General features: G+C 64.8%; 51 protein-coding genes and 1 tRNA gene (1 of these 52 cut by a window edge). 23 read left to right on the top strand and 29 right to left on the bottom strand.

Going from position 1 to position 56,496, the window contains the following annotated elements:
• Window positions 1-1,020, bottom strand: the 5' portion of a protein-coding gene (locus tag ACTJKX_RS23340) for an MFS transporter (protein ID WP_394312308.1). 333 nt of this gene lie to the left of the window's left edge; 1,020 of the gene's 1,353 nt are visible here — the first part of the coding sequence; it begins with the start codon at window positions 1,018-1,020; its stop codon lies off the left edge, out of view.
• A gap of 218 nt (window positions 1,021-1,238) precedes the next feature.
• On the bottom strand, window positions 1,239-1,880 hold the full coding sequence (locus ACTJKX_RS23335) for a PadR family transcriptional regulator (protein ID WP_394312310.1): 642 nt from the start codon (window positions 1,878-1,880) through the stop codon (window positions 1,239-1,241).
• Window positions 1,881-2,161: 281 nt separating this feature from the next.
• Here ACTJKX_RS23335 and ACTJKX_RS23330 point away from each other — a divergent pair, with 281 nt between their 5' ends.
• Window positions 2,162-2,809, top strand: a complete 648-nt coding sequence (locus ACTJKX_RS23330; protein ID WP_367625905.1) for a VOC family protein — start codon at window positions 2,162-2,164, stop codon at window positions 2,807-2,809.
• A 52-nt stretch (window positions 2,810-2,861) separates the two neighbouring features.
• On the opposite strand, the gene ACTJKX_RS23325 is transcribed toward ACTJKX_RS23330, so the two are convergent.
• Both ACTJKX_RS23325 and ACTJKX_RS23320 read right to left on the bottom strand, forming a co-directional pair.
• The gene (locus ACTJKX_RS23325; RefSeq protein WP_440726674.1) at window positions 2,862-3,554 is read right to left on the bottom strand and encodes a DUF1194 domain-containing protein; all 693 of its coding nucleotides are present in this window, start codon (window positions 3,552-3,554) and stop codon (window positions 2,862-2,864) included.
• 296 nt (window positions 3,555-3,850) lie between these two features.
• Window positions 3,851-4,543 (bottom strand): DJ-1/PfpI family protein, encoded by a 693-nt coding sequence (locus ACTJKX_RS23320; RefSeq protein WP_440726673.1) that lies wholly within the window; start codon window positions 4,541-4,543, stop codon window positions 3,851-3,853.
• A 65-nt stretch (window positions 4,544-4,608) separates the two neighbouring features.
• Here ACTJKX_RS23320 and ACTJKX_RS23315 point away from each other — a divergent pair, with 65 nt between their 5' ends.
• The 5 genes from ACTJKX_RS23315 to ACTJKX_RS23295 all read left to right on the top strand — a co-directional run bounded on the left by ACTJKX_RS23315 (window position 4,609) and on the right by ACTJKX_RS23295 (window position 10,545).
• The gene (locus ACTJKX_RS23315; protein ID WP_440726672.1) at window positions 4,609-5,631 is read left to right on the top strand and encodes a GlxA family transcriptional regulator; all 1,023 of its coding nucleotides are present in this window, start codon (window positions 4,609-4,611) and stop codon (window positions 5,629-5,631) included.
• Window positions 5,632-5,829: 198 nt separating this feature from the next.
• On the top strand, window positions 5,830-7,350 hold the full coding sequence (locus ACTJKX_RS23310; protein ID WP_440726691.1) for a sugar ABC transporter ATP-binding protein: 1,521 nt from the start codon (window positions 5,830-5,832) through the stop codon (window positions 7,348-7,350).
• Window positions 7,347-8,348: an ABC transporter permease gene (locus ACTJKX_RS23305; protein ID WP_440726671.1), complete on the top strand. Its 1,002-nt coding sequence runs from the start codon at window positions 7,347-7,349 to the stop codon at window positions 8,346-8,348. The genes ACTJKX_RS23310 and ACTJKX_RS23305 overlap by 4 nt, the downstream gene beginning before the upstream one ends.
• A 72-nt stretch (window positions 8,349-8,420) precedes the next feature.
• Window positions 8,421-9,365 (top strand): ABC transporter substrate-binding protein, encoded by a 945-nt coding sequence (locus ACTJKX_RS23300; protein WP_311934340.1) that lies wholly within the window; start codon window positions 8,421-8,423, stop codon window positions 9,363-9,365.
• 523 nt (window positions 9,366-9,888) lie between these two features.
• Complete coding sequence (locus ACTJKX_RS23295) at window positions 9,889-10,545, top strand: hypothetical protein (RefSeq protein WP_311934342.1); 657 nt, start codon at window positions 9,889-9,891, stop codon at window positions 10,543-10,545.
• A gap of 141 nt (window positions 10,546-10,686) precedes the next feature.
• On the opposite strand, the gene ACTJKX_RS23290 is transcribed toward ACTJKX_RS23295, so the two are convergent.
• Window positions 10,687-11,463: an SDR family oxidoreductase gene (locus ACTJKX_RS23290; protein WP_367625909.1), complete on the bottom strand. Its 777-nt coding sequence runs from the start codon at window positions 11,461-11,463 to the stop codon at window positions 10,687-10,689.
• A gap of 182 nt (window positions 11,464-11,645) precedes the next feature.
• Here ACTJKX_RS23290 and ACTJKX_RS23285 point away from each other — a divergent pair, with 182 nt between their 5' ends.
• Both ACTJKX_RS23285 and ACTJKX_RS23280 read left to right on the top strand, forming a co-directional pair.
• The gene (locus ACTJKX_RS23285; protein ID WP_311934343.1) at window positions 11,646-12,104 is read left to right on the top strand and encodes an NUDIX hydrolase; all 459 of its coding nucleotides are present in this window, start codon (window positions 11,646-11,648) and stop codon (window positions 12,102-12,104) included.
• A gap of 269 nt (window positions 12,105-12,373) precedes the next feature.
• Window positions 12,374-13,279: a ketopantoate reductase family protein gene (locus ACTJKX_RS23280; RefSeq protein WP_367625910.1), complete on the top strand. Its 906-nt coding sequence runs from the start codon at window positions 12,374-12,376 to the stop codon at window positions 13,277-13,279.
• A 10-nt stretch (window positions 13,280-13,289) separates the two neighbouring features.
• Here the strand turns inward: ACTJKX_RS23280 and ACTJKX_RS23275 are convergent, their stop codons facing one another.
• From ACTJKX_RS23275 to cpdR, 6 genes are all read right to left on the bottom strand, one after another.
• Window positions 13,290-14,309, bottom strand: coding sequence for an amino acid ABC transporter substrate-binding protein (locus tag ACTJKX_RS23275; protein ID WP_440726670.1), 1,020 nt, complete (start codon window positions 14,307-14,309; stop codon window positions 13,290-13,292).
• Between the two features lie 77 nt (window positions 14,310-14,386).
• Window positions 14,387-15,010, bottom strand: a complete 624-nt coding sequence (locus ACTJKX_RS23270) for a L,D-transpeptidase (protein WP_440726669.1) — start codon at window positions 15,008-15,010, stop codon at window positions 14,387-14,389.
• A 14-nt stretch (window positions 15,011-15,024) separates the two neighbouring features.
• A complete protein-coding gene (locus tag ACTJKX_RS23265; RefSeq protein WP_415085859.1) occupies window positions 15,025-15,531 on the bottom strand; it encodes a hypothetical protein in 507 nt (168 codons plus the stop codon).
• A 398-nt stretch (window positions 15,532-15,929) separates the two neighbouring features.
• Window positions 15,930-16,676, bottom strand: coding sequence for an outer membrane protein (locus ACTJKX_RS23260; protein ID WP_440726668.1), 747 nt, complete (start codon window positions 16,674-16,676; stop codon window positions 15,930-15,932).
• Between the two features lie 467 nt (window positions 16,677-17,143).
• Window positions 17,144-17,218, bottom strand: a tRNA-Val gene (locus tag ACTJKX_RS23255).
• Between the two features lie 77 nt (window positions 17,219-17,295).
• On the bottom strand, window positions 17,296-17,661 hold the full coding sequence (gene cpdR / locus ACTJKX_RS23250; RefSeq protein ID WP_105864233.1) for a cell cycle two-component system response regulator CpdR: 366 nt from the start codon (window positions 17,659-17,661) through the stop codon (window positions 17,296-17,298).
• 349 nt (window positions 17,662-18,010) lie between these two features.
• Between cpdR and ACTJKX_RS23245 the strand changes: the two genes are divergently transcribed.
• The 5 genes from ACTJKX_RS23245 (at window position 18,011) to ACTJKX_RS23225 (ending at window position 24,423) form a co-directional block, all read left to right on the top strand.
• Entirely contained in the window at window positions 18,011-18,898 is an 888-nt protein-coding gene (locus ACTJKX_RS23245) for an N-formylglutamate amidohydrolase (RefSeq protein ID WP_425590888.1), read from the top strand.
• An 11-nt stretch (window positions 18,899-18,909) separates the two neighbouring features.
• Complete coding sequence (locus tag ACTJKX_RS23240; RefSeq protein ID WP_311934362.1) at window positions 18,910-19,437, top strand: gamma-glutamylcyclotransferase; 528 nt, start codon at window positions 18,910-18,912, stop codon at window positions 19,435-19,437.
• 152 nt (window positions 19,438-19,589) lie between these two features.
• On the top strand, window positions 19,590-20,150 hold the full coding sequence (locus ACTJKX_RS23235; RefSeq protein ID WP_068290559.1) for an HNH endonuclease: 561 nt from the start codon (window positions 19,590-19,592) through the stop codon (window positions 20,148-20,150).
• Window positions 20,151-20,356: 206 nt separating this feature from the next.
• Window positions 20,357-22,168: a cation:proton antiporter domain-containing protein gene (locus tag ACTJKX_RS23230; protein ID WP_394312329.1), complete on the top strand. Its 1,812-nt coding sequence runs from the start codon at window positions 20,357-20,359 to the stop codon at window positions 22,166-22,168.
• Window positions 22,169-22,578: 410 nt separating this feature from the next.
• Window positions 22,579-24,423: a peptidoglycan D,D-transpeptidase FtsI family protein gene (locus ACTJKX_RS23225; protein ID WP_376717639.1), complete on the top strand. Its 1,845-nt coding sequence runs from the start codon at window positions 22,579-22,581 to the stop codon at window positions 24,421-24,423.
• Window positions 24,424-24,522: 99 nt separating this feature from the next.
• Here ACTJKX_RS23225 and ACTJKX_RS23220 read toward each other — a convergent pair whose 3' ends face one another.
• From ACTJKX_RS23220 to ACTJKX_RS23185, 8 genes are all read right to left on the bottom strand, one after another.
• Window positions 24,523-25,299: a metallophosphoesterase family protein gene (locus tag ACTJKX_RS23220; RefSeq protein WP_440726667.1), complete on the bottom strand. Its 777-nt coding sequence runs from the start codon at window positions 25,297-25,299 to the stop codon at window positions 24,523-24,525.
• Window positions 25,300-25,360: 61 nt separating this feature from the next.
• Window positions 25,361-26,212, bottom strand: coding sequence for a carboxylating nicotinate-nucleotide diphosphorylase (nadC, locus tag ACTJKX_RS23215; RefSeq protein ID WP_440726666.1), 852 nt, complete (start codon window positions 26,210-26,212; stop codon window positions 25,361-25,363).
• Between the two features lies 1 nt (window position 26,213).
• Window positions 26,214-27,773 carry an L-aspartate oxidase gene (locus ACTJKX_RS23210; RefSeq protein ID WP_440726665.1) on the bottom strand — a complete coding sequence of 520 codons (1,560 nt, stop codon included), beginning with the start codon at window positions 27,771-27,773 and terminating at the stop codon, window positions 26,214-26,216.
• Entirely contained in the window at window positions 27,770-28,753 is a 984-nt protein-coding gene (nadA, locus tag ACTJKX_RS23205) for a quinolinate synthase NadA (RefSeq protein WP_440726664.1), read from the bottom strand. The genes ACTJKX_RS23210 and nadA overlap by 4 nt, the downstream gene beginning before the upstream one ends.
• Before the next feature lie 333 nt (window positions 28,754-29,086).
• Entirely contained in the window at window positions 29,087-30,004 is a 918-nt protein-coding gene (locus tag ACTJKX_RS23200) for an NUDIX hydrolase (protein WP_394312339.1), read from the bottom strand.
• Window positions 30,005-30,126: 122 nt separating this feature from the next.
• On the bottom strand, window positions 30,127-30,849 hold the full coding sequence (locus tag ACTJKX_RS23195; RefSeq protein WP_440726663.1) for a metallophosphoesterase: 723 nt from the start codon (window positions 30,847-30,849) through the stop codon (window positions 30,127-30,129).
• A gap of 142 nt (window positions 30,850-30,991) precedes the next feature.
• Entirely contained in the window at window positions 30,992-31,762 is a 771-nt protein-coding gene (locus ACTJKX_RS23190; RefSeq protein WP_440726662.1) for a metallophosphoesterase, read from the bottom strand.
• Window positions 31,763-31,913: 151 nt separating this feature from the next.
• Window positions 31,914-34,475 (bottom strand): GcvT family protein, encoded by a 2,562-nt coding sequence (locus ACTJKX_RS23185; RefSeq protein ID WP_394312344.1) that lies wholly within the window; start codon window positions 34,473-34,475, stop codon window positions 31,914-31,916.
• Window positions 34,476-34,953: 478 nt separating this feature from the next.
• Between ACTJKX_RS23185 and ACTJKX_RS23180 the strand changes: the two genes are divergently transcribed.
• Window positions 34,954-35,271, top strand: coding sequence for a hypothetical protein (locus ACTJKX_RS23180; RefSeq protein ID WP_440726661.1), 318 nt, complete (start codon window positions 34,954-34,956; stop codon window positions 35,269-35,271).
• 97 nt (window positions 35,272-35,368) lie between these two features.
• Window positions 35,369-36,943, top strand: coding sequence for an acetolactate synthase large subunit (locus tag ACTJKX_RS23175; RefSeq protein ID WP_440726660.1), 1,575 nt, complete (start codon window positions 35,369-35,371; stop codon window positions 36,941-36,943).
• 26 nt (window positions 36,944-36,969) lie between these two features.
• On the opposite strand, the gene ACTJKX_RS23170 is transcribed toward ACTJKX_RS23175, so the two are convergent.
• The 6 genes from ACTJKX_RS23170 to ACTJKX_RS23145 form a co-directional block, all read right to left on the bottom strand.
• Complete coding sequence (locus ACTJKX_RS23170) at window positions 36,970-38,202, bottom strand: MFS transporter (protein ID WP_394312347.1); 1,233 nt, start codon at window positions 38,200-38,202, stop codon at window positions 36,970-36,972.
• Between the two features lie 119 nt (window positions 38,203-38,321).
• Window positions 38,322-38,804 (bottom strand): hypothetical protein, encoded by a 483-nt coding sequence (locus ACTJKX_RS23165; protein WP_394312349.1) that lies wholly within the window; start codon window positions 38,802-38,804, stop codon window positions 38,322-38,324.
• Window positions 38,805-39,026: 222 nt separating this feature from the next.
• Window positions 39,027-39,494, bottom strand: a complete 468-nt coding sequence (locus ACTJKX_RS23160) for a carboxymuconolactone decarboxylase family protein (protein ID WP_311935912.1) — start codon at window positions 39,492-39,494, stop codon at window positions 39,027-39,029.
• A 132-nt stretch (window positions 39,495-39,626) separates the two neighbouring features.
• Window positions 39,627-39,869: a hypothetical protein gene (locus ACTJKX_RS23155; protein WP_440726659.1), complete on the bottom strand. Its 243-nt coding sequence runs from the start codon at window positions 39,867-39,869 to the stop codon at window positions 39,627-39,629.
• 48 nt (window positions 39,870-39,917) lie between these two features.
• Window positions 39,918-40,544, bottom strand: coding sequence for an alpha/beta hydrolase (locus ACTJKX_RS23150; protein WP_440726658.1), 627 nt, complete (start codon window positions 40,542-40,544; stop codon window positions 39,918-39,920).
• Window positions 40,545-40,560: 16 nt separating this feature from the next.
• Window positions 40,561-41,100 (bottom strand): HdeD family acid-resistance protein, encoded by a 540-nt coding sequence (locus ACTJKX_RS23145; RefSeq protein ID WP_367625927.1) that lies wholly within the window; start codon window positions 41,098-41,100, stop codon window positions 40,561-40,563.
• A 258-nt stretch (window positions 41,101-41,358) separates the two neighbouring features.
• Here ACTJKX_RS23145 and ACTJKX_RS23140 point away from each other — a divergent pair, with 258 nt between their 5' ends.
• Window positions 41,359-42,921 (top strand): trimethylamine methyltransferase family protein, encoded by a 1,563-nt coding sequence (locus ACTJKX_RS23140; protein WP_440726657.1) that lies wholly within the window; start codon window positions 41,359-41,361, stop codon window positions 42,919-42,921.
• A 172-nt stretch (window positions 42,922-43,093) separates the two neighbouring features.
• Here ACTJKX_RS23140 and ACTJKX_RS23135 read toward each other — a convergent pair whose 3' ends face one another.
• A complete protein-coding gene (locus ACTJKX_RS23135) occupies window positions 43,094-44,518 on the bottom strand; it encodes a TIGR04222 domain-containing membrane protein (RefSeq protein WP_440726656.1) in 1,425 nt (474 codons plus the stop codon).
• A 222-nt stretch (window positions 44,519-44,740) separates the two neighbouring features.
• Here ACTJKX_RS23135 and ACTJKX_RS23130 point away from each other — a divergent pair, with 222 nt between their 5' ends.
• A complete protein-coding gene (locus ACTJKX_RS23130) occupies window positions 44,741-45,253 on the top strand; it encodes a TlpA family protein disulfide reductase (protein WP_440726655.1) in 513 nt (170 codons plus the stop codon).
• A 68-nt stretch (window positions 45,254-45,321) separates the two neighbouring features.
• Here the strand turns inward: ACTJKX_RS23130 and ACTJKX_RS23125 are convergent, their stop codons facing one another.
• Window positions 45,322-47,769, bottom strand: a complete 2,448-nt coding sequence (locus ACTJKX_RS23125; RefSeq protein WP_440726654.1) for a hypothetical protein — start codon at window positions 47,767-47,769, stop codon at window positions 45,322-45,324.
• A gap of 59 nt (window positions 47,770-47,828) precedes the next feature.
• Between ACTJKX_RS23125 and ACTJKX_RS23120 the strand changes: the two genes are divergently transcribed.
• Window positions 47,829-48,266, top strand: coding sequence for a hypothetical protein (locus ACTJKX_RS23120; RefSeq protein WP_394312357.1), 438 nt, complete (start codon window positions 47,829-47,831; stop codon window positions 48,264-48,266).
• On the opposite strand, the gene ACTJKX_RS23115 is transcribed toward ACTJKX_RS23120, so the two are convergent.
• Complete coding sequence (locus ACTJKX_RS23115; protein ID WP_440726653.1) at window positions 48,260-49,399, bottom strand: helix-turn-helix domain-containing protein; 1,140 nt, start codon at window positions 49,397-49,399, stop codon at window positions 48,260-48,262. The two genes, ACTJKX_RS23120 and ACTJKX_RS23115, sit on opposite strands and share 7 nt — an antisense overlap.
• A 140-nt stretch (window positions 49,400-49,539) precedes the next feature.
• Here ACTJKX_RS23115 and ACTJKX_RS23110 point away from each other — a divergent pair, with 140 nt between their 5' ends.
• Window positions 49,540-50,253, top strand: a complete 714-nt coding sequence (locus tag ACTJKX_RS23110; protein ID WP_367625933.1) for a hypothetical protein — start codon at window positions 49,540-49,542, stop codon at window positions 50,251-50,253.
• A 96-nt stretch (window positions 50,254-50,349) separates the two neighbouring features.
• Here ACTJKX_RS23110 and ACTJKX_RS23105 read toward each other — a convergent pair whose 3' ends face one another.
• Window positions 50,350-51,006 (bottom strand): TetR/AcrR family transcriptional regulator, encoded by a 657-nt coding sequence (locus ACTJKX_RS23105; protein WP_440726652.1) that lies wholly within the window; start codon window positions 51,004-51,006, stop codon window positions 50,350-50,352.
• A gap of 331 nt (window positions 51,007-51,337) precedes the next feature.
• Between ACTJKX_RS23105 and ACTJKX_RS23100 the strand changes: the two genes are divergently transcribed.
• From ACTJKX_RS23100 to ACTJKX_RS23085, 4 genes are all read left to right on the top strand, one after another.
• Window positions 51,338-52,666 carry an HlyD family secretion protein gene (locus tag ACTJKX_RS23100; RefSeq protein WP_440726651.1) on the top strand — a complete coding sequence of 443 codons (1,329 nt, stop codon included), beginning with the start codon at window positions 51,338-51,340 and terminating at the stop codon, window positions 52,664-52,666.
• Window positions 52,667-52,841: 175 nt separating this feature from the next.
• On the top strand, window positions 52,842-54,422 hold the full coding sequence (locus ACTJKX_RS23095) for a DHA2 family efflux MFS transporter permease subunit (RefSeq protein WP_311935877.1): 1,581 nt from the start codon (window positions 52,842-52,844) through the stop codon (window positions 54,420-54,422).
• Between the two features lie 107 nt (window positions 54,423-54,529).
• Window positions 54,530-55,819 (top strand): glutamate-5-semialdehyde dehydrogenase, encoded by a 1,290-nt coding sequence (locus tag ACTJKX_RS23090; RefSeq protein ID WP_440726650.1) that lies wholly within the window; start codon window positions 54,530-54,532, stop codon window positions 55,817-55,819.
• A gap of 134 nt (window positions 55,820-55,953) precedes the next feature.
• Window positions 55,954-56,475, top strand: a complete 522-nt coding sequence (locus ACTJKX_RS23085) for a transcriptional repressor (protein WP_394312364.1) — start codon at window positions 55,954-55,956, stop codon at window positions 56,473-56,475.
• Window positions 56,476-56,496 lie beyond the last annotated feature (21 nt).

Below are 56,496 nucleotides of genomic sequence, written 5' to 3'. Positions count from 1 at the left end.
GCAGAGCCCAGCAATGCCGAGTTTCTCGGGCGAGATCCGATCGGACAGCCGGCCCGAAATGGGCGCTATCAGCGCGGTCATCAGCGGCCAGGGCGTCATCAGGAATCCCGTCGCCGCCTCGGAATGGCCGAGCGTGCGCTGCAGGAAAAAGGGCAGCGCTACATAGGCCATGCTCTGTGACGCGAACGAGCAGATCGAGGTCGCCATCGACAGCGAGAAGACCGGCCGCCGCAAGAGATCGACCGGCAGCATCGGTACCGGCTGCTTCACCGATCGCCGGACCAAGACGAGGGCCGCCACCGCGGCCCCGCCGATCATCGCGAGCGCGATCGGCATGGTTCCGGTATCGCCGAGGCCGTCGAGCCCCGCGATCAGCAGACCGAAGGCAAAAGCATTAAGGACAGCGCTGATCCAGTCGAAGCGATGGCCGGATGCCGGCGTCTGCGGCAAGGCCCGGGCTGCGACAAAGAGGGCGATGAGGCCGATCGGTACGTTGACCAGGAACAGCCATTGCCAGTTCGCCACGGTCAGGATGGCCGAGGCCACGCTGGGCCCGGCCGCCGAGGACACCGCCACCACCAGCGCCGTGTAACCGACGCCCGACCCGAGGGAGGCCTTAGGAAAGATATAGCGCACCAGGGCGATGTTGACGCTCATGATGCCGGCCCCACCAAGCCCCTGCACCGCCCGCGCCAGCGCCAGCACCGGCAGGGACGAGGCCTGGGCACAGGCAAAGGAGGCCGCGGTGAACACGGCCAGCCCTGCCCAGTAGACGCGCTTGTAGCCGATGATGTCGCCGAGCGAGGACAGAGGCAGCAGCGAGATGGTGACCGCGAGCTGATAGGCGGTAACCACCCAGATCGATTCCGCGGGGGAGACCGCGAGTTCGGCCGCAATCGAAGGCAAGGCGACATTGACGATGGCACTGTCGAGCACCGCCATGGTCAGCGCCATGGCGATGGTCAGGAAGGCCAGGAAGCGTTGGGGAATGGGCAAGCCATCCATGGCGGCGGCGTTCATCAAATACTCACAACCGACAAGGGCCGACGGTAGCAGCCTCTAAAGACAATGAATTGAAAAAATTACCTGAAACGACAAACAGGGCGCCGCAACGGCACCCTGCTTCTACGCTTCCTGGATCGCCGGGGAAGTGCCAGCTTTATCCTAGCATTAAAACCAACAGGATCCGTGATCCTGCAAGGTTTCCTGGATAAGGGTGGCCTTCACCCGGCCGACCGTCAGCCCTGTCCGCCGACGATGTCGCGGGCAGCCTTTTCGATGATGGCGCGGACCCGCTCGGCCTCGGCCTGCGTCCAGGGACCGCGATGCATCTGCAGAGCGTGCCGGAACGTGTGCAGGGCCTCGCGCACCATCTCCGGCGTGGAACGGGCGGAGAAGGCGCTGGCAGCAAGATCCATGCGGGCCATGACGCCATCGATCGCGTCGCGGTTCTCGGCAAGGAAGGCCTCGCCTTCGGGGGTAATGGTGTAGAGCTTCTTGGTGCCCTCCGACGCCTCGCTGCGGATATGGTCCTGCTCTTCCAGGAGGGTCAGCGTCGGATAGACCGCGCCGGGGCTCGGCGCATAGGCGCCGCCGAACTTTTCCTCGATGGCACGGATCAGCTCATAGCCATGGCGCGGCTTCTCGGCGATCAGCGCCAGGATGACCAGGCGCAGGTCGCCATGGCCGAAGACGCGGCCACGGCCACCAAAGCCCCTGCCGAAGAAATCGCCCGGACCATCGCCTTCGAAACCGCCGCGCCCCCAGCGCCCGCCGCGACCCGGCGCACATTCCTGCTGCCCCTCGCGGCCCCAGCCACGAAAACCGCCGCGGCCCCAGAACTCGCCGCGTCCGCGGCCCTCATGATGTCGTCCAAACATACGATATACCTTTCGTTCTATCTTTAAGATGGATCTTAAGATATATCGAAAGATAGATTACGCAAGAGCCTTTCTCAAATTTCTGCTGCCACGGCGGACATGATGGAAGATACAGGTGAGACAGGGGCCATTGTGGCGCATGGGCAGCGTGTTCTGGCTCGCAACGCTGTGATGATTGACAGCGAAGGCCCCCTGCAGCACTCTTTCGGCGCTGCGTAGGGCGCACCGGCGGACCGCCGGAAGGGCAATGCCCGCCTACAATCGAAAACACGATTGCGCCCATGCCGAACCTCGAAAACCTCAGGAAGCAGGCCAAGCAATATCTGCGTTGGCATCGCGAGCACTATCACCCGGTCGCCGCCGAGATCAGGGCTGCCTTGCCGCGGTTCCACGGCCTCGACGATCATCAGATATTGGAGGCGAATTTCCAGCTTGCCGACGCTCTGGAGCTCGTCGCCCGCCAATCAGGCTTCGTGGGATGGGAGGCGCTCAAGACGGGAGCTTCGACCATGACGGATATCTCCGCACCGACCCTGCCGGAACCCTTTTTGAGCTCGGCCGCGGCCCAGCTCTTCGTCACCGACATCAAGACCTCCTGCGACTTCTTCACCACCAGGCTCGGCTTCAGCATCGACTTCGTCTATGGCAATCCGCCCTTCTACGGGCAGGTCAGCCGCGACAGGGCCCTGCTGGCCCTCAGATTGGTGTGCGAGCCGGTCTATGTCGGCGATGTCAGGCAGCGCGAACATCTGCTCTCTGCCGCCATCACGGTCGACAGCGCCGCCGAGATCAAGCAGCTTTTCCTGAATTTCCAAGCCACAGACGTGGTCTTCCACCAGCCGCTCAGGAAAGAGCCCTGGGGCGCCAGGACCTTCATCGTCCTGGATCCCGACGGCAACCTGATCCTGTTCGCCGGCCCAGCTGGGTAAAACGCAGCGCTTGGCCGAAACTGCCCGGGGCGGCACGGTCGAGCAAGGACACTCAATTGGCCGCGATCTCGCGCAGCAATTTTGACTTGATCGATCTCAGTACATTGGCCCTGTCGTCCACTTTCAGGAGAAAGGCCCCCGGGCCACCGATGACGTGATCGCGGTAATAGATATCCGCCGGCACCTCGCCGAGCCGGCGGGGGTCGACCCAGGTCGGCATAGGCAGGCCGTTGATGGTAATGCCCCGCAAAATTGCGAGGTCGCGAGCACGGTCAGGCGCTTCGCCCCTGTTGTTCTCGCCATTGCCCGAAATATCGATCACCCGACGCAGAGCAGCGAAATCATTCTCCTCGATCATCCTTGTCCCGAACCGGATCACGCCGGTGATATAGGTGGTGCCAGCCGAGCGTTTCGCCGAGCCGGCCATGATGCGGGATGCAAAGCGCTCGGCATCCGCCCTGTTCCGGAGCAAGGTCCATGGCACCACGACGCGCTGCCCGTCCGACCATTCGACATAGCTGACTGCAATCTGGCCCAAGGGCCCGGTGGAGAGGGCCGCAACGACGTCGGGATCGCGAAAAGCCTGCGCATAGCCATCGGTCTGAACGGCCAGATTCTCGTCTGACATCGAAAAGGAAATGTCCGCAGCAAGAACCAGCTCGAGATCGACGGCGAGTTGTCCCGCAGACGAGGGCGGTGCCCACGGCATCGTCACTGCGACCAGGAAAAGCAGCAAGTTCCGCATGAGGGCCCCTCTTTGGGGTCAGCCGCCACGTGAGACACCGCACTCAAGTCAAAAAGTTCGAGAAAGCGCCCTGACTATGCGTCTCTACCCCTTCGGTCACAAACCTCTTTTTTGGGCGAGGCCCTCGAGCCTTGATACAGCATGGCCTGCAACACTTCGGCCCCGCCTTCCCCCGAGATAGGGCGAGCAGGCTGCCCGGGTACTGAGGCGCCGTTGAGAAACGACGCTCCGTCGTCCCCGGCAAGGCTGGAGAAGACGGAGCGCTCATTCTCGAACGATCCCCATGTCGTTTTACTTTAGACGGCGGCGATGGCCTTCCTCTCTCGCAGCCTGGCAACGATGCGCTCGCGCTCCTCGACATAGCTCGAGGCGGAAGCCCTCGCCACCTCGATCGCGCCGGCCGGTGCCGTTGCCGGAGACCCGGCATCGAAGGGCGGCGCCGGGGCATATTCGAGCTTGAGCTGCACGGCCTCGGCCTCCTCGCGGCCTCGCAACCGGGCGATGATATCGAGTGCGAAGTCGATACCCGCCGTGACGCCACCGCCGCTAACCAGCCGGCCGTCAGCGACAATGCGCTTGGCCACCGGCACCGCGCCGAGCGGTTCGAGCAGATGATGCGAGCCCCAATGCGTCGTCGCCCGTTTTCCTTCCAAAAGCCCCGCTGCCCCCAGCACGAGCGAGCCCGTGCAAACGGAGGTGACAAAGCGGGCGCTCCAGGCCTGGCGGCGCAGGAAGTCGAGGACGACCTCGTCCTCCATCAGCGGATTGACGCCGGCCCCGCCCGGCACGCACAGCACGTCGAGAACCGGGCAGTCCTGCAGTGTCGTCGTGGGCTGGACAGGCCAGCCCGAGGTCGCCATCACAGGATCGAGATCCTTCCACGTCAGGTGCTGCACGACGCCCGGCATGGCGGCAAAGGCATCAAAAGGCCCGGCCAGGTCGAGCAGTTGCACCTTGGGAAAAACCAGAAAGCCGATCTGCAGGATCATATGGGTGCTCCGTTCCAAATCTTGAGGTTGACAGGGCCACTCTAGCGCGGCAGCTTCTGGCGCAAATGTCGTTTGACCCACACTTTACGCCAAACCCAATCGACGGGCCGTGGACCGGCAGGCCACCCCGCGCCGTCGACCTGCTGGCTTTCCCGGGCTTTCAACTCCTCGACATCGCCGGCCCTATGCAGGTGTTCGCCTCCGCCAATCGTCTCCTGGAGGATGACGGGCTGCCTCCGGCCTATCGCCTGCGCATCGTCGCCCGGCAGGCCCAGGTCGCGGCCTGGGCCGGACTGACCCTGCAAGCCGAGCCCCTCCCGGATGCGGGCGACATCTGCGATACGCTGGTTATCGCCGGCGGGCGCGCCGTGCATCAGGCCGCCGAGGATGCCGTGCTCGTTGCCTGGGTCGCGGCCAGGGCGACGACCGCGCGAAGGGTTGCGGCGGTCTGCACAGGTGCGTTCCTCGCCGGTGCCGCCGGCCTGCTCGACGGCAGGCGCGCCGTGACCCATTGGGATTCCTGCGCCCTGCTGGCCGAGCGCTTCCCGGCAGCGCAAGTGGAAGCCGATCCGATCTTCATCGAGGACGGCAATCTATGGACCTCGGCCGGCGTGACCGCCGGCATCGACCTTACTCTCGCTTTGGTCGAACACGACCTTGGCCGCGCCATGGCGCTGGCGGTGGCGCGCGAGCTGGTGGTCTTCCTCAAGCGTCCGGGCGGACAGTCGCAATACAGCGCTGCCCTGGCGCTCCAGCATGGCGCCTCCCGCTTCGAAACCCTGCATGGCTGGATGCGGGAAAACCTCGCAGCCGACCTGTCGGTCCCCGCCCTTGCTGCGCGGGCCGGCATGAGCGAACGCAGCTTTCAGCGCCGCTACCGGGAGGCGACCGGCATGCCGCCGGCCCGCGCCGTCGAAAGGCTGCGTGTCGAACAGGCGCGTACGCTGCTCGCCGACACCATCCAACCCCTCAAGCAGATCGCCGCTCGCTGCGGCTTCGGCTGCGAGGAGACCATGCGGCGTGGCTTCGCCCGGCATCTGGCGACAACTCCGCAATCCTATCGCGAACGATTTTCTGGCAGGCGATGATATTGGCGGAGCGTTTCATGCTGCCCCGATCTGGAAAGCGTGATTGACAGAACCTGCCGTCCCGTTAATCTGACAATTGCGAGGTACGTAACTCATTCGCCCGGGCAGATGGCGAAGAGAACGTTGGCGGGAAACGGAAACCAGGAACCGGATTTGTCCGAAAGGGAAGCGAACGGGGCTGCCGCGCAGAACCAGACCGTGCCGGTGCTGGCCGCCAGTGGCCTGTCCAAGAGCTTCGGCACCATCGAGGTGCTGAGCAACATCGCGCTCGACCTCAAGCCAGGCGAAGTTCACGCCATCATCGGCGAAAACGGCGCCGGCAAGTCCACTTTGATGAAGATCCTGGCCGGCCATCTCCAGCCGAGCAAGGGCAGCCTGGCCATTGACGGCGAGCCGGTGCATTTTACCGGCCCCGTCGACGCCGAGCATCGCGGCATCGTGCTGGTCCATCAGGAGATCCTGCTCGCCCCCCATCTCACCGTGGCGCAGAACATCTTCCTCGGCCGGGAAATCCGCCGTGGTCCCATGGTCGACGACCGGGCCATGAACCGGGAGGCCGCTCGGGCAGTCCGCGAACTCGGGGCAGAGATTGCGCCGACCCGGGTGGTCGAGCGCCTCTCCATCGCCCAGCGCCAATTGGTCCAGATCGCACGCGCCCTGGCAGTGCCGCACCGCGTGGTGATCTTCGACGAACCCACGGCCTCCCTCACCCCGGTGGAGACGGACGCGCTCCTCAAGGTGATCGGCGCCATCCGCGCCAGGGGCACGGCGGTGCTCTACATCTCGCATCGCCTCAACGAGGTGAAGGCCATCGCCGACCGCGTCACCGTGCTGCGCGACGGCAAATGGATCGCCACCAGGCCCGCCGCCGAACTCCAGCCCATCGACATGGCGCAGCTGATGGTGGGGCGCGACATGGCCAATCTCTACCCGGCCAAGGCTTCGGCGGAAGCGAACGCAGCAGCCGCCGAAGAGCCGCTGCTCGCCATCGAGCATTTCAACGTGCCCGGCTTTGCCACCGATGTCAGTTTCGGCCTCGAGGCCGGCGAGATCCTCGGCTTTGCCGGCCTGGTCGGGGCAGGACGAACCGAATTGTTCGAAGGCCTGCTGGGCCTGCGTTCCGGCAGCGGCAGCCTCAGGCTCGACGGCCGGCCGGTGCATTTTCGCGAACCCCGCCAGGCCATGGAAGCCGGCATCGTCTATCTTTCGGAGGATCGCAAGGGCAAGGGCTTGTTGCTGGCGCAGGATCTGCGCACCAATCTCACCTTGGCCGCGCTGGATCACTTCACCTCGGGGCCCTTCATCGACAAGGCCCGCGAATGGAGCGCCCTCAACCAGGCCTTCCAGGATTTCGACATCAGGGCCCGTTCCAAGACCCTGCTCGCCGGCCAGCTTTCCGGCGGCAACCAGCAGAAATTGCTGCTCGCCAAGATGATGCTGCTGGAGCCGAGGATCGTCATCATCGACGAACCCACCCGCGGCATCGACATCGGCACTAAGGAGCAGATCTACCGTTTCATTGCGGCGCTGGCCGCCCGGGGAAAAGGCGTGATCGTGATCTCCTCCGAAATGCAGGAGCTGATCGGCGTATGCCATCGCATCCTGGTGATGCGGGGTGGGCAGATCGCCGGAGAAGTCAGCGGCGAGGCGATGACGGAGGCCGAAATCGTGGTGCACGCCACCGGCGTTTCCAGGCAAGAAGCGAGAGCACAGGTATGAGCGAGCAACTCGCCCCGACCAAGACCACAAGCCGGTTCCAGGATTTCGACCTGCGCGCTGTCGCGCCCTTCGCGGCGCTCGCCGTGCTGATGGTCCTGGGCTACTTCGTCAACGCCCGCTTCATCGACCTCGACAATATCACCAACGTCCTGGCCCGCAGCGCCTTCATCGCCACCATCGCCGTCGGTGCCACTTTCGTGATCACCGCCGGCGGCCTCGACCTCTCGGTCGGCTCGATGGCGGCGCTGGTCTCGGGCGTGATGATCCTCTTCCTCAACAAGGCCATGATCGGCGACGGCTATCTCCTGCTTGCCATCGGCATGGTCCTGGCCCTGCTGCTCGGCGCCCTGTGCGGCGCCGCCAACGGCCTGGGCGTCACCGCGGGGCGGCTCGAACCCTTCATCGTCACACTCGGCACCATGGCGATCTTCCGCTCGCTCCTGATCTGGCTGGCCGATGGCGGCTCGATCGCCATGAAGTCGATGGAGCTCAGGGCCGACTATCGCCCGGTCTATTTCGGCACCATTCTCGGCCTGCCCTTCCCGGTGTGGGTGATCATCGCGGTGGCCGTCATCGGTGCCTTCCTGCTCTACCGCACCACGTTCGGACGGCATGTCATGGCCGTCGGTTCCAACGAGGATGTCGCGCGCTATTCCGGCATCTCGGTCGGGCGCGTGCGCATGCTCACCTACATCATCCAGGGCCTGTGCGTCGCCATCGCCGTGCTGGTCTATGTGCCCAGGCTCGGCTCCACCACCTCCACCACCGGCCTTGGCTGGGAATTGCAGGCGATCACCGCGGTGGTGGTCGGCGGCACGGCACTGCGCGGCGGCGTCGGGCGCATCTGGGGCACCATCTGCGGCGCACTGATCCTGGAAGTGATCTCCAACATCATGGTGCTGTCGAACTTCGTCTCCGAATATCTGGTCGGTGCCGTGCAGGGCGCCATCATCATCATCGCCATGCTGGTGCAGCGCTCGCTCGCCCGGAGGAGCTGAGCCCGCCGGTCCATATGCAGCGGGCGGGACGAACCCGCCCCCGACAGAATGAAAAGCGCTAGGGAGGATATCATGCGCAAAATGCTGACCGGCCTGATGGCGGCCGGTCTCTTCGCACTCGCCGGGGCAGCGGCACACGCTGCCGACAGCAAGACCATCGCCGTCTCGATCCCGGCCGCCGACCATGGCTGGACGGGCGGCGTGGTCTATCACGCCCAGCAGGAGGCCAAGGCGCTCGAAGCGCGCTATCCCGGCCTCAAGGTCATCGTGAAGACCTCGCCGGATGGCGCCGCGCAGGCCAACGCCCTGGAGGACCTGACCACGCAGGGCATCAACGCCCTCGTGGTGCTGCCGCATAATTCCGACGAGCTGACCGACCCGATCCGCCAGGTCAAGGGCAAGAACGTCTTCATCACCGTGGTCGACCGCGCTTTGCGCGATCCGATCCAGGATCTCTACGTCGCCGGCAACAATCCGGGTCTGGGCACCGTCTCGGCCGCCTATGTCAAGGAAAAGCTCGGCGGCAAGGGCGACGTCGTGGTGATCCGCGGCCTGCCCATCGTCATCGACGAGCAGCGCGTCAATGCCTTCAACGAGGGCCTCAAGGGCTCCGAGGTCAAGGTGATCGACAGCCAGTTCGGCAATTGGAGCCGCGACGACGCCTTCAAGGTGATGCAGGACTTCCTGACCAAGCACCCCAAGATCGACGCGGTCTGGTGCCAGGATGACGACATGGCAGTGGGCGTGCTGGAGGCGATCAAGCAGGCCGGCCGCAGCGACATCAAATTCGTGCTCGGCGGCGCCGGCATGAAGGACATGGTCAAGAAGGTCATGGACGGCGACGCCACCATTCCGGCCGACGTGCTCTATCCGCCGGCCATGGTGGCCGTGGCGATGGATCTCACCGCCGCCGGCCTCTACGACAAGCTGCCCGTGCGCGGTTCCTATATTCTCGATGCCACGTTGGTGACCAAGGACAACGCCAAGGATTTCTATTACCCCGACTCGCCATTCTGAGCGGAAGCGACGAGGCGAAAGCCGCCCTTCACGATGAAGGGCGGCTTTTTTACATCGGATATTAGGTATTATAATACCAAATAAAGCAATACCTATTTGGGGCTACAGTCATACCTCTCCGACACGATCTAATACTTCAGTATCATAGTGGCGACGGGAGCCTGCTACCCAATTTCGCCCCACAAGCGTCACATTCCAGACGCAATTCATCTATGACGAAATCCACCTGCACCCCACAGGAACCGCAGAAAAACGAAAGCATAAATGGGCCTAAGCTGCTTTAAATGAGCCCGCAATGCACCGGATTATGCAAGTATATTTTAAGATACTTATTGTACAAAATATAATACAACTCAAGTATTTTGAATAAATCGATTTATTTTTAATAATTCAACATTGCGATTTACTGTATTTTGGCATATTTTTCTATAGACATTCAGCTTCCGGTCGATCGAGAAAGCACCCAAAGCTCCCTTCCCCGGAGTTCCGGCCGAATGTTCGAGTTTTCCAGGTGGAGGTCGACATGTCTGAGCACTATCGGAAGGACTGGCGCAAGGTTGCAATGTTCGCTGGACTGGCGACTACTTTGCTTCTTGTCGCCCCGCAGGCCGCTCTGAGCGGTAGCGTCGGCAATGCGGTTGGTGGCGTCGGCAACGCCGTAGGCGGTGCCGTGGGCGCGGTCGGTGGTGCCGTTGGCGGTGCGAATGTCGGCGTCAGCGCCAAAGTGGGCCCGGTCAGCGCCAACAGCAACACCAGCCTCAACAGCGGCGGATTGAACTCCAATACGACGGCCTCGGTCGGCAACGCCGCCACGGCCAATGTCAGTGCATCGGCGACACCCAGCACCGGCGTCAAGGCCAATGTCGGCGTCAATTCCTCGCTCGCCGATGCGGATGTGAGCGCCTCGCTCAACAACAACACAGGCGTGAACGTCGGCGTGGGCGTCAATGTCCCCGGTTCCGACACCGGAACGCCCGGCACCCCCGGCAGTCCAGGAACTCCTGGTACCCCGGGCGTTCCCGGCACGGGCGTGAATATAGGCAATGTCTCCAGCCAGCTCGCTTCGATGAGCAGCGCCCAGCGCATCGCCCTCAAGAAACGCTGCAAGTTGATCCTCGGGGCCAGCGACGACTATGACGCGCAGCTCATCAAGCTGTGCCAGATCCTGGCCAAGCTCTGAATCCGTTCCACGAAGGGAACCGGACTGCGCAGAACGACAAGGGGCTGGCCCTCAAGGCCAGCCCCTTTTCCTTGGAGGAGGCGGGGAGCGCCGGAGAAACCGGCGTTTCAGTCCGATCGCCCCGCAATTGCAACAAGCCCCTCAGAACGATCCGGCAAAGTTGCCGCCATCCATCAGGATGTTCTGGCGGGTGATGTAGCCGGCCTGCGCACCGGCGAGAAAGGCACAGACCGAACCGAGTTCGTCCGGATCGCCGAAACGTCCGGAAGCCTCGCCGTCCTGCCATTCCGCCAGGACGGCTTCGGGCGATTGCCCCGGCTTGGCCGAGGCAGCCGCATTGTCCCGCAACCTATCGGTGCCGAAGGAACCCGGCAGGATATTGTTGATCGTCACATTATGGCGGGCAATGTCGCGGGCGAGGCCGGCGACGAAGCCGGTCAAGCCGGTACGGGCACCATTCGACAGGCCGAGATAGGAGATCGGCGCCTTCACCGTCACGGAGGTGATGTTGATGATGCGCCCGAAGCGGCGAGCGATCATGCCGTCGAGCGTCGCCTTGATCAGTTCGATCGGCGCCAGCATGTTGGCATCGAGCGCGGCCAGCCATTGCTCGCGGCCGAACTGGCGGAAATCCCCGGGTGGCGGGCCGCCGGCATTGTTGACCAGGATGTCGGGCTGCGGGCAGGCTTCCAGCAGCTTGCGCCGTCCCTCCTCGCTGGCAACGTCCGCTACCACCGGCGTGACCGTTGCCCTCGTCGTGGCGCGGATCTCGGCCGCAGTGCGTTCCAGCGTGGCGGGCGTGACACCGTTGATCACCACATTCACGCCCTCACGCGCCAGAGCCAGCGCGCAAGCCCTGCCGAGCCCTCGGCTGGAGGCACAGACGATGGCGGATTTTCCTTCGATACCGAGCTTCATAGTCCTGGGCCTCTTCATGCGGGTTGAAAGCAGGCTTTTCGCAGGGCTGCCGACCGCCGGCAAGCCCGTGTAATGCGGCAGACGCGCGAGGTCGCAATTACCGCCCCGCGGGATTGGCATGGCACCGTGGCAGCGCCTATAGCTGAGCCTTCAACCCGCAGGCAGTTCCGGAGAAACAGACAATGGCCTCGGATCCGGCCGAAAGTGACAATCTGCCCCGTCCGGTCGCCGCCGTGCTCGCCGTGGTGCTGCGCGGCGAGGAATTCCTGCTGGTTCGCCGAGCCAATCCGCCCGACCAGGGCCTGTGGGGCTTTCCGGGCGGCAAGATCGAGCCCGGCGAAGGCGTTCTGCAGGCGGCCCTGCGCGAGCTCCAGGAGGAAACCGGCGTCACGGCCCACGCCGTGAAGGCCTTCGCGGCCCTCGATTCCATCGATGCCCGTCCAATCGATGAAGGCGGTCACCATTATGTGCTGGTCGGCGTGCTCTGCCGCTGGCAATCCGGCGAGGCCGTCGCCGCCGACGATGCCCTGGAAGCAGCCTGGTTCGATCTGCCCACCCTTCTGGTGAATCGGGCCCGTGCCAGCATCGACGTCGATACGCTCGCCCGGGAGGCCCTGGCCTTGGCGCGCACCTTGCCATGACAGCCTCCAGGCGCGGGCGTCGCGATCGCATCCTGGCCCGCCTATCGCCGGCCTTGCCGATCGGGAGAACCCGTCTATCCTTGGCGGCGGTCCGACCGCCGGCCACGATCGGCATGGATAGAGGCCTCGCCTATCGGTAAGATCATGAGCATGCCGCTCCTCTCTCTCAGGTCCCAAGCCGATTCGAAGCGGCCGTCACGAGCTTTGCGCGATGAGCCGGGACCGTGGGCTGCGGCGACCCTGTCCATATTTGCCGAGGAAACATCATCATGAAGATTGCGGTGATGGGCGCCGGCGCCGTCGGCTGCTTCTTCGGCGCCCTGCTCGCCCAGGCCGGCCATGACGTCACCCTGATCGGGCGCCCGGCCTTGGTCGAGGCCGTCAGGGATGGAGGATTGCTGCTCGAGCACAATGGCGAACGCTGGCACGTCGCCGTTTTCGCCGATACCAGACCAGAGGCCGTCGCCGGGGCCGAACTGGTGCTGTTCTGCGTGAAATCCTTCGACACCGAGGCGGCAGCCGCCGCCATCGCTCCCCATATTGGCGCCGATTGCTCGGTCTGGAGCCTGCAGAACGGCATCGACAATGCCGACAGGCTCGCCCATATCCTCGACAGGCCGGCCGTGCCCGTCGCCGTCTATGCCGCGCTCGAAGCACCCGCCGCCGGCTATGTCCGCCACAAGGGCGGCGGCAAGATGGTAATCGGCCCCTCGCCCCGAAGCGAGGAATTCGCGGGCCTGTTCGCGGCCGCCGGCATTGCGGCTCGTGTCACGCCGGATGTCGTCGGCACGCTGTGGACCAAGCTGGCGGTCAATTGCGCGCTCAATGCCCTCTCGGCGCTCGCCGCCCTGCCCTATGGCCGGCTGGTCGGCCGCGAGGGCGTGGATGTGCTGTTGAAGGGGATCCTGGCCGAGTGCCGTGTCGTAGCCGAGGCCTACGGCGTCACCTTGCCTCCGACGCTGGAGGACACCGTGTTTGGGCTCGGCACCAGCATGGCGGAGCAATATTCCTCCACCGCCCAGGACCTCGCCAGGGGCCGGCGCACGGAAATCGACGATCTGAACGGCGCCATCCTGCGCCGGGCCACCGCACGTGGCCTCGAGGCGCCGCTGAACCAGGCGCTGTGGACACTGGTCAAGCTGCGCGAAGCCGGTCCGCCGTCATCCTCGACCTGAGTGCCCGGCCCTATTCGACCGGCGGCGCATATTGGACGCCGCCCAGGCTCCACAGCTGGTTGAGGCCACGCGGTATGCCGAGCTTGGTGGCGTCACCAAGATTGCGTTCGAACACCTCGCCGTAATTGCCGACCTGTCCTACCACATTGGCCGCCCAATCATTGGCCAGCCCGAGCCCGGAGCCCAGCTTGCCCTCCGTGCCGAGCAGGCGCCTGATCGCCGGCCGCGTCGAGTCCTTGGCCTGGTCGAGCGTCGCCTTGGAGACTCCCAGCTCCTCGGCGTCGACCATGGCGAAATGCACCCATTGCACCAGATTGCGCCATTTCGGATCGTCCAGCCGCACGGCCGGGCCGAGCGGCTCCTTGGAGATGACATCGGGCAGGATCAGGTGCTCGCCGGCATCGGCGAGGTCCAGGCGTTGGGCATAGAGCTGGGAGACGTCGGAGGTGAGAACCAGGCAATCCTTTTTCTTGTAGCGCTCCAGCGCCTCGGCCGCCGATCCGACCAGCACCGCTTCGAACTTCATGGAATTGGCCTCGAAATAATCGGCCAAATTATGCTGGGTGGTGGTGTCCTTGAGCACGCAGACCTTGCTGCCGCCAAGTTCCAGGGCCGAATTCACCTTGGCGCTGCGCGGCACCATGAAACCCTGGCCATCGAAATAGGTGATGGCGGCAAAGCTCAGCCCATAGTCGAGCTCGCGCGACAAGGTCCAGGTCGAGTTGCGCGAGAGGATGTCGATCTTGCCCGAGCGCAGGGCTTCGAAACGGTCGCTCGCCGACAGCGGCACGAACGCCACCTTGGCGGCATCGCCGAGGACGGCGGCCGAGACGGCGCGGCAGAAATCGACGTCGAAGCCCGACCATTCGCCGGAGGCCGATCTGCTGGCAAAGCCCACCAGCCCCTCATTGACCCCGCACAGGAGCTGGCCGCGTGCCTTGACAGCCTCCAGGGTCTGCGCCTGCGGGCCGCTCGCCAACCCGAGTTGCAGCGCCAGGACCGCCACGATCCCCACAATGATCCGATGCATGGCTATCCCCCCGTGCCTTGCTCGATGATGGACAAACGAAAGCGCCTCGCCGAAAGGGCGAGGCGGGCTGATCTCGACTAGAGCTTGGGTGCCTGGCGCACCACCACGCGGGTGCCGACGGGAACGCGGTCATAGAGATTGATCACGTCCGGATTGACCAGGCGGATACAGCCCGAGGACACGGCATAGCCGATGGTCTCGGGCTGGTTGGTGCCGTGGATGCGGTAGCTGGTGCTGCCGAGATAGAGGGCGCGGGCCCCCATCGGATTGCCGGGGCCGCCCGCCATGAAGCGTGGCAGATAGGGCTGGCGCTTGATCATCTCCGGCGGCGGCCGCCAATCGGGCCATTCCTGCTTGCGCGAGATCTTCAACAGGCCAGACCATTGGAAACCCTCGCGCCCGACACCGATGCCGTAGCGCATGGCGGTCTTGTTGTCCTGGATGAGATAGAGGAAGCGTTCCTCGGTCTGGATCACGATGGTGCCGGGCGGCTCGTTGGAGCGATAATAGACCGGCTGCGGCCGGTATTCGGGCAGGAGCTGCTCCTCGGCGGCATTCGGCACGAAGCCCGGCTTTTCCAGATCCTTGCTGGGATCGAGAGGGCGCGGCTGGGCCAAAGCCTGCGGCATCGAGCCGGCCAGTCCCAGGGCAAGTGCGATGCAGCCGACACCGAGCCGGGTGATCCAGGAGCGCCTCGTCATGGCAAGCTCTCCTCTCATGCCGTGGCGCAGCGCACGAACATCATCGTGCCGTAGCGCTTGGCAACGCCGGGATCCACCCAACGCGTCACCAGCACACCCTTGTCATAGGACAGGATCTGGCGGTCCGCCCGCTCCCCTGGCTTGCCCTGCGGCCCGATATAGACCCCGCCATCGGAGGCGGTCTTGAGATAGACTTCCTGCGGCGTCGCCTGGTCGGCCAGATGCATGGTCACCCCGCCCTGGGCACCCTTGCCGATCACATAGGGATTGGAGCAGGCTGCCTTGGCGGCGACCTCGGTACGAACCTTGTCGGTTTCTTCGCGATAGGAGGCCAGGCCCCATTTGCCGACGAGTTCTTCGGAGGTCACCGCAACCGTCGGTGTCGCCACCACCGGCGTCGGTGCCGAGGAGGCGCCGCAGCCAGCCAGCAAGGCGGCGCAGCCGAGGAGAATGCTCGCCTGCACGAACCGTCCTTGTCGCGGCATCCCCGCGAGAGTCTTCTCAAACAGATCCGCGCCCATGTATCCCTCCCCATCGGAACACAAAACGACCCACCCCGGGACAGCGGACAAGCAATAATGGACGCCACATCAGTAGGTGGTTCGGTTAAATCAGGGACAGCACCCGTCTTTGCCGGCTATGAACAGTCAGCTTACCAAAGACCGGGCATGAATGATCACGAGTGCCAAGCTGCAACATTGGCAATGGCGGGCGCAAGTGTTTTCTGGCCATAACCTGCACTCTGACCGCAAGGAAAACCCCGCCTCGTCGGCGGGGTTAGGTCGCTCGGGGATCTCTGGCGGCCGGTCTCTTCCGGAGTCGTGATCAGCCGCGGATGTAGAATTGGACACCTGGTGTGAATTCGCCGTGACGCGCTGCCCGACCTTTGCCGGGCCCTGCGCTTGCCGCGATCGAATGATCAGAACTTGTAGTTCGCGCCCAGACGAACGGTATGGAAATCCGTGCGCAGCCTGGTGTGGATGGAGTAATCCGTCGGCTCGCCACCATTGATTTCGGTCGCGCTGATTTTCGACCGGCCAAGATCGATATATTGATATTCGAGCTTGGCGGTCCAATGCTCGTTGAAAGCGTATTCCGCGCCGCCGCCAACCGCGAAACCGACTCTGGTCTTGCTGGTACGAGGGTGAGCGAGGAAATCGCCATTGGCATAGTTCTGGGTGTATTTGACCCCGCCGACAGCCAGACCGCCGGTCGCATAAATCAGGATGTTGTCAAAGGCGTAGCCGATTCGCGGACGAACCGTGCCGAACCAGTTGACCTGGCTCTTCGTGCTCAGGAAGTAACCCGTGGCGGTGCCGATGCGTCCGGCCTTGTCGCTGATGCCGCCGCCCTGGATATCGCCTTCCAGGCCGAGAACAAAATTGCCCGCCTGCCGATTATAGCCAGCCTGGACGCCGCCGAAGCCCCCCTTGGGTGAAAGGCTGCCATACCCATCCACGAGGGGGCCAGTGGCCGGAAACAGCTCCGACATCGTTACGTCGTGGCTGGATCCGAAGGCATAGCCAGCATTGATACCGGCATAGAAGCCCGTCCAGTCATAGGCAGTTGCGGGAACGACAGGCTCGACCGCAGCAGGCGCCAGATCGGCAGCCGAAGCACCGGCCGTGGCAAGCAAGAACGCGGCTATCGAAATCCGTAACTTCATGTCCGCAAACCCAGATCTTGCCGAGTGACGAACTTTTCTACCACGCCATCCCGCGCGAGTATGTGCTTTTACAGCAACAGTTTTTACATATTCACTCGGCTAAACGCACGATTTTTACCGTGCTGAATTTGCAACGCAATTCGATTTATTCAAATATGATTTGAAGCAAATCTTCCAATCTCTTCAGTCGCGCGCGCCAGACCGCTCAAATCACCATGTTTCCGTCGCTGGCGAGCATCGGATCCTTGACCTTGTGCGAGGCCCGCCTTTGGAAACCTCAAGCCGCCCGGATGCCCGTCCGAGAGCACCGCATAGGCTCGGAGCTTGAAGGGAATTTCGTCAATGTGGCCGGCAGATCCTATGTGATGCGCCAGAAGCGGCAGAACACCAAGCCAGCGAGGGCTGCGGAAACGCAAAAGGCACCGCGCTTGCGATGCCCTGGGTCTTTTCGTCGTTCGAAGAAGCGATGGTGGGCGCGACAGGGATTGAACCTGTGACCCCTACGATGTCAACGTAGTGCTCTCCCGCTGAGCTACGCGCCCATCGCTTGCGGAGGCCGGCCTGATAGCAGGTTGAATCAGGCCATGCAAGCCATTCTCCCGCTATTTTTGAGGAAAGTTCAGGCGGCCTTCAAAAGCTTGTCGACTTCGTTGACCAGATCCTTGAGATGGAAGGGCTTGGACAGCACCTTGGCGTCGCGCGGCGCCTGCGAATCCGGATTGAGCGCCACGGCCGCAAAACCGGTGATGAACATCACCTTGATGTCGGGATCGAGCTCGGTGGCCCGGCGGGCCAGCTCGATGCCGTCCATTTCCGGCATGACGATATCGGTGAGCAGCAATTCGAACGGCTCTTCCCGCAGCCGGTGATAGGCCGATAGGCCGTTGTCATAGGACATCACCTCATGTCCGGCATTCTGCAGGGCGCGCACCAGAAAGCGGCGCATATCATTGTCGTCTTCGGCAAGGAGAATCTTGTTCATGATGGCGTCCCGAATCCCCGGCAGGGCCGGAGCTTGTTCGAACTCTATAAACCGTCGTCAGGGTAAACGCCCCGTTTACATCGCAATAGAGTTAATCCCGAATTCGTGATGCTGCTAGAGCCTGTCATCAGGTATGGTTCGACTTCACCGCCTCCGGCCGCACCCGTCAAATCGCCTCCCTAACTGATGACAGACCCTGGGGTTGCTTCTGTTCGCGATGGAGAAAATCATGCGGTGGGACTTGTGATGCTTGCCTGCGCATGATTTTGTCGAGATATGTCGGTATCACCTGGCTTGCCCACGTCCCCTCGGGGACGTGTCGCGAAGGTGAAAGCAACCGCCGCTGGAGTCCGTGGACGGCATGGAAATCGAGCTCAGCCCTCCCTTCGACGTGGTCGAGCCGGCTGCCTATTCGGCGCCTCTTCTGTTCAACTCGCCTCATTCCGGCCGGGTCTATCCGCGCTCCTTCCTGGAGGCTTCCCGCCTCGATCCGCTTTCGCTGCGCCGTTCCGAGGATGCCTTCGTCGACCTCCTGCTCGCCGATGTCGCCGCCACCGGCTCGGCGGTGATGAGCGCGCGCTTTCCGCGCGCCTTTCTCGACGTCAACCGCGAGCCCTACGAGCTCGACCCCCGCATGTTCGATGGCCGGCTGCCGAACTATGCCAATACACGCTCCCTGCGGGTGGCCGGCGGCCTGGGCACGCTGGCGCGGGTGGTCAGCGAGAATCAGGAAATCTATGCCCACCGCCTGCCGGTGGATGAGGCGCTCCGCCGGATCGAGGAGCTCTACAAGCCCTATCATCGCACGTTGCGCCGTCTCCTCGGCCAGATCCACCGCGAATTCGGCGTGGCCCTGCTGGTCGACTGCCATTCCATGCCGTCCTGCGGCCTGGCACGCGAGGACAGGCCTCGGGCCGACATCGTGCTGGGCGACCGCTACGGCACGAGCTGCTCGCATCTGATCATGGATTGCGCCGATGAGGCGCTGCGCAATCTCGGCTATTCGGTCGCACGCAACAAACCTTATGCTGGCGGCTACATCACCGAGCACTATGGCAATCCCGGCGCTGGCTTCCATGTCATCCAGATCGAGATCAATCGCTCAATCTATATGAACGAGCAGACCTTCTCCCTGCTGCCGGCCTTCGATCGCCTGAAGCAGGACCTCACCGTGCTGCGCGACACGCTCGCTGGCCTGCCCTTCCACTATCTCGATGCATTCCATCTGGCCGCCGAGTGAACCAGCCCGTTCTGCCCGCCCCTGAAGCCAATTGGGTTTTCGGTTACGGATCCCTGATGTGGAATCCCGGTTTTGCCTATGAGGAACGGCAGAACGCGTTGATTCGCGGCCTGCACCGGGCCTTGTGCATCTGGTCGCATGTCCATCGCGGCACGCCCGAAAAGCCCGGCCTAGTGCTCGGCCTCGACCGGGGCGGCTCCTGCCGGGGCGTTGCCTTCCGCGTTGCCTCCGAAAATTGGGATACGACGGTGGATTATCTGCGTCGTCGCGAGCAGGCAACCAGCGTCTATATCGAGATTCTGCACGAGGCCCGGCTCGAGGACGGGCGCCATGTCCGGGCACTGGCCTACCGGGCCGACCGGGCGCATCATCAATATTGCGGCAAGCTGCCGGATCGCCAGCTTCTGGAGGTGGTGCGCGGCGGCGTCGGGCTTTCGGGCGCCAATCCCGACTACGTGCTGGCCACCCACGACCACCTCGACGAACTCGGCATCCCCGACCGTACGCTGGCCTGGCTCTCGCACCAGTTGCGGGGATGATGCGGCGGCGTGTGGGGCCGGCCGGTGGACCTACCCCCTTCACAAGACCGACACGTTAATCCTACATTGTGTTGGACGAACAGCCGAATCGGCCTTTTCGGCTGGACTGATGGTGACGGGAGCGCTTCGTGACAGCGCATGTTTCGCCTGCTGTGTTTCATCCACCGGTCTCGCCCGAGGCGTGCCCCGCCCTCGTGCTGAACGCCGATTATCGACCGCTGTCCTATTATCCGCTGTCGCTATGGTCCTGGCAGGATACGGTGAAGGCGGTCTTCCTCGACAGGGTCAACATCATCTCCGAATATGACAAGGTGGTGCGAAGTCCCACCTTCGAGTTCCGATTACCCTCGGTGGTGTGTCTCAAGACCTACGTCAAACCCAGCCGGAACCCAGCCTTCACCCGCTTCAACGTCTTCCTGCGCGACTGTTTCACCTGCCAGTATTGCGGCACGCGCTCGGATCTGACCTTCGACCACGTCATCCCCCGTTCCCGGGGCGGACAGACCACCTGGGAAAACGTCGTTGCCGCCTGCTCGCCCTGCAATCTGAAAAAGGGCGGCGCCATGCCCGCCGAGGCCGGCATGCATCCCAACCAGAAGCCCTACGCCCCTTCCCTCAGCGACCTGCACCAGAACGGCCGGCATTTCCCGCCGAACTATCTGCATGAAAGCTGGCTCGACTATCTCTATTGGGATACCGAACTGGAGCCTTGATCGGCTTCATCCACCGGGGCATGCTTTACGCGTCGCGACAGCTTCATTCCGCGCTTTCGGCATGGTTTGATGGCGACCTTTCCGATTGTTAACGAGCGCTCACTACGGAACTCTCCTATGGTGAAGCGGCCGCAAGGCAATCATCAAACAGATCTGGGGTGCTGTAAGCACGTCGAAGGCTCGTTACGACCGCGAAGGGAGGTTCCATGCCGCACGAGACACCGTTGATTGCAACGATCGTGGCGGGTTTGGGACTGGCATTCATCTTCGCGCTCGTCGCGCAGCGATTGCGGCTGTCGCCGATCGTGGCCTATCTGCTCGGCGGTGTGGTGATCGGCCCCTTCACGCCCGGTTTCGTAGCCGACCAGAATCTCGCCAACGAACTGGCCGAACTCGGCGTCATCCTGCTGATGTTCGGCGTTGGCCTGCATTTTTCGCTGAAAGACCTGCTTTCCGTCCGCGCCATCGCCATTCCCGGGGCGCTGGGTCAGATCGCGGTGGCGACACTGCTCGGCATGGGCTTTGCCTGGATCATGGGCTGGGGGCTCGGCACGGGCCTGGTCTTCGGCCTCGCCCTCTCGGTTGCCAGTACCGTGGTGCTGCTGCGCGCCATGCAGGAGCGCAAGCTGATCGAGACCGAACGCGGGCGCATCGCCGTCGGCTGGCTGATCGTCGAAGATCTGGTGATGGTGATCACCCTGGTGCTGATTCCCCCTCTGGCCGGCCTACTCGGCGGCCATGCACCGGGTGAGGTCGCCCCCTCCGGCCTTGCCGCCAATCTCGGCCTCAATTCGATCGCAGCCACCCTGATGGTCACCGCCGTCAAGGTCGCCGCCTTCGTGGCGCTGATGCTGGTGGTCGGGCGCAAGGTCATCCCCTGGGTCCTGCATTTCGTCGCCCATACCGGCTCGCGTGAGCTCTTCCGCCTAGCCGTGCTGGCGATTTCGCTGGGGGTCGCCTATGGCGCCGCCGTGCTCTTCGGCGTCTCCTTCGCGCTGGGCGCCTTCTTCGCCGGCATGGTGCTGGCCGAATCGCCGCTCAGCAAGCAGGCCGCCAATGAGACGCTGCCGCTGCGCGACGCCTTCGCGGTGCTGTTCTTCGTCTCGGTGGGCATGCTGTTCAACCCGGCGATCCTGCTCCAGCATCCGCTTGCCGTGCTCGCCACCTTCCTGATCATTGTGGTCGGCAAGTCGATCGCCGCCTTCCTGATCGTGCGCGGCTTCGGCTATTCCAAGGGCGTGGCCCTGACCATCTCCGCGAGCCTGGCCCAGATCGGCGAGTTCTCGTTCATCCTGGCGGTGCTCGGCGTCAAGCTGCAGATCATCCCGGGTACGGCACGCGATCTGGTGGTGGCGGGCGCGCTCATCTCCATCGTGATCAACCCGATCCTGTTCATGGCGCTGGACCGTTTCGTCTTGCGCCCCGAACGCCAGCCGGCCGCGGCACCTAAAGCTGAGACCAGACCGGAGGCCGAGCCCGAGGCGCCGGCTCAGCCCGAGGCCCAGCCGGGCGGGCCCGTGGCGGAAGCCGCTCCCGCACCTTTGCCTGAAGAGGACGACATCGAGGTCGTCCAGCCGACCAAGCTCAGCGAGCACGCCATCCTGGTCGGCCATGGCCGCGTCGGCAGCCGAGTGGCCAAGGCCCTGCATGAGTCCGGTATACCGTTGGTGGTGATCGAAGAATCGCAGAACGAGGTCGAAAAGCTCAAAGCCGCGGGCATCGAGGTTTATTCCGGGCCGGCCGGCGACTACGAGACGCTGGAACTGCAGAATCTGGCCGGCGCGAAATGGCTGGTCGTCGCCATTCCCGACGCCTTCGAAGCCGGCCATCTGGTGGAACAGGCCCGCAAGCTCAACCCGTCCATCCGCATTCTCGCCCGGGCTCACAGCGAAGAGGCCGTCGACTATCTCAAGGGGCTCGGGGCCGATGTGATCCTGATGGGCGAAGAGGAAATCGCCCGCGGCATGATCCGCGACCTGTTGCACCCCGTGGAAAGCCATCCAGGCCAGGCCGCCTGAGCCGGCGCGACCTGGTCATTGCCGGGCCCGCCGGCCCTTCGCGAGCGGAAAATACCTGAACGGCGAATGAGCAGATCAAGCCCAGGCACGGCAATACGAGACCCGCTTGGCCGATGTCTGATACTTACCCCCACTAAACACAGGCTGGCGCCAGCTTTTACCTCTACGTTAAGACCTCGATAACCGTACGAATTGTTAATGAATTGATACTCTTTACCTGCATTTTCAGCGGCTTTATTGCTATTCCATGAATAGAGCGAACCATTTTTAGACACCAACTCCATTTTGGATAGCGGGCGAAATCCACGGGCGCCCCGTGTCGTCAACGTCAGATCGAGATGCAGCACGAACCGTCGGGTCCTGGCCCGGACGGATCGCGGCTGCCTGCAAGGCATTGGGGGAAAGCGGCGATGCAGACGCCCACCGTCGACGAGGCAGATCAGGACCAAGAGGCAATAGCGGGCCATCCGTCCCTTGCGATCGATAGTCCGCCTCGTGACACCCGGGCGAGCGAGCCCACCATGCCGGCCGAAAGGCGCAGGCGGCGACCGATAGCCCCCACCAAGCTGCAGAAGAGCGCCGGGCGCATTACGCTCATCGTGGTAGGGTTCGTCTGCATCTATGTGGCGATCCTGGCCCGGCTGGTGCAGTTCGGCATCGCGCCGGACGAGCAATATGACGCGCGCCGCTCGGCGGCCGACCAGTTGGCGGCATCCCGCCCTGACATTCTCGACCGCAACGGAAAGATCCTGGCGACCGACGTGCAGGTGCCCTCGCTCTATGCCGAGCCCAGGAAGATCATCGATGTCGACGAGGCGACCGAACTGCTCACCGCCCAGATGCCCGAATTCGACGCGCGCGACCTGAGAGCGAAACTCTCCTCGGGCAAGGGCTTCATCTGGCTCAAGCGTGAGATCACGCCCGAGCAACGCAACCGCATCTACGCGCTCGGCCTGCCGGGCATCGGCTTCCTCAACGAGGCCAAGCGCATCTACCCCAACGGGCCGACGGTGAGCCATGTGCTGGGCGCCGTGAACATCGACAATCAGGGCATCGCCGGCATCGAGCGCTATATCGACAGAAAGCGTGGCCTCTCCGAATTGCAGGCGCTCGGCTATGCCTCGGACCCGCATGACCTCAAGCCGGTCCGCCTGTCGATCGATCTGAGGGCCCAGGCGGTGATGCGCGATGAACTCGTCGCCGGGATGGAGCACTACCAGGCCAAGGCGGCGGCCGGCGCCATCATGGACGTCAATACCGGCGAGATGATCTCGCTGGTGTCCCTGCCCGATTTCGATCCCAACAACCCCGCCGAAGCGCTCGATCCCAACCGGATCAACCGCATCAATGTCGGCGTGTTCGAGATGGGTTCGACCTTCAAGGCCCTGACCTCCGCCATGGCCATCGAATCGGGCAAGTTCACCACAGCCTCCATGCTCGATGCCCGTACCACGCTCAAATATGGCCGTTTCACCATCCACGACGACCATGCCCGCCGGCGCATGCTGAGCCTGCCGGAGGTGTTCACCTATTCGTCCAATATCGGCTCGGCCAAAATGGCCCTCGCCCTCGGCGTCGATGCCCACAAGGCCTTTCTCAAGATGATGGGCCAGACCACGCGGCTGATCACGGAATTGCCCGAGAATGCCATGCCGATCCTGCCCAGGCGCTGGAGCGAGATCAACACCATTACCATCGCCTTCGGCCACGGCATGGCCGTGGCGCCGCTGCAGGCAATGATGGCGGTGGGAGCGATGATGAATGGCGGCCATCTGATGAGGCCGACATTCCTGGCGCGCAGCGAAAGCGATGCCCTGGCGGGATCCAAGCTGGTCCTGAAGAAACACACCTCGGACGTGATGCGCTACATCATGCGCCTCAACGCCACCGACGGCTCCGGCAAGAAGGCCAATGTTCCCGGCCTCGGCGTCGGCGCCAAGACCGGTACGGCCGAAAAGGTCATCAACGGGCGCTATTCGAAGAAGCTCAACTTCACCACCTTCATGGCGGTGTTTCCCTTCGACAAGCCGAAATACCTGGTGCTCGTGCTCTATGACGAGCCCAAGGGCCTGCCCGAGACCTATGGCTATTCATCGGCCGCCTGGAATGCCGGTGTCACCACCGGCAAGATCCTGGAACGTGTCGGGCCGCTGCTCGGCGTCAAGCCGCGCTTCGAAGAGATCCCTAACCCGGTGCCGCCACTCTACGCCCCCCGCAACGAAGACCACCCGATGGAGTGGCTGGTCACGCATTGAGGGCGGAAGGCTCTGCATGGCGCATCTTTCAGGGTGTTTGACGCTGTCGAGTCAGGTCTGATCGTCGAAGTCGCGCTGCCCGTCAGCTCCCCGACCCGCTCAGGGAAAATGCGTACCGGGCGGCGCGGGGATGGAGGCGAACACCTCGGCTACGTCATCCTCGAAGATCGCCGCCGTCAGCTTGCCGCCATAGCAGGCGCCGGTGTCGAGATTGATGCGGTTGGTGCGGAAATCCGGCTCCTCCACCGAGGTGTGCCCATGCACGATCTTCTTCTCGAAGAGCTGGCCCGACGGCAGGAACTCGTCGCGGATCCAGATCAGGTCATATTCCTTCTGCTTGGCCAGCGGCACGTCCGGCCGCACGCCGGCATGCACGAAAAAATAGTCACCGAAGGTAAGACTCAAAGGTCGCGTACGCATGAAGTCGAAATGGTCGGGCAGCATCCTGGCGCGGAACTCGGCCCTGATACGCTCGACATCCCGCTTCGAATGCGGGTCGGCTCCCTCGATGTCGACGCCATAGCTGCCGACAGTCGCCATGCCGCCCCATTTGAGCCAGACATCGGCGTCGGGGTCCCCGGCCAGGAAGGACATCAGCAAGGTTTCGTGATTGCCCCTGAGCACATGGAGCTCGCAACCCGGCAGGTCCCCCATCAGCCGGGCCACGACACCGCGGGAGTCCGGGCCGCGATCGACGAGATCGCCGAGGCTGATGACGATGTGGCGCCGGTCCGGCTTGGCCCGGGCCCGGGCTTGCGCCTTGGCCAGGATCTCCTCCATCAGGGAGAGATGGCCGTGGACGTCGCCGAAGGCAATGATGGTCGTCCCCGCCGGCGCGCGCGGCGGGATGGGAAAGGGTACCGTACGATTCTGCATGGCGGCAGCATAACAGCCGCGCATCCGGCAGCAAGGGGATGCGGCAATGCGGCCAGGCCGCTCAGGCCCGATAGTCCAGGCCAATGTCGAGGATCGGCGCGCTGTGGGTGAGCCAGCCCACGGAGATGAGATCGACGCCGGAGGCCGCGATCGCCGGCGCGGTTGCTGCCGTGACCCGACCAGAGGCCTCGGTAAGCGCCCGCCCGCCGACCATGGCTACCGCTTCGCGCAATTGCGCGGGGCTCATATTGTCAAGCAGCACGGCATCGACGCCGACGGCCAGCGCCTCCTCGAGCTGGGCCAGCGTATCGACCTCCAGCTCGATCTTGACCATGTGACCCGCTGCGGCCTTGGCCCGTTCGAACGCCGGACGGATGCCGCCGGCGATGGCGACATGGTTGTCCTTGATCAGGATGGCATCGTCGAGCCCGAAGCGGTGATTGCCGCCGCCGCCGGCCCTGACCGCATATTTCTCCAGGGCACGCAGCCCCGGTGTGGTCTTGCGGGTGCAGACGATCGTAGCCTTGTGTCCCTTGATCGCCTCCACCACCGAGGCGGTGGCACTGGCGATGCCGCTGAGACGGCAGAGGATGTTGAGCGCCGTGCGCTCGCCCGTCAGCAAAGCCCGGGCGGAGCCGGTGACGGTGGCGATGGTCGACCCCGGCGACACTCTGGCTCCGTCGCCACGCTCCACCGCGATCACGGCGGAGGGGTCGAGCAGGCGGAAAGTGGCTGCGGCGATGTCGAGGCCGGCGACCACGCCGTCCTGGCGCGCCGCCAGCACGGTGGTCGCCTTGAGATCGGCGGGCACGATGGCATCGGTGGTGAGGTCGCCGGCCCGGCCGAGATCCTCGACCAGGGCCGCGCGGACGATCGGCTCGAACAGCAGGGGCGAGAGGGGAGAAAGGGACATGTCAGGCGCTTTCGGCAAAAGGAAGGGAGAGGGTGACCTCGCGGGCTGCAGCGAGGGCTTCGTCGAGCGATAACAGCGAAGGCGTCGCCTGCGGCAGACTCGAAGGAAAATCCGCCCGGCAATGCGCCCCCCGGCTTTCCTGGCGATTGAGGGCGGAGACGGCCAGCATCAGGCCGACCAAAGCCGGCCCCGAGGCAGGCCGGGTGCCGGTGGCCAGCGGCAGGAGCTGCGCGATCGCCGCCTCCAGCCCGACACGATCCCTCACCACGCCGAGCGCGCGCGACAGGATCGTGCGCGTGGGCTCAGTGTCGGCGGTGCGCAGGTCCGAGGCATGGGGGGCGGTTGCCATCGCCCCAAACCCACGGCTGGCGGCCGGTGTACTCGTCACGCTGTCGGCGACCCAGGCGGCACAGACGGCGGCCTCCGCCAGGGAATTGCTGGCCAGGCGATTGGCGCCGTGCAGACCGGTGCAGGCCGCTTCGCCGCAGGCCCACAGCCCCGGCACCGAACTTCGGCCCTGTGCGTCCACTGCGATGCCGCCCATGTGGTAGTGCTGGGCCGGGCGCACTGGCAGCGGCTGCAAGGCAGGATCGAAGCCCGCGTCCCGGCAGAGCCGGTCGATACCGGGAAAACGGCGCGCGAACCCCGCGCCGGGTTGATGGCGGGCATCGAGATAGACGCGGTGGCCCGCAACCAGATGCTGCCAGATGCCGCGGGCGACTTCGTCGCGCGGGGCGAGCTCGGCGCCCGGCAGGTGGCGAAGGAAGCGTTCGCCGGTCTCGTCGATCAGCACGGCGCCCTCGCCTCGCACGGCCTCGCTGACCAGCGCCATCGGCCGCGCCGCGGTATCGAGCGCCGTCGGATGGAACTGCACGAATTCGAGGTTGGAGAGCAAGGCGCCGGCGCGAGCGGCCAAAGCGAGCCCCTGCCCCTGGCTGCCCCGGGGATTTGTACTGTCGCAGAAGAGGCCACCGATGCCCCCGGTGGCCAGCACCACGCGGGCGGTCGGAATCGTCATCGCCTCGCCGTTCGGGCCGACGCAGACGATGCCGGCAACGGCGCCGTCCTCGACGATCAGGCGCCGTGCCTCGACGCCCTCCAGCACGGTGATCGCCGGCGTCCTGTGCACGGCGGCAGCCAGGGCCCGTACGATCTCCCGCCCGGTGGCGTCGCCATCGGCATGCGCGATGCGGCGGCGGCCATGGGCGGCTTCGAGGCCGAGCTGGAAGCCTTCGCCATTCCTGTCGAAGACGACACCGAGTGCGGCGAGCCGGCGCACCGCCTCGGGGGCCGCCTCCAGGATGGCGCGGGCAGCGACCGCATCCACCAGGCCGGCCCCGGCGGCCAGCGTGTCGTCGAGGTGGAGGCTGGGCGTGTCGTCATCGGCCAGGCTCGCGGCAAGTCCGCCCTGCGCCCAGCCGGTCGAAGTCTCCGCACCGAGCGGTGCATGGGAGAGCAGCACCACCGGCTCGGACGCAAGCGAAAGCGCCGTCATCAGTCCGGCGAGGCCGGCCCCGACCACCACCGGCCGGTCGCGATAGAGCTGGGGATGATCGGTCATAGCTCGAGCATCCTTTCGACGGCCCGGCGCGCGGCGACCGCCACGGCGGGATCGATGGTGACTTCGTGCTGACCGGTCTCCAACGCCTTGCGGATATTGGCGAGCGTGATGCGCTTCATATGCGGGCAGAGATTGCAGGGGCGCACGAAATCGACGGTGGGGTGCTGCACGGCCACATTGTCGCTCATCGAGCATTCGGTCAGCAGCACCACGCGGGCGGGCCTGTGCTCGGCGACATAGTCGGACATCAGCGCGGTCGAGCCGGAGAAATCGGCTTCCGCCACCACTTCCGGCGGGCATTCGGGATGGGCGAGCACGACAACGCCCGGATGGTCTTCCCGGAGCTGGCGCACTTCGGCCGGCGAAAAGCGCTCATGCACCTCGCAATGGCCCTTCCAGGCGATGATTTCGACATCGGTCTCGGCGGCGATGTTGCGGGCAAGATATTCGTCGGGAAGCATGATCACGCGGGGCACGCCGAGCTTCTCGACGATGCGCCTGGCATTGCCCGAGGTGCAGCAGACGTCGGATTCGGCCTTCACGGCTGCCGAGGTGTTGACATAGGTGACGATGGGCACGCCCGGATAGCTCGCCCGCATCAGGCGCACATCTTCCGGCGTGATCGAATCGGCCAGCGAGCAGCCGGCGCCGAGATCGGGGATCAGCACCGTCTTGTCGGGATTGAGCAGCTTGGCGGTCTCGGCCATGAAATGCACGCCCGCCAGCACGATGATGTCGGCCTCGGTATCGACAGCCCTGCGGGCGAGCGCCAGGCTGTCGCCCACCACGTCGGCGACGCAGTGGAAGATCTCCGGCGTCTGGTAGTTGTGCGCCAGGATGACGGCGTTGCGCTCGCGCTTCAGCGCCAGGATGGCGTCGACGTCGTCGGCGAAGACAGGCCATTCCATCGCCGGAATGACACGCCTGACCCGCTCATAGAGCGGCGCGGTGCGGGTGAGGACGGCAGTATCGAGGCCCATATTTATACTCCCATTGAGCATATATAGGGCATATGCTTAATCTGAGCATATGCAATGTCAAGCGAATTATGTTCACTTGGAGCATAAGAGGTCGGAGCAAAATCGAGAGTGCACACCGCGACTCCCTTCTCCCCTTGCGGGAGAAGGTGGCGTGAAACGCCGGATGAGGGGTCTCTCGACCTTGCCAGCCTTGGCGCTCGCTCGAAGCGTCGTTTCTGGACGGAGTGCGAGACCCCCCATCCGCCCCTGCGGGACACCTCTAGTCAACTCAAGGGAGTTGACGACACCCGCAAGGGGAGAAGGGAACCGTGCCAAACTCGGGGAGGCGAGCCCCTACCCCCGCGCCAGTGGGAGTTTGGTGCCGGCGGCAACACGTTCGGCGAGCACGGCCTGGCGGAAGCGGAACAGCTTGGCCGGACGGCCGAGAGTCTCGGCGGCGATTTCGCCGGTTTCCTCCACCAGTTCCTGCTGCTCGATCAGGCGACGAAAATTCTGCTTGTGCACCAGCCGCCCGGCCAGGGCCTCGACACTGCGCTGGAGTTGCAGCAGGGTGAAGGTGGCCGGCAGCAACTCGAACACCACGGGACGATATTTGATCTTGGCTCTCAGTCGCGCAATGCCGGTGGCGAGGATGCGGCGATGATCGGCGAGCATCGGGCGCCCCGGCACCGTCTGGGCATCACCAGTCGCCGCTTCCGGCACCAGCCCGGCCTCGTAGAGCAACTCGTAGCGCTGCAGCACGAGTTCCTCGTTCCAGGCAAAGCCCGCCAGCCCGAAGGTGATGGCGACCCGCTGTGACCGGATCTCACGCAGGCCCGCAGTCTCGCCCCCCCCGGCCCAGGCGTTGAGAGGAGCGACGATCCCGGCCTGGAAGAAGGCCGGCAGGCCGGAACGATGGTCCTCCCAGGGGAAAAACTCGTACCAGTCGCGCCAACCGGTCTCTTCGCTTCCGGCGGCATTTTCCCGCGTCAGGCCGAGATAGGAGATCGAGATCGCCCGCTGCAGGCCCTCGGCGTCGCGGTCCTTGTCGGCGAAGGTATAGAGCTGCTCGACATAGCCGAGCGGATGGCCGGTCTGCCCCTCGACCCAGGCGCGCAGCCCCGTTTGCAGCGAGCGATGTCCGGCTTCGAAAGGCCCCGAAGGCAGCCCCCTGCCCTCGCGCACCGTCATCACCCGCGGCCGTCCCGCGGTGACCGCCACGAGCACGGCGATCAGGTCGGCGGTGACGAGGTTGCCGGTCTCTGGCGGCACGATCGGTTTCTCCTGGTGGCAAAGCTGCTATCTGGTGCGGAGACTCGCAGTTGCGCCCGGCTGGGGCAAGCAATCGGCAGCTTTTGACCAGAGGTTTCAACAGGCGAAGCGACGGAGGCGCCTCAGAAAATCGTCGCCTCCGTCCCTTCCAGCAGCACCGCGGTCAGCGGGCCGCCAAAACAAGCGCCGGTGTCGAGATTGATGCGGTTGTGCCGAAAGGTGGCGATATCGACCGGCGTATGGCCGTGCACGATGCGCTTGCCGAAATCACCGTCCCAGTCGAGAAACTCGTTGCGGATCCACAAGAGGTCCTCCTCGTCCTGCCGGTCGGGCGGACGGCCCGGGCGAACGCCGGCATGCACGAAGAAATAATCGCCGCAGCCATAGCTGAGCGGCATCTTTGCCAGGAAGGCGAGATGATGTTCCGGTATCGCGTCGAGAAAGGCGCGGCGCAAGCCATGAAGCGTCGGGCCCTCGGCCAGGGTCCGCTCCAGATCGATGCCATAGCTCGCCAGTGTGCGCAGGCCGCCATTGTGCAGCCAGGCCTCGGCGTCCTCGCCGCCGCGGATGAATTCCAGCATCATGGCCTCGTGGTTGCCCTTGAGCACCACGAGTTCGCAGCCCGGCAAGCCGGCCGAAAGCCGTTCGACCACCCGGGCCGAGTCCGGGCCGCGATCGACGAGATCGCCGACGGAGACGACGATGTGCCGCCGCTCGGGCATGGAGGCCAGGCGTTCCTCGATCTGCTCGAGCAGAATCTCCAGCTTGTCGTAACAGCCATGCACGTCGCCGAAGGCGATGACGCTGACATCGTCGGGGATAGCGGGCAGATGGAATGGCCCCATGATGCGCTCCCTCCATGCGACACAATAAGGGGGGCGCGGGCCGGGCTGCAAGGGGCCGGAAGCGCGGGCATCTTGTCCGCTCTCGGAAACACAGCGCTAGCAAATAAGAAGAAGCGGACTGGAAGTCCGCGCTCCAAGGAGGTCAGAACACCACGGCCTCGATGCCCTCGAACCGCACGGCCGTCAGGATGCCCGAGGCATAGGCCTTGGTGTCCAGATTGATGCGATTGCGGTTGAAGTCCGGCTTGCGCACAGGTGTGTGGCCGTGGACGATCTTCTTCTCGAAACGCTGCTTGGAATGCAGGAATTCCTCGCGGATCCAGACGAGATCGCGATCGTCCTGCTCGGCCAGCGGCACGCCGGGGCGCACACCGGCATGGGCGAAGAAATAGTCGCCGATGCCGTAGGAGGTGGGCAGGGCACGCAAGAAATCGAGATGGGTCTGCGGTATGGCCGCAAGCATGTCCTGGCGCAGGCGGTCCGGCGTCTTCTCGACCTTGTAGTTCTGCCGGCTGGCAATGCCGTAGCTTTGCAGGAAGGCATCGGCCCCGAAGAAGCTGCGCCAGGCGTCGCCGATCGGCTTGTCATCGAGAAAGCCGAGCAGGGCGTCCTCGTGATTGCCGAGCAGCACAACGAGTTCGCAGCCCCGCACGCCATTCATCAGACGCTCGATCACCCCGGCGGAATCGGGGCCGCGGTCGATGAGATCGCCGACGCTGACCACGATATGCCTGAGGCCCGGAAGCAGCGAGGCACGCCTCTCGATACGCACGAGCAGCGGCTCCAGCAGATCGAGCCGCCCGTGGATATCGCCGATGGCAATGACGGAGGTCTCGGGCGGCATGCTGGGCGGCTCGGGAAAGCGCTCGATCTTCTTCTTGGCGATGGGTTTGGCTATCGGTTTCTTGGGCATGGCGGGCTCCCTCTCCCACACCGGAAGAGGGCTGGGGATTGAGATCCCTTACTTCCGCGTGCCGGCCCCAAACGTCAACAAGAGCGGGCAATTGTGACGTGGAGAACTCGGGGGCTCCCCCTCCCTTGGAAGGAGGAAGGGGAAATCTGCTTCAGCTCCGCGGCTTGGTGTTCTCGGGGTCGTAGAGCGGCTTGTAGCCGACGCCGGCCACCTCGACCGGATAGGTCTCGCCGAAATATTCGACCTGGAACTTGCGGCCTTCCTGCGCATAGGCGTGCGGCAGATAGGCGAGCGCGATGTTCTTGCCGATGGTCGGGCCATAGGCGATCGAATAGGTATAGGACCGGCGGCCGAGTTCGTCGACCAGCGTCTCGCCGGTCTCGGGGTCCATCACCGGCAGGATGCCGACGGGATAGCGTGCGACACCCTTGGCATCGACATTGTCGGTGATCACCAGCGTGCAGAGCATGGCCGGCTGGTGGGCGCGGGCGCGGTGCTCCAGATGCTTGGCCTTGCCGCAGAAATCGGCCTCCTTGACCTTCGGGCGCTGGAGGTCGGTTTCGATCAGATTGTACTCGGTGTTGAGCTCGGCATTCTGCAGGCGCAGGCTCTTTTCCATGCGGCGGGAATTGGCGTAGGTCTCGACGCCGACCGCCATCACGCCGGTGGAGCGCAGCGCATCCCAGACGGCAAGGCCGTCCTCGTAGCGCATATGCAGTTCCCAGCCCTGCTCGCCGACATAGGAAATGCGGAAGGCGGAAACGTCCTTGCCGCCGATGCGGAGCGGCTTGATCGCGGCGAAGGGGAAATTCTCCGGATCGAGGCCGGCCGGATTCTCCACCACCTTCTTGAGGTTGACGCGGGCATTCGGGCCCCAGATGCCGATGGTGACGTATTTCTCGGATGTATCGGTGACGGTGACATCGAAGCCCTTATCCTGGGCGACGCGGCGCAGATAGTTGAGATCGCGCGGGCCGGCATCGGCGCCGTCGACCACACGGCAGCGGTCGGCCATGCGGAACACGGTGAGGTCGGCGCGCACCATGCCGTCCTCGTCGAGGAAATGGGTGTAGATGCCCTTGCCGACATTGGCGTCACCGCCGATCTTGGCGGCGCAGACCCATTCCATCAGCGCGACATGGTCGGGGCCCTCGACGTCGATCATGGCGAAGTGCGAGAGGTTGATGATGCCGCAATCCTCGCTCATGGCGAGCTGTTCGGCATTGGAGACGCGCCAGAAATGGCGATTGTCCCACTCGTTCTCGCGCACCGGCACGCGGTTGCCGTATTTTTCGAGCAGATGTTCGTTGGCGGCGTAGCCATGGGCGCGTTCCCAGCCGCCGAGCTCCATGAAATAACCGCCGAGCTCCTTCTCACGCTCGTAGAAGGGCGAGCGCCGGATGTTGCGGCCGGTGTCATAGGGCTCGCGCGGATGCACGGCCGGATTGTAGATCTTGCGGGCCGCCTCGCCGCAACGCCCCTCGATGAAGCCTTCCTCCAGCATATGCGGGGAGAAGCGGGCATAGTCGATCTTGTTGTGGTCGATCGGCGTGCGACCGTCGGTCATCCAGTCGGCAATCAGCTTGCCCATGCCGGGGCCGTCCTTGACCCAGATGGCGACGGCGTACCACAGGCCCCGCACCTTCTGGCTTTCGCCCATCGAGGGGCCGCCATCGGTGGTGACCTGCAACAAGCCGTTGAAGGAATGACCCTCATTGTAGCCGAGTTCGCCGAGGATCGGCGTCAGCTCCATGGCGCGTTCGAGCGGCCCTATGATCTGCTCCATGTCGAGGTCGCGCTGCGAAGGCGACAGGCGAGCCTCGTGCTTTTCCAGCAGCTCGCGCGGATGACACAAGCGCGGATTGGTTTCCTCGTAATAGCCCCACTCGATCTGGCCGCCTTCGGCGGTAGTCGGATCGCCGGTGTCGCGCATATAGGCGGAGTTGCCCTGGTCGCGCATCAGTGGCCAGCCGATCTCCTTGCCGGTGCCGGCGAACTCGTTATAGGGCCCGAAAAAGGTCAGCGGATGGTCGACCGGCATCACCGGCAGGTCCTCGCCCGCCATCTCGGCGATCAGGCGGCCCCACAGGCCGGCACAAACCACGACATGATCGGCCTCGATGGTGCCACGGCTGGTGACCACGCCCTTGATGCGGCCGTTCTCGATGATGAGCGACTGGGCCGGCGTGTTGGCAAAGGCCTGGAGCTTGCCGGCGGCCTCGCCCTGGTCGACGAGCTTGCCCGCCACCGTCTGCGAGCGCGGGATGACGAGGCCGGCATCCGGATCCCACAGGCCGCCCTGCACCAGATGCTCCTCGATCAGCGGGAACTTTTCCTTGATCTCGGCCGGCTCGATCAAGCGGGCGCGGGTGCCGAAGGCCTTGCCGGAAGCGACCTTGCGCTTGATCTCGTCCATGCGGGCATCGTCGCCCACACGCGCCACTTCAAGGCCGCCGACGCGGGCGTAATGGCCCATCTTCTCGTAGAAATCGATGGAATAGAGCGTGGTCCAGCAGGACAGGAAGTCATGGCTGGTGGCATAGCAGAAGTCGGAGGCGTGGGCGGTCGAGCCGATATCGGTCGGGATGCCCGACTTGTCGATGCCGACGATGTCGTCCCAGCCCCGCTCGATCAAATGATGGGCGATCGATGCGCCGACGATCCCGCCCAACCCGACGATGACGACCTTCGCCTTTTTTGGAAACACTGCCATTTGCCTGCGACTCCGGATGCGTTGCGGGGGACCTTAGCGCCTTCGCCGCCGCGGTTGCTGCCTGGGTGCGACCATCTCGCAAACCCGTGCGACCATCACCGCAGGACGCGGCACCGATGCCATCCCGTTGCCGACTAGCTCTATAGAAGACGCGCCGGAACGATGTCGCATATGGGCCGGGACATGGCCAGAAAACGACGTCGAGGGAAATCCTGTCGCCGAGGCTGATCGCCAGCCGAGCTATTCCCTTCTCCCCTTGCGGGAGAAGGTGGCGCGAAGCGCCGGATGAGGGGTCTTATGACCTGGCTTTTCTGATGCTCACTCGCAAGCACGACCTAGATAGGTTGCGAAACCCCTCATCCGCCTGCCGGCACCTTCTCCCGCAAGGGGAGAAGGAAGGATCTCGCCCTGTGCGCGCCGTCACGGCGGTATCCCGCTGCCTGTGGCTTGGTCGGGCATCCACGCATCGGACCCCGCCATGAACCGCTCCCTCCGTCCCCCGCTGCTCGCCGTCTGCCTCGCTTGTCTCTGGCCGGCCGCAGGCTCCGCCATGGAACTGTGCCATCTGCGCAAGACGCCGGATGGCTTCGTCGCCTTGCGGGCCGGCCCCGGCCCGCAGCATCGCCTGATCGCCCGCATGAAGCCCGAGGACGAGGTGCAATATGGCCAGGGCCGGCAAGGCAAATGGGTCGAGGTCACCCGGTGGCGCGGCGATTCGCGCCTGGAACAGGATGGCTTCAGCAAGGGCGTCCATGGCTGGGCCTTCTCGCCGCTGATCGCCAAGGATTGTGGCTGAAAACCAGACAAGCGCCACACCATCCCGCTTGAGGTCTCGCACCGTTTGCGCCTAAGGGTGAACGGTTCCAGCCCACCTCAGCCCGCGGTTATCAGCGATGCATCAGCCCCTCCCCGCCACCAACAGCATGAACGGCGCCGAAAGCCTGGTGCGCACGCTGGTCGCTAGCGGCGTCGAGGTCTGCTTTGCCAATCCCGGCACGTCGGAAATGCACTTCGTCGGCGCGCTCGACCGTATCGAGGGCATGCGGCCGGTGCTCGGCCTGTTCGAGGGCGTGGTCACCGGCGCGGCGGATGGCTATGCCCGCATGACCGGCAAGCCGGCCGCGACATTGCTGCATCTCGGCCCGGGCCTGGCCAATGGCCTGGCCAATCTCCACAATGCCCGCAAGGTGCCGGTGCCGATGGTCAACATCATCGGCGACCATGCCTCGGCGCATCAGGGGTTCGATGCGCCGTTGACCTCGGATGTCGCCGCCTTTGCCCGCCCGGTCTCGCATTGGGTGCATTCCTCGCCCAACGCCCGCAGCGTCGCCGCCGATGCTGCCCGTGCCGTGCAGGCCGCCCGCAACGCGCCCGGCCAGATCGCCAGCCTGATCCTGCCGGCCGACACCGCCTGGCTCGCTGCCGACAGGCCGGCCGCGCCGCTGCCCGTCCTCGGTCCCGCGCCCGTGTCCGACAGCGCCGTGGCACAATCGGTGGCGGCCCTCAAGGCTGGCGGCCCCGTCGCCTTCCTCCTGCGCGGCGAGGCCCTGCGCGGCCGTGCACTCACAGCCGCCGGCCGTATCGCCGCCAAGACCGGAGCGCGGCTGATCTGCGACACCTTCGTGCCGCGCGTCGAACGCGGCGCGGGGCGCATTCGCGTGGAAAGGCTGCCCTACCGCCCCGGCCCCGCCCTCGAATTCCTCGAGGGCACCCAGACCCTGATCCTGGTCGGGGCGCAGGCACCGATCGCCTTCTTCGCCTATCCGGGACAGCCGAGTGAATTGACGCCGCCCGGCTGCCGGCCTCTCGTCCTCGCCTTTCCACACGAGGACGGCACTGGCGCCCTCGAGGCCCTCGCCGAGGCGATCGGCGCCACCACCCCCGGCAAGGCCTCCGCGCACGCCCCGCCTGCCTTGCCTGCCGATGGTCCTGTCACGGCGGAGGGTATCATGCGCATCGCCGGCCATTTCCTGCCGGAGAACGCCATCATTTCCGACGAGACGATCTCCTCGGGCTTTCCCTTCTACCCGCTCAACGAGACGGCCGCCCCCCATGACAGCCTGCAACTCTCGGGCGGGGCGATCGGCGACGGCATGCCGGTGGCCACCGGCGCCGCCATCGCCTGCCCCGACCGCAAGGTGGTGTCGCTGCAGGCCGACGGCAGCGCCATGTACACGCTGCAGTCGCTGTGGACGCAGGCGCGCGAAAAGCTCGATGTCACCACGGTGATCTACGCCAACCGGGCCTACAAGGTGCTGATGGACGAGGTGGCGGGCGTCGGCCTCGGCCGTATCGGTCCCAGGGGTCAATCGATGTTCGACATCGGCAATCCCGATCTCGATTGGGTGAAGCTTGCCGAGGGCATGGGCGTGGAGGCGGTACGGGCGGAAAGCCATGCCGCCCTTGCCGCCGCCTTCAAGGCGGCGATGGGACAGCGCGGGCCGAGGCTGATCGAGGCGGTGCTGTAGGGGGCTGATCTTCGGACCTCCCCCGATCACACCCGCCCGCTCAGGTGCCGGACCTTGCGCAGTTCGGGGAACCAGTACCACCACAGGCCGGCCACGGCGATGGTAGCGACACCGCCGAAAATGACGGCCGGCACCGCGCCGATCAGCCCGGCCGAGATGCCGGCGCGGAACTCCCCGAGTTCGTTGGAGGCGCCGACGAAGACCTGGTTGACCGCGTTCACCCGGCCGCGCACCGCATCGGGGGTCCAGAGCTGGATCAGGGTCTCGCGCACATAGACGCTGACCATGTCGAGCCCACCGAAGAGTGCGAACGCCAGGATGGAGAGCCAGACTGCCGTCGAAGCGCCGAATAAAGCAATCGAGGCACCGACCAGCGCCACGCAAACGAACATGATCACGCCGGCATGATCCCTGATCGGATGGCGCAGCAGGATCGCAGCGACCACGATGGCGCCAACACCAGGCGCCGCCCGGAGCATGCCGAGCCCCCAGGGTCCGACATCGAGGATGTCGCGGGCATAGACCGGCAGCAGCGCCGTGGCGCCACCGAGCAGCATGGCGAAGAGATCGAGCGAGATGGCGCCGAGCACGATCTTCTCGTGCCAGATATAGCGGAAGCCCGCTACCAGCGTTTCGAAGCTCGGCTTTTCCTTCACCGCCTTCAATTGCGGCGGTGGCGCGATGGTGATGGTGAGCAGGGCAGCGAAGCCGAGCAGCACCAGCGCCGTGCCATAGGCGATATTGGCCGACAGGCCGTAGAGCAGGCCACCCGCGACCGGGCCGATCACCGTGGCGATCTGCCAGGACGAGGTGCTCCAGGCGATGGCGCTGGCCAAATCCTCCGCCGGCACCAGATTGGGCATCAGCGACTGCTGGGCCGGGCCGAAAAAGGCCCTGAGCGTGCCGAACACCACCAGCGTGACGAAGATCGGCACGGCCGTCTGGCTGCCCCACAGACCGAACAGCATCAAGGCCAGGGCGCACAATGCCTCGCCTGCAAGGCAGAGCGCCATGATCCTGACGCGGTTGAAGCGATCGGCCACTGCGCCGGTGACCAGCACCAGGAGGAAGGCTGGCAGGAACTGCGCCAGGCCGACAATGCCGAGATCGAACGGATCGCGCGTGAGGTCATAGACCTGCCAGCCGACCGAAACGCTCATGATCTGGGCCGAGAAACTGCCGAGGAAACGCGCCAGCCAATAGCGCGCGAAGCCGCCGTGACGGAAGGCGCCTGCGCGCGAAAAAGAAAGCTCTGGCATGTCCAAAACCGTGGGAGAGAGGCCTTCTTGTAGAAAGACAGCGGATTCGGGGCAAGTTCCCGCGAATGGAACCTAGCCATACCCGGAATACGCTTCCGGCAGCACCGCTATCGGGCCGATCACCGTATGACGTTGATATCGCAGAGAAGGTCCACCTTCGAGTTTTCGGGGTGGTTCCACGTCATCCGCCCAATCGTCTTCGCTGCGATGGAGGGGATCGAAAGCAGTGCACCGCGGGAATTGGCGACTTGCAGCCCATATACACCTTGCTCCAGCACGACCTTGACCGTCCAATCCTCTTCGCGCAGATCCGGAAAGAGCAGAAGGGCGAGGCCTGTGGTTTTTTTCAGCTTTGCGGTGCCTTTGCCATCAAGGACGAACTCCATGGCATTGCCGCCCTCGCGACAGATCATGGTCCTCTGCGGCGGCTGATCGGCGCAGACCGATTGAACCCAGCATGCTCCGACGATCGCCAACAGGGTGGTTTTCGCCAAGAGCGGTCGCCAGCGCTCCAGGCCGGGATATCGCAGCTTTGCCGAAGGCAGGAAGGCACCTCGCCGGATAGCCGCTTTCATCATGGGATTTGCCGCCTGCATCAACATCCTGGGGCATCGCAGCGAAAAGTGAGCGCCGATCTAAGATAAAAACAAGGCGGCAACAACAGCCTACAGCGTCAGACCCGAATCCGAAATCGGGTCTGACGCTGTAGAGGCATGTCGTGAACGACCGGTGCGGCATGGCTTCTCAAATGCTGCGGAGGTCGATTGCGGTTTAGGACGCAACGAACCGAAACGCTCGCCGCGCCCATCTCTTTGCCTCCGCAGCTAGGCGGCCACCCTGGCGGATTTCACCACGGCCGGATCGACCCAGCCGCCGAAACCGACCGCGATGCGGTTCCAGCCATTGATGACATTGATCAGCAAGGTGAGCTTGACGCGCTCCTCCTCACTGAAATGCACCTTCAGGGCCTCATAGGCCGCTTCATGCGCATGCCCCTCGCAAAGCCTTGTCAGGGCTTCGGTCCAGCCGAGAGCGGCCCGCTCGCGATCGGTGTAGCAGGGCGCGTCGCGCCAGGCTGGCAGCAAATAGACGCGCTGCTCCGTCTCCCCGTTTTCGCGGGCGAATACCGTGTGCATGTTGAGGCAATTGGCGCAGCCATTGATCTGGGAGGCGCGAATCTCGACGAGTTCGCACAGGCCTGGATCGATATTGGCAGCAATGATGGAGGAAACGCGCTGCCACTCCTTCATCAGGGCGGGAGCGGCAGCGAGGGGATTGAGCTTGGCGGTCATGGTCGGTCTCCTTGTTGGTACCGAGGCCATGACGATCCGGGATTCAGGTCTGTGACATCCCTGCGGAATTTTTATACGCGAGGCCCAACCGACAGGATCGTCACTTGCTATCGCAAGGCGGCAGCAAGGTGCTTAGCTATCTAACATCGTAGAAGTGGGTAGCCGCTCTTTAGCAACGGCAATAGCCCATTCTATGACCTCCAGCGGAATATCCATCATGTACAAAGACACAGTCATCGCATGAGTGGCATCCGAGTAGAAAATTTCAAGAATAGCCGGCACCTCATTCTGAATACCGCTGACTTCAACATACATTCCGTCGCGAACGAGATCGCTTCCGAGGACATACCCATATTCAACGCCATTATACTTCATGTTTATCTCAGCCTATAGAAACAAGCCGAACCTTGCTCTTTCCTACCTTTACACACCGGCCTCGCCCAGCCTTTCCCGCAGGAAGCGACGGGTCAGCTTCATCCCGGTCGGCGAGATGGTGTGGCCGACGCCGCGCAGGATGTGACTCTGCACCATCATGCCTGCTCCCTGAAGCATCCCGGCCGCCCGCCGGGTTTCCTCCGATGGCACCGCCCCGTCGGCGCTGCCATGCACCAGCAACACCGGCGTGGCATGGGCCGGTAGAAAAGGAGCGGGCGTGACGAAGCGGCCTGAGAGCAGCGCCAGCGCTCCGACAGGCCAGCGTCCGCGGGCCACGGCATCGAAGGCCAGGGTCGCGCCTTGCGAGAAGCCGACCAGGGCGACGCGGTCCAGCCGGCCAGCCAATCCGTGTGCGGCAACGAGCGAGCCGATCAGCGCATCGAAGGCCGGCCGCGCCGCCGCGATGCGGGCCAGCCGGTTTTCCGGCGTGACGCCCTCCAGGCTGTACCATTGCCGGCCCGGCCCCTGCTCATAGGCAAAGGGCGCATCGGGGGCGACCACGGCCGTTTTGGTCAGCGAGCGCCGCAGCACGCTTGCCAATGGGTCGAGATCGTAGCCGAAGGCGGCCACGCCATGCAGCAGGATGACCAGACTGTCGGTTACCTGATCCGTCACGACACGCCTGGCAATCTCAGCGGTTTCCGCCCACCCTGCTGCGTAGCGCCATGCCGGTCATCAACGAGGCGAAGCCGTAGAACAGCAGCTCGACGCCAAGGAGGATACCGAGCAGCGAGGAGGCCGATTGCTGGAAATCCGAGAAGATCAGGACCGCCAGCAGAATCGAAATCAGGCCCGACAGCAGTAGCCAGGTCCAGTTGGTGGAGGAGCGGATGTTGAAGGCGACGACCACCTTGGCAATCCCGTAGACCAGGAACATCGCGCCCAGCAGAGCCGTCAGGGAGACCACACCGGCCAGGGGATTGAGCAGCAGGGACGCCCCGAGCAACAGCGCCAGAATGCCCATGAGCGCCGTCATCAGGAAGCCGCCCCAGGCCCGGATCACCGTGGCATGCACCAATTGCCCCACGCCCAGCACGATGAAGGCCCAGGCTGCCCAGACCACCACCACCAGCGAGGCGAAGCCCGGATGGATCAGCGCAAGAATACCGCCGATCACCGCGATCACGCCGAGAATGACGAACCAGGGCCAGGACCGCTGCAGAACTTCCATCGTCGTCTCCCCCTTTGCCGTTGAAGAACGATGAGCAACATAGCATTGCCGCTGCCGGATTCGAGCTTTCAGCGACAATATGGTTTCGATGACGCTTCAGCCTGTCCTCGGCGGTCGCCGGCCCTCGCGCAGCCATCTTCAATATCCTGCCTCCGCCGCACACGTCGCTTTCCGGCAATTCGGCGGCGCGCTTGAGCCGCAGGCGGGCGGCGCATTCCCCTATTCAAGTCTCAGGTCCAGAATTCTCGGGAGAACGCCATGACGGACGCAGCCGACAACGCCACGCATACCGAAGCTCCGTCCGCCTCGCGCCGCGGGCGCGACGCCCGCCGGGCCGCCCGCGTGCAGCGCGGCGGCACCTCGGTGCCCTATATCAGCCGCAACATCCCGCTCACCGAGGTGCTCTCGGAAGAAGCGATGCAGATCATCGAGCACAATGCCGACACGCTGCTGGAAGAGGTCGGCATCGAGTTCCGCGAATATCCGCGCGCGCTCGAACTGCTCAAGGCCGCCGGTTGCGACATCAAGGGCGAGCGGGTGCGCTTTCCCCGCGGCCTCGCCCGCAAGCTGATCCAGACGGCGCCTTCGCAATACACCCAGCATGCCCGGAATTCCGAGCGCAACGTCGTCATCGGCGGCAACAACACGGTGTTCGCCCCCAATTACGGCTCGCCCTTCGTGCATGACCTCGACAAGGGCCGGCGCTACGGCACGATCGAGGACTTCCGCAATTTCGTGAAGCTGGCCTATGCCAATCCCTATGTGCACCATTCGGGCGGCACGGTGTGCGAGCCGGTCGACCTGCCGGTGAACAAGCGCCATCTCGAGATGATCTATGCGCATATGCGCCTCTCCGACAAGCCGTTCATGGGCTCGGTCACCGCGCCCGAGCGCGCCCAGGACACGGTCGACATGGCCAAGATCCTGTTCGGAGAGGAATTCATCCAGCAGAACACGGTGTGTACGAGCCTGATCAACGCCAATTCGCCGATGGTGTGGGACAACACCATGCTGGGCGCGGCCGACGTCTACGCGCAGAACAACCAGGCCTGCATCATCACGCCCTTCATCCTCTCCGGCGCCATGAGCCCGGTGACGGTGGCCGGCACGCTGACCCAGGTGCTGGCCGAGGTACTGGCCGGCGTCTCCTTCCTGCAGCTGGTCCGCCCCGGCGCGCCGGCCATCTTCGGCACCTTCGTCTCCACCCTCTCGATGCAGTCGGGCGCGCCGACCTTCGGCACGCCGGAAGCGGCGCTCGCCATCTATGGCGCCGGCCAGCTCGCCCGCCGCATGAAGCTGCCCTTCCGCTCCGGCGGCTCGCTCTGCGCCTCCAAGATCCCGGATGCCCAGGCCGCCTATGAGAGCGCCAACACGCTGATCCCGGCGATGTTCGGCGGCGTGAACTTCATGCTGCACTCGGCCGGCTGGCTCGAAGGTGGCCTCTCGGCTTCCTACGAGAAGTTCGTGATGGATTTCGACCAGCTCGGCGCCATGCATGTGTTGGCCAAGGGCGTCGACATGTCCGAGAACGGCCAGGCCATGGACGCCTTCCGCCAGGTCGAGCCGGGCGGCCACTTCCTCGGCTGCGCCCACACCCAGGCCAATTTCGAGACCGCCTTCTACCGCTCCAACATTTCCGACAACAATTCGGTGGAGCAGTGGGAAGCCGAGGGCAAGCAGGACGCCGCCCAGCGCGCCAACAAGATCTGGAAGAAGACGCTGGCCGATTACGAGGCACCCGCCATCGATCCCGGCAAGGACGAGGCCCTGCGCGAGTTCATCGAGCGCAAGAAGGCTGCCGTTCCCGACGCGAACTACTGAGAGTGTGCCTGCTCCATCCCTCTCCCGGCCGGGAGAGGGATGCGAGCGCACCGACCCGGCTTTCGTTCCCCCACGGCAAAGTGCGGTTTCTCCGAAACCGCACTTTTTCTTTACTTCCAGGCTTCGACGCGTCTTCGCAATTCGAAGTGATGCCAGCAACTCGCAAGACGCTTCAGCCGCCGCAGCCTCCACCACCGCAACCGCCCCCTCCACCGCCACCGCAACCGCCCCCGCAGGAGCCGCCTCCGCCAGGCTTAGCGGCCGAGGCCGGCTGGTTGGCGAGGAAGAGCGAAAATGCCGTGAGGCCGAGGCCGGCCAGCCCGGCATGGCCGTGCAGGGCAACCCATTCGGTCAATCTCGGACTATTGGCTGCCGGCTTGCCGCGCGCCTGGAGCCGCCCCTCGGTCTGCCGAAGCAGCGTTCCGCCGGCCGGTGTGCGCGGCGGCTGCCTCATCGCCGCGATTGCAATCAGGAATGGCGTCGCCACCAGGCAGAAGGCCAGCAGGGCGATCGGGCGCTCATTGGCGATGCCAAAGAAAAAGCGAAGGAGGGCGAGCAGAAGCAGCGGGCCGAACAGCAGGAAAGGGATCTCCTGTGTCCGGGCCAATTCGTCCGGCCCGGGCACCAGGCCGGCGGCAAGCAGGTCCTGCCGGATCGGTTCGACAGCTATGTCGATGCTGGTGTGCCCGATTCGCAGCGGCCCCTCGGCCAGCTTGTCACCGATCAGGCGCTCCACGGCAGGAGCTCGCTGTGGGACCGGGCGAAGCAGCACTGCCTCGTCCGAATGCATGGCGAAAGTCCCGTCGAGATAGAGCTGCGTCAGCGCCGTCTCGAGCACCCGATTGGCACCGCCGGCCAGATAGGCGAAATGATACGGGCCGAGCAGAACGCCAGCATCCCCAGGCATGGCTGGCCCGTTCACCCTGTCCTGCAAAGCGCGGCTGAGCACGAAGGCGCCAGCCAGAAGCACGACATAAAGCGCCAGGAAGCCCGGCCCTTGCAGGGCACCGGGGCTCGACGAGTTGTAGATGGCGGCGCAGCCCGGCAACGCCGGCAGCAGGGCCAGGAAAGCCAGGGGCTTGACGGCACGCTTCAAGAGCGCTCGCAGGCGCGCCAGCAAGGCTTGCCTGCCCGACGATGCCGAAACGGCGAGACCCGGCGCATCCGGGTCCGGCCAGATCTCGGCCGGCGGTTCCTCGCCGAAGAACTGGCGATAGTTGGCGAGCGTCTGCCGGTAGAGGCGGTCGAAGCGCAAATCCTCCGCGATGCCGCCGCGGCTCGGCTCATGGTGAAACTTGCGCTGCAGCACCTCACTGCAGAACTCGCCCCAATAGCGCCTGGTGTCGAGCAGATGCAGATGCCAGGCTTCGTCCACCGCTCGCGAGGGACAGGCGCCATGCTTGCTTGAGAGGGCAATGGCGACGAAGCGCTTATATTCGAAAGCGACCCGGCGGGCCTTGTCGCGGCTCCAGCCGCATTCGGCCGCCAGCTTTGCCGTGAAGGGGATGAGATCGTCGGGCTTGTCGAACTCATAGGCTTCGAGCCGAGCCCAAAACCGGGTGAAAGCCGCCTGCCCCTCGGCTTGAGGGGACTTCAAGGTCGTTCTGGCTTCACCGGCATCCGACAAGAAGCACCGTAGCGGTTCTGGGGGACGTCACAAGCATTATATCACAAGGCGCAAGCAAGGCTATATCTGCTCGACGAGCATGGGCTTTGCCGGATGCGCCGGTATTTCAAGCCTGTTCGCAATCGCCTGCACCCAGTTGCGAAAGCCATCTCGCAACCTATGGTAAGCAAGGTGTCGCAAGGGAGAAGCGCCATGATGGGCCGCAGGGCGTTCCTGGCGAGTCTCGCCGCCAGCCTCACGACATCGGCCCGCGCACAGAATGCGGCCGCGCCGGATTCGAACGGCGCCGTGCTCGGGCCCTTCCAGGTCGAGCCCCTGGCGGGCCTTGCCGATATTCCCGCCCCCACGCTCGAAGCGCTGCAGGACCAGGTCACCGTCCTGAATTTCTGGGCCTCGTGGTGCCAGGCGTGCCGGGAAGAGCATCGCTACCTCGTCGCCCTCCAGCGCAAGGGTGTCCGCCTTGCCGGCGTCGCCGTCCAGGACCAGGACGAAGCGGTGCTGCATTATCTGGAAAAGGCGGGCAATCCCTACAGCCTCGTCGGCATCGACAACAAGCGAGAGCTCATCACCATGCTATCCTTGCGTTCGATCCCGCAGACTTTCCTGATCAGCCGGCGTTGCGAGGTCGTCTGGCAGACGGACGAAGGCCTCGACAACGCGCTGGTGGCCGAGCTCCTCGCCAAGATCGGGACCATCGGCGGCTAGCAGTACAGTCGTAATTCTGTTGCTTGACCGTCATTGCGAGCGAAGCGCAATGACGCGGCCGTGCCGCCTCATAGCGCCGCCACCTTGCGCCGGATCTGGGCAATCTCGTCGGCATGGTCGCCGCTGCGGGAGAGCAGGTCGATCAACGCCTCATAGGCGTCGGCCTGGTTTTCGACCGCGGCGCCACGCAGGCGCGCCAGCTTTTCCAGAAGCTCGATCTGGCGGCGGCGCGTGGCGATGGCCGGTTCGGTACGGTCCAGCCCTTGCTCGGCCCTGGCGATCTTGTCGAGAATGCGGGCCCGGCGGCGCAGGAGACTGTTGTTCTCCGGATCCTCGGCCAGACTCTTGTCGCTCGCCTCGAGCGCCTGGCCGAGATGGGTCAGCGCCGCCTGGTATTTGCCGGCTTCCAGATAGGTATCGCCGATATTGATGCTCGATACCGCCAGGAAGTCCTGGTCGAACTTCTTGTCGCCGAGCTTGTCGAGATGGGCGAGATTGGTCGCCTGCGCCCGCTTGTAGTGGATGAGCTTCATCATGGTGGAGCGGGCCGCGTGGCCCATCGCGACCTGGATCGCCGACATCGCTTCATAGGAGCCACCCCTGTCCGGGAAGCGCTCGAGCAAGGTCGCGCCGACCTGTGCTCCTTCCTGGTAGCTGGCCTGCGCGCCCTTGTCGTCGCCGACATGGCGCTGCTCGTCGCCGAGATCGCGCAGGGCCCAGACAGTGTCGCTGAGTTCGTCGAAGCCTGAGGGATTCTTCTCCTTCAGCTCGCGCCGGATCGCCACGCGCTTGCGGGCCTGATCCAGCGCCTCCTTCTCCCGGTTCGCCGCATCGAAGGCGTCGGAGAGGTCGCGATAGGCGTTTGCGAGGCCATCCAGCCGATCGGCCCGCTCAGCGGGATCGCGCGCCAGCGGCTCGCGCAAGGCGACCTCGCGCTCCAGCAACCCGATGCGCGGCGCCTCGATGCCGGCCTCCTCCAGGCGTTTGGCCAGGGTATGCAGAGCAGCGGCGATCTGCAGGAGCAAGCGTGCCCTCTCCTTGCCGTCCAGCCCATCGAGCGTGCGCAAGCGAGGCTCGGCGACATAGTCGATCAGCGCGCGCGCATGGGCGTCGGCGTCGAAGCGGCGAGCATCCCGCCGGCCGAGTTCGAACAGGTTTCGCGCCGCCGCGAAGAAGCGCCAGCTCTTCTCTCCGTCAAGCGGCACCCCCGCGAGTTCCGCCATGGACTGGCGATAGCGCCGCATCGCCGCCTCCACCTCGCCTTTCGTCTGGTAGCGGGCGGCAATCATGTCGCGCAATTGCGCCCGGCGCTCTGGTTCAGCCAGAACGGAGAGCAGCTTCGTCTCGATGGCTTCGGCCGTGGCGGCGTCCTGCTTGTCGATGCGCTCGCCCGCCAGCATCGCGGCAGCCAGGATCAGGTCGTCGCCGCTGCCCTGGGCAGGATCGCCCTGCGTCCCCGCATGCAACTGTTGCAGCCCTTCGGCGAGGATGGCGGCGGCACGAACCGGCTCGGTCTTGCCCTGCGCCACCGCCCTGACGCGATGGCTGGCGACGAGCGCCTCGCTCTCAATCGCATCGAGGCGGGCCGAACCTGCCGCCGACCTGGCCAGGACAGCCAGGGCCTCGGCGTCGGCGAGGGCCAAGGCCGTCTTGTCGGCGAGATTGCGTTCGTCGGCCCGCGCCGCCAACGCACTCACCAGGGATCTGCGCGCCTTCGGATCGGCAGGCGCGACACCGGCCCAGCGGCGGCAGATCTCGACGAGGCGGTCATACCTGCCTGCGTCGTAGTAATTGTCGCGCAGCACCTCGACCAGAAGCGGGAAACGGGCCGGGTCGCGCGGTGCCCGCTCGAGCCGGGCCGAGAAAGCCTCGATCGACGCCTGCAGCAAAGCGGCCTGGGCCTTGCCGACATCACGGTCATAGTCCTCGATCGCCTCATCGAGATCGAAAACCGCCCGCCTGGCGATCAGGCCGGCCAGCAGATCGGCATCATCCCTGGTCGGCCCGGCCTGTCCGCCGCGCGCGGCACCGCTGCGCACAGCTTTGATATCGGCGAGCGCCGCCTCGACGAGTGTCGTGATCCTGGTATCGGCCTCTTCTCCCTCGGCATCGATGGTGGGAATGCTGAGCAGGCGCGCCAGGGCCGCGACCACGGGATCGGCTACCTTGCCGGCCTTGGCGAGGAGATCGGCCAGAGAGGCGGCGATCGCGGCCTGCTTGCGGTCGTCCGCGCCCAGCATGATCAGCTCGAGCCTGGCAAGGTCATCCGCGGGATTGGCCTCGAGCGTCCTGCGCAGGGGCTCGATACGAGCCTGCCGATCCTTTTCGTCCATATCCTGGAGGATGGCGAGTACCGTCTGATAGGACAGGCCCAGTGGAGTCCTGCCCATCGTCGCACAGGCCGTCGGCTCACCTGGACAGGGCGCAGCGACGGCCGGCGGCGGCGACACGAAGGCCAGGCCCAGACCGAAAGAGCCCAGAACCAACCAGACGCCAACTCGCCACCCCGACCGCATGCCATTCCTCCGCAACCGCCAGACGTTACGTCATCCTGGCGACGAAAGGAAACAGCAGCGTGACCCTGGTTCAGGAGCGCCGGCATGCCGTGTTTCCCGGTGTCGAATCGCACGGAAATAACGGGGCCGCGGTGACATCCTCACCCCATCAGAGCAAGCGCAGCCCGCGCAAGACGAGAGATGGGAACGAGACGATGTTCAAGAAGATCCTGACCGGAGCCCTGGTTGCCGCCACGCTGGCCGGTACCGCGATCGCCACCACCGGCACCGCCGAAGCCCGCTATGGCCGTGGTGGCGCCTTCGCCGCCGGCGCCGGCATCGGCCTGCTGGGCGGCCTCCTCGCCGGCTCCGCCTACAACAACGGCTATTACGGTGGCGGCTATTACGACGAATACCGCCCCGTCTATTACCGCCAGTACCGCCGCTGCTACATCCAGAAGCGCTGGGTCGAGGACTACTATGGCGGCCACTGGGCCCGCGTGCGGGTCTGCTACTGAGTTGCGTTGCGTTCGAGTTGCGTCAAGTCGCGTTGCGTAATGTCGAGTTGCGTTTTGGGGCCCCGCCACGGCGGGGCCTTTTGCTTGCCATTCTCCGCACTCCCGGCCGGCGCAGAACGCTGCCCCCGCCGCCAGGCGATGGGGCTGACGCCGGTAAGGCGCAGAAACTCGCGGTTGAAATTGGATTTGCTGAGAAAGCCGGCCTCCATCATCACCTGGATGACGGACGTATCGGTGGTCGCCAGCAGGCGGCAGGCCTCCTCGATCCGGTATTTGTTGACATAGTGCGACACGCTCATGCCGTGGATGCGGTTGACGGCCGAGGAAACGCGCCGCGCCGGCAGGTTCAGCCGCCGGGCGAGCCGTCCGAGATTGAGATCGACATCCTTGTAGAGCGAACGATCCGCCATCAGGGCGTCGAGGGCCAGCGCCACCGCCTTGTCCTCGTCGCTGCCAGGCCGGGCTGGCGGTTCGACCGCCGATGGCTCGGCCTCCTCGGTCGGTGCCGCCGATCCCGCCGAGGCGGCCGCCACGCCCAGCACCAACAGCAGCACGACATTGCCGCCGGACACCATGGCTTCGGAAATGACGCCTCCCATCCAGCGCATGTCGAAACCGATGATGACGTCCGTCACCCCGCCGACCAGGCAGGCCCCGGCCGTGATCTGCAGCGCGCGGTGGGATCGCAGCACGCCGTCCAGCCGGGGCGTGATCAGCATGTCGGGGCCGGCCAGCGCCAGGCGTGTCAAAGCAAGGCCGTAGCCGAGGAACGACAGGATGACGAGAAGATCGACCGCCACCGACGAAGTCACGAAAAGTGGCCCGACAAGGCCGGCGGGCACGAGATGAGGCCACACCGTGGCCCAGCGCAGTGCCGGGCCTTCGGCAGTGAGACCGCGAAAGGCGAGCCACGCCAGAGCCGGCGTCAAGGCAGCCAGCGTGGCCTGAAGCGGGATGAAAATCCTGACCCCGTACCCCCAGCGCAGGCCAAGCAGCACCGAGAGCGCGGTGAAGCCGAGCAGCAGCAGGAAAAAAGCATTGTCCCGCCAGGGACGATCGCCCTGCCGCGCCATCTGCACCAGCAGGATGGCAAAGAGCAGCGCGCTGACGAAGGGCAGGGGTACGAAGATCATGGGGATGCTTCCGGAACGGGACGAATCTACACCATTCATGTCCTCGATCACGCTCGGATTCGTCCCCGATCGCGATCGAGGTCGCCGAATGCACCGGATTCCGGCGTCGTTTTCCCAAGGTTCAAAAAGGGAAGACAGCCATGCGAAGGCCTTTGATCCTCATCGTCCTGTTCGCCGTCGCCGGGATGGCCCCAGGCAGGGCGCACACGAGCCTCGGCGAACTTGACGTCGCCTCGGTGACCTCGGTGACGGTCAGCGGCCCTTCCAGCCTGGTCCGGCTGACGGCCAGCCGCACGGGTCCCTATCGCGCCGAACTCCGCGGCCGCCCGGACGGCTGGTTCGGCTTCTGGAGCTCGAGCTGGAGTGGCGCCGGCTGCACCAATGCCGGCTCGATCCGGCTGGTCGGTACGCAATTGCAGGTCGACACCGGCAATGGTGCTTGGTTCGGTGCCTCCGATTGCCGGCTCGAACTCACCGCCACCCTGCCCGAAAACGTCGCCGTCTCCATCGTGCAGGACGCCACTTCGAGCCGCCTGTCGGGCAGCTTCGCCTCGCTCGACGTCAACAGCCGGGCCGGTGACATCGCGCTGGACGGGCATGCACGCAACGTCTCGATCGAGGGCAATGCCATCCGTGCCCGCCTCTCCTATGCCCGCATCGACAAGGACGAGAGCATCGACCTCGGCGGCAACGCCATCGACGCCGAATTGCGCTTCGCCGGCGCGGAGGCAGTGAACTACGCGGTAAGCGGCCATGCCTCGCTGGTCGACAGCGCCCTGCCGAACAGGCCGGGCATCAAGCCGGCCATCACCATCAAGGGTGATTTTCTGCGGATACGCATCGGCGGAGGATGAGCACCGATGGGGGGCGGGGACGTGGTCAGATGGCGCCCCCACGCGGAGCCGGCGTTAGCGGTCCCCCTCCCCGACATCAGGGAGCTCGTTGCGCCTCTATTTCTTCACGCCATAGGCGGCCATGAACACCCGCACGGCCGACTGCGCCACCTCGCGGATGCGCGCCTTGGTCGGCGGCGTGTTGTTGGCCATGAAGAACATCGGCTTCAGCAAGGGGCCGTGCGACATTTCCAGGAACTGGGCAGCGGCCAGCTCCGTATCGTCGATTTCGAGCTGGCCGGCGGCCACGCGCAGATCGAGATATTTCGCCAGTTGCTTGCGGGAATGGCCGGGGCCGGCATTGTAGAAATGCGCCCCGATATCGGGCATGCGCTCGGTGATACCCATCACGGCCCGCATCGCCGAGATGATGCGCGGCTGGCAGATGAAAGCGGTGATGGCGGCGGAAAGCTCCAGCAGCGTGCCTTCGACGTCGGGCGAATTATAGTCGAATTCGAAGATGCGCTCGACATGGGAAGAGCGTTCCTCGTCGACGATCGCCGCGAACAACCGCTCCTTGTTCTCGAAATAGACATAGAGAGTGCCCTTGGAGACGCCTGCCTCCTTGGCGATATCGTTCATGCTGGCGCCTTCGAAACCATGGGCCAGGAAGACACGACGAGCGCCATCGACGATCTGGCGGCATTTGGCATTGTCGGCGGCCGGTGGGTCGGTAGCCGGCTCTTTCGCAGGTGCCGGGCTTTCGGCGAGCATGACTAAAATCCCTCCAAAAATTGACTGAACCGTTCGGTTCGATTTTTATTGCGTATCGCAGCGCAACATGATAGTCAACGGAAACTGACTGAACCGTTCGGTTCGATCCTGACAGTCCCAGCCAGACGGTATTGATCTTGTCGACCGGAGCAAAGCGCGTTTCCACGGAAGCGCATTTTACTCCAAGCCTTTGTTCTAATGCATATTTGCGATCCTCGGCATAGCCACCCAAATCGTAGAATGCTCCGGGGCAAGATCAACACGGTCTGGTTTTGCAGGCAACTTTTTCGAGTTGTCCAGGGGCGTCTCACCTTCCGGTTGGGAGACCACGATGGACGCAGCTCGCGACCACAATGCCGTGCCGGGTGGCCAGGGCGCCACCGGCCCGGCCGATGCCACCGACAATGTCGTGACCTTGGAGCGCCAGCGTACTGACGCGCCGGCAGCGCCCGAGACAGGGAAGGCAGAGGCCCAGAAGGCCGAGGCTCCCGCGGCTCCAGTGCAATCCAAGCCCGCCGCGACGGCCGGCAAGAAGAAATCCAAGGCCCGCACCGTCCTGCCGATCCTGCTGGTCGTCGCCCTCGCGGCCGGCGGCTGGTACGGCTATGACTGGTGGACCAATGGCCGCTTCATGGTCGAGACCGACGACGCCTATGTGCAGGCCGACGTCTCGACCCTGGGCGTGAAGGTCTCGGGCTATGTCGACGCCGTGCCGGTGCAGAATGGCGACAGCGTCAAGGCTGGCGACGTCATCGTCAAGCTCGACGACACCGACTATCGCACCGCGCTCGAATCCGCCAAGGCCAAGCGCGCCACGCAGAACGCCACCATTGCCCGCATCGACCAGCAGGTCGTGGCCCAGCAGGCGGCGATCGAAACCGCCAATGCCGGCGTCGCCTCGGCCAAGGCGGGCATCGAGTCGGCCCAGGCCGGCGTCGCCTCCGCCAAGGCCGAAATCGTGCGCGCCAATGCCGCCTTCGATCGCGCCGACGCGCTGGCTGCCCGGGATTTCGGTTCCAAGGCCACGCTCGACCAAGCCACCGCTGACCGTGACAAGGCCAATGCCGGCCTTGCCAGCGCCAATGCCACCCTCACCAATGCCCAGGCGAGCCTGAACAGCGCCGAGGCCAATGTGATCGCGGCCAAGGCCAATCTCGCCGTGACGCAGGCCCAGAAGGACGAGGCCGAGCAGGGCGCCAAGGAACTCGAAGTCGCCATTACCAAGGCGCAGAACGACCTCGACGCCACCGTGGTGCGCGCACCCACCGATGGCGTGGTCGGCAACCGCGCCGCCCAGCCAGGCCAGTATGTCTCGCCCGGCTCGCGCCTGATCGCCCTGGTGCCGCTCAAGAGCATCTATGTCGCCGCCAACTTCAAGGAAACCCAGCTCGCCCCGCTGGTTCCCGGCCAGAAGGTGGAAGTCTCGGTCGACTCCATGGACGGCGACACCTTCGAAGGCGTCGTCGGCAAGTTCTCGCCGGCCTCCGGCTCTGTCTTCAGCCTGCTGCCGCCCGAGAACGCCACCGGCAACTTCACCAAGATCACCCAGCGCGTGCCGGTGCGTATCGAGGTTCCCGCCGACATCGCTCTCAGCGGCAAGCTGCGTCCCGGCCTGTCGGTGGTGGTGACGGTCGACAGCCGCACCGGCCCGAAGGGGTAAGGTAAGGCAAGACAAGAGCCTTCTCCCCTTGCGGGAGAAGGTGGACCGGCGAAGCCGGGCCGGATGAGGGGTCGCGCCGCGCTCTCTCCGGCAAGGATGCGAGACCCCTCATCCGGCACTTCGTGCCACCTTCTCCCGCATGGGGAGAAGGCTATCTGCTTCCAAGGAGGCCGCCATGGCCACCGCAACAGCAACCGCCATACCGGTGCCCGCCGAAGAAACCATCGACAAGCGCAAGCTGATCGCCTTCCTGGCGATGGTGTTCGGCATGTTCATGGCGATCCTGGACATTCAGGTCGTCTCCGCCTCCCTGCCCCAGATCCAGGCCGGCCTCGGCGCCTCCGGCGACGAGATCCCCTGGGTGCAGACGGCCTATCTGGTGGCCGAAGTGGTGATGATCCCGCTCTCGGGCTTCCTCTCCCGCGCCTTTTCGACGCGCTGGACCTTCGCGGTCTCCTGCGCGGGCTTCACCGTCATGAGCTTCATGTGCGGCACCGCGACGAACATCAACGAGATGATCATCTACCGCGCGCTGCAGGGCTTCATCGGCGGCGGTATGATCCCCACCGTGTTCGCGGCCGCCTTCACCATCTTCCCGCGCTCCAAGCAGGCCATCGTCTCGCCGATGATCGGCCTGGTGGCGACGCTCGCCCCCACCATCGGCCCGACGGTCGGCGGCATCCTCACCGATGCGATCTCCTGGCACTGGCTGTTCTTCATCAATGTGGTGCCTGGTGTCATCGTCACGCTGATGACCTTCTCCATGGTCGACTTCGACGAGCCGGACCTGTCTCTGCTCAGCAATTTCGACTGGACCGGCCTGATCTCGATGGCGGTGTTCCTCGGCGGCCTCGAATATGCGCTGGAGGAAGGGCCGGGGCATGACTGGTTCGCCGAAACGCCGGTCCTGGTGATGTCCGTGCTCGCGGCCGTCGGTGCCGTAGTGTTCTTCGCCCGCGTGCTGCTGGCCAAACAGCCCATCGTCGATCTCTATGCCTTCAAGGACGGGAACTTCGCCACCGGCTCGCTGCTCTCCTTCGTGCTGGGCGTCGGCCTCTACGGCCTGACCTATCTTTTCCCGGTCTATCTTGCCGGCGTGCGCGGCTATGATTCCCGCATGATCGGCGAGACCATGTTCGTCACCGGCCTGTGCATGTTCTTCACCGCGCCGATCGCAGGCAACCTCACCCGCTTCGTCGATCCGCGCCTGATGATCGCCGGCGGTTTCATCGGCTTTGCGGCCGGCACCTGGATCATGACCGGCATCACGCATGACTGGGATTTCTACGAGATTCTGCTGCCGCAGATCCTGCGCGGCGTCTCCTTGATGATCTGCATGGTGCCGATCTCCAACATCGCGCTGGGCACCCTGCCCCCTGCCCGCATCAAGAACGCTTCCGGCCTGTTCAATTTGATGCGCAATCTCGGCGGCGCGGTCGGCCTTGCCATCATCAACACCGCCCTCAACAAGCGCCAGGACCTGCACCTGTCGCGCCTGGGCGAGGCGGTGAACTGGAGCCGCGACAATGTCATGCAGACCTATGAGAACATGAAGGCCGGTTTCGTGGCTTTCGGGGCGGCAGCCGACCAGATGACCGTCTCCAGGCTGGTCGGGCTGATGCGGCGCGAGGCACTGGTGATGGCGTTCTCCGACGTGTTCCTGCTGCTGACACTGCTGTTCGGCCTGCTCAGCTTCTCCATCTTCATGCTGAAGAAGCCGCAGATGGCGGGCGGCGGCGGGGGCGGCGGGCATTGAAGCCCGGAGCGCGGACATCCTGTCCGCGCTCCAAACAGCCTTGCAACCACTGTCGATCCGGCCTAACCACGTCAGCCTGATCTTTTGAAAAACCGACAGGGTGAACCATGCCCGACGAAAACCGGGGAATGGAAGACGGCAATGTCATTGCCGTCATGCGCAAAGTAGGACAGGCGGCCCGTTCGGCCGCGCGGATCCTGGCGCTCGCCCCGGCCCCAGCCAAGAATGCCGCGCTCGAGGCGATGGCCAAGGCCATCCTCGCCAGTGAAGCCGCCATCCTCGCCGCCAATGCGCAGGATGTCGCCGATGCTCTGGCGCGCGGCCAGATCGCTTCCTATGTCGACCGCCTCACTCTCGACGAGAAGCGCGTTGCCGGCATTGCTACGGCCATCCGCGAAGTCGCCGCCCAGCCCGATCCGGTCGGCCGGGTGCTGGCGAGTTGGACGCGGCCGAACGGCCTGGAATTCGAGCGCGTCTCCACCCCGCTCGGCGTCGTCGGCGTGATCTTCGAAAGTCGCCCCAACGTGCTGGCCGATGCGGGTGCCCTCTGCCTCAAGGCCGGCAATGCCGCGATCCTGCGCGGCGGCTCGGAGAGCTTCCGCACCTGCAGCGAGATCGCCAAGGCCTTGCGCGCCGGCCTGCAGGCCGCCGGCCTGCCGGAGGCCGCCATCCAGATGGTGCCCACGCCCGACCGCTCCGCCGTCGGTGCCATGCTGGCCGGGCTCGACGGCAATCTCGACGTCTTGGTGCCGCGCGGCGGCAAGAATCTCGTCTCCCGGGTGCAGGCGGAGGCCCGCGTGCCGGTCTTCGCCCATCTGGAAGGCGTCAACCACACCTATGTCCATGCCGGCGCCGCACTCGACATGGCCGTCGCCGTCGTGCTCAACGCCAAGATGCGCCGCACCGGCGTGTGCGGCGCCACCGAGACGCTGCTGGTCGACCAGGCCGTGGCGCCGGTCTTCCTCAAGCCGCTGGTCAAGGCGTTGCTGGAGGCGGGCTGCGAGGTCCGCGGCGATTCGCGCACCCTCTCGGTCGATCCCCATGTGAAGCCGGCCGACGACACCGATTGGGCCACCGAATATCTCGACGCCATCATCTCGGTGAAGGTGGTCTCGGGCCTCGATGCGGCGCTCGCCCATATCGAACGCTACGGCTCGCACCATACCGACGCCATCGTCACCGACGACGAGGCTGCGGCAGCGCGTTTCCTGGCCGAGGTCGATTCGGCCATCGTGCTGCACAATGCTTCCACCCAGTTCGCCGACGGCGGCGAATTCGGCTTCGGCGGCGAGATCGGCATCGCCACCGGCCGCATGCATGCGCGCGGGCCTGTCGGCGCCGAGCAGCTCTGCTCGTTCAAATATCGCGTGAAGGGCCAGGGTACGGTCAGGCCGTAATCTTGCCGGGACCGCCGGCTTTCAGCCGGCCCTTCCCGCCAGCATTGTGTATCCAAGAGCCGGCTGGAAGCCGGCGATCCCAGAGAACTGGCAATGGCGCCGCGCCATTGCTACATAGGGGGCGAGAGGTTTCCATGGCCCACCGCCACGCCCACGATCACGAGCCAGCACCGGTCTTCGCCGAACCCGGCCATGATCACAGCCATTGCAGCTCATCCGTGCTGGCGCGGGCGGAAAGCCTTTCGGCCGAACGCGGCGTCCGGCTGACCCAGATCCGCCGCCAGGTGCTGGAGGCGCTCGCCGCTACACACCAGCCGATCGGTGCCTATGAGCTGATCGAAAAGCTGGAGGATGGCGAGGGCAAGCGCCCGGCGCCGATCACCATCTATCGCGCCCTCGACTTCCTGCTCGAACAGGGCTTTGCCCATCGCATCGAGAGCCGCAACGCCTTCATCGCCTGCGCGCACGATCACAAGGACGGCAGCGTGGTGATGTTCCTGATCTGCGAGAGCTGCGGCACAGTGGGCGAAGCGGAGTCGGAAGCCGTCGGCAAGGCCCTCGCGACGGCCGCCGGCGCTATCGGCTTTACCCCGCGTGGCCAGGTCATCGAACTCGCCGGCATCTGCCGCCATTGCCGGGCGAAGGCGCAGGGCTAGCAGGCCTTCTTTCCGGGTGCG

This window comes from Labrys sp. 22185 (genome assembly GCF_052045555.1).
GTDB lineage: Bacteria > Pseudomonadota > Alphaproteobacteria > Rhizobiales > Labraceae > Labrys > Labrys neptuniae.
This window is presented reverse-complemented; position numbering and strand designations above follow the sequence as displayed.

What these genes read in the sequence shown, in the direction of transcription:
- ACTJKX_RS23170 (WP_394312347.1), bottom strand. Translation starts at nt 38,202, where the DNA reads ATGCCAGAGCTTTCTTTTTCGCGCGCAGGCGCCTTCCGTCACGGCGGC.
- ACTJKX_RS23315 (WP_440726672.1), top strand. Translation starts at nt 4,609, where the DNA reads ATGTCGTTTGACCCACACTTTACGCCAAACCCAATCGACGGGCCGTGG.
- ACTJKX_RS23105 (WP_440726652.1), bottom strand. Translation starts at nt 51,006, where the DNA reads ATGCTCGCCGAAAGCCCGGCACCTGCGAAAGAGCCGGCTACCGACCCA.
- ACTJKX_RS23145 (WP_367625927.1), bottom strand. Translation starts at nt 41,100, where the DNA reads ATGGAAGTTCTGCAGCGGTCCTGGCCCTGGTTCGTCATTCTCGGCGTG.
- ACTJKX_RS23290 (WP_367625909.1), bottom strand. Translation starts at nt 11,463, where the DNA reads ATGAAGCTCGGTATCGAAGGAAAATCCGCCATCGTCTGTGCCTCCAGC.
- ACTJKX_RS23210 (WP_440726665.1), bottom strand. Translation starts at nt 27,773, where the DNA reads ATGACCGATCATCCCCAGCTCTATCGCGACCGGCCGGTGGTGGTCGGG.
- ACTJKX_RS23165 (WP_394312349.1), bottom strand. Translation starts at nt 38,804, where the DNA reads ATGTTGATGCAGGCGGCAAATCCCATGATGAAAGCGGCTATCCGGCGA.
- ACTJKX_RS23130 (WP_440726655.1), top strand. Translation starts at nt 44,741, where the DNA reads ATGATGGGCCGCAGGGCGTTCCTGGCGAGTCTCGCCGCCAGCCTCACG.
- ACTJKX_RS23270 (WP_440726669.1), bottom strand. Translation starts at nt 15,010, where the DNA reads ATGACGAGGCGCTCCTGGATCACCCGGCTCGGTGTCGGCTGCATCGCA.
- ACTJKX_RS23190 (WP_440726662.1), bottom strand. Translation starts at nt 31,762, where the DNA reads ATGCCCAAGAAACCGATAGCCAAACCCATCGCCAAGAAGAAGATCGAG.
- ACTJKX_RS23300 (WP_311934340.1), top strand. Translation starts at nt 8,421, where the DNA reads ATGCGCAAAATGCTGACCGGCCTGATGGCGGCCGGTCTCTTCGCACTC.
- ACTJKX_RS23220 (WP_440726667.1), bottom strand. Translation starts at nt 25,299, where the DNA reads ATGCAGAATCGTACGGTACCCTTTCCCATCCCGCCGCGCGCGCCGGCG.
- ACTJKX_RS23125 (WP_440726654.1), bottom strand. Translation starts at nt 47,769, where the DNA reads ATGCGGTCGGGGTGGCGAGTTGGCGTCTGGTTGGTTCTGGGCTCTTTC.
- ACTJKX_RS23090 (WP_440726650.1), top strand. Translation starts at nt 54,530, where the DNA reads ATGCCCGACGAAAACCGGGGAATGGAAGACGGCAATGTCATTGCCGTC.
- ACTJKX_RS23160 (WP_311935912.1), bottom strand. Translation starts at nt 39,494, where the DNA reads ATGACCGCCAAGCTCAATCCCCTCGCTGCCGCTCCCGCCCTGATGAAG.
- ACTJKX_RS23115 (WP_440726653.1), bottom strand. Translation starts at nt 49,399, where the DNA reads ATGATCTTCGTACCCCTGCCCTTCGTCAGCGCGCTGCTCTTTGCCATC.
- ACTJKX_RS23330 (WP_367625905.1), top strand. Translation starts at nt 2,162, where the DNA reads ATGCCGAACCTCGAAAACCTCAGGAAGCAGGCCAAGCAATATCTGCGT.
- ACTJKX_RS23260 (WP_440726668.1), bottom strand. Translation starts at nt 16,676, where the DNA reads ATGAAGTTACGGATTTCGATAGCCGCGTTCTTGCTTGCCACGGCCGGT.
- ACTJKX_RS23155 (WP_440726659.1), bottom strand. Translation starts at nt 39,869, where the DNA reads ATGAAGTATAATGGCGTTGAATATGGGTATGTCCTCGGAAGCGATCTC.
- ACTJKX_RS23285 (WP_311934343.1), top strand. Translation starts at nt 11,646, where the DNA reads ATGGCCTCGGATCCGGCCGAAAGTGACAATCTGCCCCGTCCGGTCGCC.
- ACTJKX_RS23225 (WP_376717639.1), top strand. Translation starts at nt 22,579, where the DNA reads ATGCAGACGCCCACCGTCGACGAGGCAGATCAGGACCAAGAGGCAATA.
- nadC (WP_440726666.1), bottom strand. Translation starts at nt 26,212, where the DNA reads ATGTCCCTTTCTCCCCTCTCGCCCCTGCTGTTCGAGCCGATCGTCCGC.
- ACTJKX_RS23320 (WP_440726673.1), bottom strand. Translation starts at nt 4,543, where the DNA reads ATGATCCTGCAGATCGGCTTTCTGGTTTTTCCCAAGGTGCAACTGCTC.
- nadA (WP_440726664.1), bottom strand. Translation starts at nt 28,753, where the DNA reads ATGGGCCTCGATACTGCCGTCCTCACCCGCACCGCGCCGCTCTATGAG.
- ACTJKX_RS23325 (WP_440726674.1), bottom strand. Translation starts at nt 3,554, where the DNA reads ATGCGGAACTTGCTGCTTTTCCTGGTCGCAGTGACGATGCCGTGGGCA.
- ACTJKX_RS23275 (WP_440726670.1), bottom strand. Translation starts at nt 14,309, where the DNA reads ATGCATCGGATCATTGTGGGGATCGTGGCGGTCCTGGCGCTGCAACTC.
- ACTJKX_RS23265 (WP_415085859.1), bottom strand. Translation starts at nt 15,531, where the DNA reads ATGGGCGCGGATCTGTTTGAGAAGACTCTCGCGGGGATGCCGCGACAA.
- ACTJKX_RS23110 (WP_367625933.1), top strand. Translation starts at nt 49,540, where the DNA reads ATGCGAAGGCCTTTGATCCTCATCGTCCTGTTCGCCGTCGCCGGGATG.
- ACTJKX_RS23280 (WP_367625910.1), top strand. Translation starts at nt 12,374, where the DNA reads ATGAAGATTGCGGTGATGGGCGCCGGCGCCGTCGGCTGCTTCTTCGGC.
- ACTJKX_RS23180 (WP_440726661.1), top strand. Translation starts at nt 34,954, where the DNA reads ATGAACCGCTCCCTCCGTCCCCCGCTGCTCGCCGTCTGCCTCGCTTGT.
- ACTJKX_RS23230 (WP_394312329.1), top strand. Translation starts at nt 20,357, where the DNA reads ATGCCGCACGAGACACCGTTGATTGCAACGATCGTGGCGGGTTTGGGA.
- ACTJKX_RS23175 (WP_440726660.1), top strand. Translation starts at nt 35,369, where the DNA reads ATGCATCAGCCCCTCCCCGCCACCAACAGCATGAACGGCGCCGAAAGC.
- ACTJKX_RS23305 (WP_440726671.1), top strand. Translation starts at nt 7,347, where the DNA reads ATGAGCGAGCAACTCGCCCCGACCAAGACCACAAGCCGGTTCCAGGAT.
- ACTJKX_RS23185 (WP_394312344.1), bottom strand. Translation starts at nt 34,475, where the DNA reads ATGGCAGTGTTTCCAAAAAAGGCGAAGGTCGTCATCGTCGGGTTGGGC.
- ACTJKX_RS23195 (WP_440726663.1), bottom strand. Translation starts at nt 30,849, where the DNA reads ATGGGGCCATTCCATCTGCCCGCTATCCCCGACGATGTCAGCGTCATC.
- ACTJKX_RS23295 (WP_311934342.1), top strand. Translation starts at nt 9,889, where the DNA reads ATGTCTGAGCACTATCGGAAGGACTGGCGCAAGGTTGCAATGTTCGCT.
- ACTJKX_RS23100 (WP_440726651.1), top strand. Translation starts at nt 51,338, where the DNA reads ATGGACGCAGCTCGCGACCACAATGCCGTGCCGGGTGGCCAGGGCGCC.
- ACTJKX_RS23095 (WP_311935877.1), top strand. Translation starts at nt 52,842, where the DNA reads ATGGCCACCGCAACAGCAACCGCCATACCGGTGCCCGCCGAAGAAACC.
- ACTJKX_RS23335 (WP_394312310.1), bottom strand. Translation starts at nt 1,880, where the DNA reads ATGTTTGGACGACATCATGAGGGCCGCGGACGCGGCGAGTTCTGGGGC.
- ACTJKX_RS23140 (WP_440726657.1), top strand. Translation starts at nt 41,359, where the DNA reads ATGACGGACGCAGCCGACAACGCCACGCATACCGAAGCTCCGTCCGCC.
- ACTJKX_RS23085 (WP_394312364.1), top strand. Translation starts at nt 55,954, where the DNA reads ATGGCCCACCGCCACGCCCACGATCACGAGCCAGCACCGGTCTTCGCC.